This is a genomic window from Enterococcus sp. E5-162, from assembly GCF_035725965.1.
GTDB lineage: Bacteria > Bacillota > Bacilli > Lactobacillales > Enterococcaceae > Enterococcus_B > Enterococcus_B lactis.
Genome location: NZ_JAPRFV010000014.1, coordinates 1 through 57671, shown reverse-complemented (window position 1 = coordinate 57671; position 57671 = coordinate 1). Strand labels below are relative to the sequence as shown.

Here is a 57671-nt window from a genome sequence, read left to right as displayed (position 1 = left end):
CATGGAAAAACGATGTTCAATACAATCGAACGCGTACAAGGTTGGTGTGATACGCCACTCACAAAACAAGGACAAGAAGGCATCCATTATTTAGGGCGCGGGTTAAAAGATGTCGACTTTTCTTTTGCTTATTCTAGTGACAGTGGTCGGGCGATCGAAACTGCCCGTATTATTCTAGGAGAACATTCTAAGGGAAAAGAAATTCCTTATTTTATCGAGAAACGGATCAGAGAATGGTGCTTCGGGTCTCTTGAAGGCGGCTATGACATGGAAATGTGGGGTGTGATCCCTCGCGTATTGAATTTTAAAACATATGATGAAATGTTCACCACAGAAGTTTCTTTTGAACAAATTGCCAATGCTGTATACAATTTGGATACGGCTGGATGGGCAGAAACTTATGAAACATTACGAGATCGTGTGTGGACAGGATTTGAAGATATCGCCCATCACTGCGAAAAAAACGGCGGCGGAAATGTTTTAGTCGTATCACATGGTTTGACGATTGCCTTCTTGCTTAATCTGATCGATCCTAAACAGCCTGTTCGTGCTGGTCTTTTAAATGGCAGTGTAACAAAGGTTACTTATGCAAACGGTCGATTTTCTATCCTTGGTATCAACGATACGTCTTATATCGAAAACGGGAAAGCACATAGTCGAAACTCGTTTTTATGATGGGATATTTTAATTTTTAACAGAGAATCATAAAAGGCAAAGTCTGAACGAGGGCTTTGTCTTCTTTTTTTCTCTTCGTATTCTTATCTGCTTCATTTCTCAAGTTTTTCTTAATATTAAAAAACAGATTGGGTTTATCAAAAAATAACGGTATACTATAAGATGTATCTTAATTGGGAAGGAAGGAATTTATGTTTTTTGCAAATATTATCAAAGCAGTGATTCTCGGTATTATTGAAGGAATAACGGAATGGCTGCCCATCAGTAGTACTGGTCATCTGATCCTAGCAGATGAATTCATCAAACTGGATGCCAGTTCACAGTTTATGTCGATGTTCAATGTCGTTATCCAATTAGGGGCGATCTTAGCTGTCGTCGTTCTTTATTTTCACAAATTAAACCCCTTTTCTCCAAGTAAATCAACGATAGAAAAAAAAGATACTTGGACACTTTGGTTTAAAGTGATCGTTGCTTGTATACCAGCCATCATCATTGGTTTGCCTTTGGATGATTGGTTAGAAGCAAATTTCCACAAGTTCTTACCCGTTGCCATTGTTTTGATCGTTTACGGTATTGCCTTTATTATTGTCGAAAAACGTAACAAAAACAAAACACCTCGTTGGACTTCGCTGAATGACTTTACGTACCAAGCAGCTCTTCTTGTTGGGTTATTCCAAGTCTTGGCACTTGTTCCCGGAACATCCCGTTCTGGTGCAACGATCCTAGGAGCTATCTTGATTGGCGCTTCGCGTTTTGTCGCTACAGAATTCTCATTTTTCTTAGGGATTCCTGTCATGTTTGGCGCAAGCGGCTTGAAGATCGTCAAATATTTAGCTGAAGGGAACTCATTCAAAATGGAAGAAACTGTTGTTCTTCTTGTAGGAACATTCGTATCTTTTGTGGTTTCTGTCTTAGCTATTAAATTCTTATTAAGTTATTTGAAGAAAAACGACTTTACCGCTTTTGGCTGGTATCGTATTATCCTTGGTATCATTTTAATTGGTTATTGGTTTATCGCAATGTAAGAAAAACCAGAACACTTCTCTTGTATGAGAAATGTTCTGGTTTTTTATTTTCTTTAATGATAATTATTACAAACAATAAAAACTATATAAAGCTTCATAGCCATCTGATAACCATTATCGTTCTCATTTAGCTGTTTTTATTATCAATTACATTGTTATTATGCTATCCTTGTTTTGACAAGGAGGACTGATAACGATGACTAATCAGAAAAAAGCTTTTGCAGCAACAATTGGCTGTCTTTTATTTATGATTGCCGGTTTTATTTTCGACCGATTCTCTCTTACCATCACCCCACTTTTTTATATCAGCGCTATTATCATCGGTGGATACAAACAAACATCGGAAGGCTTGAAAGAATTGTGGAATGACCGAACACTGAATGTGGACTTATTGATGGCTTTAGCTGCTATCGGTGCCTGTTTGATTGGTAATTACTTTGAGGGAGCAATGTTGACATTCATCTTTTGTTTAAGCGGTGCATTAGAGGAATACACGACCAATAAAAGTCAAAAAGAAATTACCGCTTTGATGAATCTTCAACCACAAAAAGCTCAGTTACTAAAAGAAAACGGACAAATGCAAGAAGTAGATGTTTCGCAATTAAAGGTGGATGACTTGGTGTTCGTCGCTAAAGGAGCGGCTGTTCCGATCGATGGTTGTTTAGAAAGCACACAGGCAACGATCGATGAGTCTGCATTAAGCGGTGAATCTGTACCTGTAGAAAAATATTTAGGAGATGAGATGTTTGCAGGAACGCTGAATCAAGGAAATCCCATTACGATTCGAGTAACAAAAACGAGTGCCGAAACCGTCTTTGCTAAGATTATCCAATTAGTGGAAGAAGCACAGAATACGCCAACTCAAACAGCTTCATTTATCGAACGGATCGAAAACAATTATGTAAAATTGATTTTGCTTGCTGTGCCTCTAATGATCCTTCTCCCCCACTTTTTCTTAGGTTGGAGTTGGGATGAAAGCTTTTATCGAGGAATGGTATTACTAGTCGTGGCTTCTCCTTGTGCGCTTGTCGCATCTGCTACTCCTGCTTCTCTAGCTGCTCTTTCAAATTCTGCAAAAAATGGGATTCTAATCAAAGGCGGGATTCATTTAGAGAAGCTTTCTGAATTAAAAGCGATTGCCTTTGATAAAACAGGAACACTCACTAAAGGAAAACCAGTTGTGACTGACAGCTTTTTCTTTGATGAGAAGGATTTGGCACAACAACTTCTTGTTGCTATGGAACAAAAAACGACACACCCTCTTGCTCATGCGATTTTACAATATTTCGATTGCACAATACCCGAAGCAATCCAATCCCTATCAATAGAAGAAATTACTGGTTTTGGCTTACAAACTACCTATTTAGGTGCGCAATGGAAAGTTGGCAAACACGCTTATGATCCTGAGACGATGAGAATCAGCAAAGAGATTGAGGAAATGATCGAACGTTTAGAAAATCAAGGAAAAACTGTAATCTATCTGTCTAAAGATCAACAGTTAATCGCTGTTTTAGGTCTGTTGGATATTCCAAAAGCAAATGCCCAACAGGTGATTTCTTACTTTAAATCCCAAAACATCCATACAAGTATGATAACTGGCGACCATTCTGGCACAGCAAAGGCTATTGCTGAACAAGTAGGGATCGAACATTACTATGCAAGCTGTACTCCGGAAGAAAAAACACAACTAGTCAAAAAAGAAAATGAACTTTACCAAGTAAATGCGATGGTTGGTGATGGAGTCAATGATGCGCCTGCTTTAGCAGCTGCTTCATTAGGTATCGCTATGGGACAAGGAACAGACGCCGCTATGGATATCGCAGACATCGTCTTAATGAAAAATGACTTAGATAAATTTGTCTACAGTCATCGGCTGTCTTTAAAAATGCGGCGGATCATCAAACAAAATATTATTTTTTCGATTCTTGTTATTCTCTTGTTGATTGCTTCTAACTTCCTGCAATTTTTAAATCTACCTCTTGGAGTTGTAGGACACGAAGGAAGCACAATATTGGTTATTCTGAATGGCTTGCGTTTACTAAGACCTTTACCTGCTCTTTCTGATTCTTCAAAAAAATGTAAGTCTTGTCCACTATACAAAGCGCGGCTGTCTTCTGTTAAATAAGCGAAGTGTTTTTTATAATTTTATTTATTTTATGAAAAAAACAGCTTATGAATAGGTCTTGAAGGATGAATTCCTACTTTTGCAACTTTCCAAAAAGATGTTATGATTGTTTCGAAGAAAGTGAGGAATATATTTTATGGAAAGTTGGCTTTTTTTAGGAATTATTTTACTTGTAGCAATTTTAGCTAAGAACCAAAGTCTGATGTTAGCGGCAGCTTTTGTGTTGATTATGAAGCTCATACCAACCTCTCGTTCCTTTTTCCCTTGGCTTCAAGGCAAAGGAATCAATATTGGTGTGACGATCATCACTGCAGCTATTCTGATCCCTATCGCAACAGGAGAAATCGGTCTACGTGATTTATTAGAAGCCTTTAAATCCCCTATCGGCTGGGTAGCTGTTTTTTGCGGTGGGCTAGTGGCTGTCTTATCTTCCAAGGGCGTAGGATTGATTGCTTCTGATCCGCAAATCACTGTTGCGCTTGTTTTTGGCACGATTTTAGGTGTTGTCTTCTTAAGAGGAATCGCCGCCGGACCAGTCATTGCTTCTGGCATTACTTATTGTATCTTACAAGTATTTGCTTTAGGAAAATAGATCAAATTTTGCCTATTTTTAGGAGATTCTTAATACCCCCAATTTACTGATCCGTGATATACTGACAACGAGGTGATACAATGTTCGAAAAATTGAAGTATTTCATAGGAACAATTGGCTGGTTTCTTTTAGCGGTACTTTTGATTCTAGGCTTAGCTTATCTTTTATTTCCTGATTTGATACAAAATGTGTTAGATACTGCTTTTTGATTGACCTATTAGAATGATATAGGGATGCTCCTGCGATGCAGGGGCTTTTTTTAAACAAGGAGCGAGCGAATGAGATTCCCTATTGAAATCGATGCACTTTTTTCTTTTTGGCTCTTCTCCTCTTTTTTGTTATACTAGATTACAGTGGACAAAAGAAGGAATGATTGCATCCGCTTTAACGAATATCAAAATGGAAGAAACAGTACCTGTTTTCAGGTTACTTTGGAAAGAAAGGAAGACGCTTGTGGAAACTTTTGAAGGTCTTTTAATTGATACGTATGTTTTACAAGAACAGCCAATGATGCTGACTGGAATCAACTTGCAGCTTGAGGACCGTGTGATCAATGGACTGCTTAAAGATCGCTATTTGGCAAAGTACATCTTACGTTTGCCACTAAATAAATATGTACTGGAAGTAAGTGGCAAATGGAACCGTCGAAATCAGTTAGTCATTAAAAAAATGTTGATAAAAAATATTGATGAATATATTAAAATAATCGGTACACCAGAATAACCTTTACCGATCAAAGGTGACTGGTTATAAAATAACTGCAGTTTCTTAATAGAAAAACAAAGAACAATAGGGAATCGTATCCCTTTTCAAAAAAAACTTTGCAAACGGTTCTCTTTGTTATATAATGATTTAGTACCAAACATTCCCATTCAATCTTTGTTTAAATAGATAAATAAAAATCTAGTTTGGTTTGACGCTATTGCCTCCCACAATAGCGTCTTTTTGATTTTTTCAGCTTGATTTATCTGTTTTTACTGATAAAAAGTTTAAATAAAAGACTGTTAAGGAAAAAAACTTGTCATGTTCATATTGCAAAGCGCGCTGCCTTTAGGTATAATAATGAATGTTGAATTATGCGGTCACACGCGTAAGAACTTAAGTTATCGGAGGTGAAACTAATGCCAAACATTGAATCTGCAATCAAACGTGTTCGTACAAGCGAAAACGCTAATGTGAAAAATTCATCTCAAACAAGCGCTATGCGTACTGCAATCAAAAAATTTGAAGATGCTGTAGCTTCAGGTGCTGACAACGTAGATGCGTTATATAAAGAAGCTGTTAAAGCTATTGATATGGCTGAATCAAAAGGTCTAATCCACAAAAACAAAGCTAACCGCGACAAATCTCGTTTAAGCAAAAAAATCGCTAAGTAAAAGAATCGGCTTCGGCCGGTTTTTTTATTTGTCAAAAAAACCAAAAGCAACCGGTATTCTTGCATGCTTTTGGCTTCTTCTTTCTTCCTATCGATTTCTCAACAACTGCCCTGTGCGCAAAACGAAAAGTTGAAAACTTAATTCTTTTTCGATTTGCCCCGTTTTGATTTGATAATCCATTTCGACTAATTGATCAAATAATTGTACTAGCAACTGTTCATCGAATTTCCTTACTTCTTGCATGGCAAGTTTTACACGGTAAGGATGGATTTTTAATGTTTCTGCAATATTGGCCTGCTGATAGCCAATCTTTACAAGAAATTTTGTCTGTAAAAACAAACGTAATTGAGAAAGTAAAATCGCATTGATTTTGATTGTTTCCTCCCCTTGCATGACTAAATCTTCATATAAACGCAAGGCTTGTTCTGTCTTCCCTTTTAAAATATATTGGGTCATGTCAAAAATATTATGTTCCAATGTTTTAGGAACTAATTGTTCTACTTCTCGAACAGTGATCTGCTGTTGATTTTGTCCATAAAGAATTAATTTCTGTAACTCTCTCATCATTTTGGATAAATCTAAGTCAGTCAACCGCAAGAATAAATCAATGGCGTTGCGTTCCATTTTGATGGAGGAGTTCTCTAAGGTATTCATCAGATATTGACGTACTTCTTTTTCATTCAACTGTTGGACGTTGATGATGGTTGCTGTTTTTTTCAATTGTTTCGTTACTTTTTTCCGTTCATCCAACTTTTCATATGGTGCAAAAAATACTAATACAGTCGATTCTAGTGGTTCTTTCAAATAAGCTGTCAGTAAATCAGTATTTTGTTCGATCCCATTGTTTACTTTCTCACCTGTTAAAAAATATGGGTTCTCCACAAATACTAATCGTTGATCTCCGAAAAACGGCAATGTCTCTGCTTCAGCCACTACCTCCTCTAAACTTGCATTTTCCATGTCAAAACTTAAAAAATTTAAATCATCTTCGCCCTCTAATTTGATTTTTTTAACTATTTCTGCCCGAACTTGATCTTGGAGAAACTTTTCTGTTCCTAAGATCAAGTAACAAGATGCAAGTTTTTCTTTACGTATTTTTTGTAACTCTGCTTGTATACTCAAATTACTCACCACTTTCAAAATTATCCTACCATGAGAAGATGAGAATTACTAGTCTATCATTGTTTCCACTAGACCATGAGGATGAAAAACTGGATGCCAGCGATAGGTGATCATTCCTTGCTGATCGGTTCGCCATGTTCTTATCTGATTTTCTTCTAGTGCCTCCAATACTTCGCTGTGAGGGTGACCATAACGATTATTTACTCCGCAGGATATAATTCCATGTTTCGCTTCAATACGGGAAAGAAAATCCGTATTACTTGATGTGCGGCTACCGTGGTGACCTAATTTGACTACGTCGGCTTTCAAATTAGGATAAATAGAAAGCAACTGTTCTTCCATCGCTTGATTCAAATCACCTAAAAACAAAAAACGGCTATTGTTATATTCCGTCCATAAACCAATTGAATCTTCATTTCTTCCTTCTCCCTTTTCAAAAGGGGTCAATACATAAAGATCATAATAGCCTTTGATCCTGTCGCCATGTTTGACTTCAATGATTTTAGTGCCATTTTTTTGAGCTTCTGTTAAATGCCTTCGCAACGGTTCATTTCGTCCAGCGCCCCAGCCAATATAAATTTTTTTGATGGTGAAATGCTGAGATAATGTGGACAATTCTCCCACATGATCCGTATCGTCGTGTGTCAAGATGAGTTTATCGATCACACTTATTCCCTGTCCTTTTAGGTATGGAACGATATTCCTTTCAGCAGGAGGTCGTGCAATACCTTGCGCCCACTTTTCCCTTTCAAAGTGTAACTTCCCCCCCGTATCAATCAAAATCGTTTCTTTTCGAAAAGGACTTTGCAAAAAGATACTATCTCCTTGACCAACATCGATAAAAGCGATCGTTGAAGAAAAACGTAAAAATGGCAAAGTCAATAGCATCAAAGAAAACAGACCAACATAAAACAAGAGTTTCATCGGCTGCTCGTTCAATCTATCCATACAAATCAGTAATCCGAAAATATATACCCCTGATAGCACAAGAGGTAGACGCCCTATAACAAGAGTCGATCCTGAAAACGAATCGATCATTCGTTCAAACAAGATCAGTCCCTCTTCTATCAGCAAAAGTAAGGTTCTCGGCAACCAGCGATTGAAAAGCGTCAGAAAGAACACACTAGGAAGAAAAAGAAACTTGAATACTGGTGCAACCAGTAATGTAAAAAGACTGCCTAAAAGAGGCCACTCATAAAAATGCCATACAATCAACGGCATCGTGATCATGGTAAATAGGACATGAGAAGCCGTTTTTTTCATCCAATCTCCATCAAAAGAAATCAGGATAAACAAAAAACTCATGAAAAAACTAAGCTGCCCGCCCGCATGAAAAAGAAATCTAGGATCAAATAGCAAAAGAAGCCAAAAGACAACTGCAAATAAGTCCATAGAGGAGTAACGTTTATTCAATAATTTGACTAGCAACCGCAATAAAAACAACAGACTAGCACGCAAGACAGAAATAGAACTGCCTGCAAGAGAAACATAACAGATAGTTAGCAGGCTCAACGGAATGATGCTGACGTGCAGTGGCCATCCGATACGTCGAAACAAATAATACAGCCACCCTAAATAAAATTGGATGTGTAATCCCGATAGGCTGAATAGATGCAGCAAACCACTCTCCCTAAAAATTTCTTCTGATTCTCTGAAACCTGAATCTTTATAGCCCCATAATAAAGAATTGATATATACACTTGTTTTTTGCGGAAATTCAGATTGGACAAAAGAAATAAAACCGCCTCTTTTTCTCTGGAGCCAATTTCGCCAATGATTTTGTATGGTGATTTTTTCGACCCTTTGAATTTGGAATCGACCAGAGATTCTATGGTTCCTGAAGTAAGCTTCTTGGTCAAAAGTATAAGGATTTCGCTTTTTTTCGGGAGAAATAAACTCGCCTTCAGCTGTCAATTCTATCCCCTTCCCTCGGAATCCAAGCCAAGTTTTCAATTCCTCTTCGGTGTTTACTTGATAAGAAAGCTGTACCTTCTGTTTACTCTCTGACAATCTTCCTTCCATTGTCAAAAAACTGCCATTCGCACGAATCGTATCTGTAGATAAAGTCACTTGCGCAGCTGTTTCTTTTTCCTCTAAAAATGAATATTCTTGTAGCTTATAAGAAACGGATACCATTATGCTACCCACAATACAGAAGTACGCGATAAAACGTCCTTCTTTTAGCGAAAACCACAAAAAAATTCCGGCAAGAAACAAACGATAAATCCAATTGTCCGTATCATACAACAAACAAATAATCATCGACGTAATTGCCGGAAAAATCAACCGATTTCGAACATGCCTTTCTAAAACGCTAGACATGTTTTCCTGTTAATTCATTTTGAAGTTTTGAAAAATGCTGCGAGTCTAAAGCAACTTGGTGTACAGATATGCCTAATTGTTCAATCAACGCTTGAGCATACGGATCATTTCGATAGTCATGGAGATAATTGATTCCTTTAACACCAGCTTGCAGCAAAGCTTTTGTACAAGCTAAACATGGAAAATGTGTGACATAGATTTCCGAACCTTCCGTCGGGATACCGAGTTTCGCGCACTGTAGCAGCGCGTTCATCTCTGCATGGATCGTTCGCAAACAGTGTCCATCTACAATATAGCAGCCTTCATCTATGCAGTGGACATCTCCACTGACTGCTCCATTATAGCCGCCAGCAATGATCCGTTTTTCCCTAACAAGTGTCGCTCCTACTTCTAAACGTGTACACGTGCTGCGTAAAGATAACAATACCGCCTGAGCCATAAAATACTGGTCCCAGGGAATGCGTTTGTTTTGAGTCTTATCAGTAATTTTTTCTTTGTTCGTATCGCATGGTTTTGAAGATTTTTCTAACATGGTTACATTCCTCCGTTTTTTCAAGTTGGTCAAAAAAGCACTCCATTGCTTAAACAAAATATTCTTTAAATATACCGAATCATCATGTCTGACAAAAGAGCATATGCTTCACTGCCGAAATGAAGCCCGTCATCCATTAGCCTCCATTTATTGCTCTTTTCAGTTGGTTCTGAATCATTCTATTTAATTGTAACGAAGTTTTTTAGTTTTTCAACTGTCTTTTCACCGATACCAGAGATCTCCTGCAAGTCTTCCACTTTCTGGAATGATCCGTTTTCTTCTCTAAATCGAATGATTTCTTGCGCCTTGACTGATCCGATCCCAGGAATCTGCTGGAGTTCTGAGGGACTGGCTGTATTGATATTTATTTTTGAAGGCTCGGTATCTGCTGTAGACTGTTTTCCTTCGGGGGATGCTGACTGATTAAGATGTTCCGGCGGCTCTTCACCTACAGCAGGGATATATAGGACTTGCTGATCTTCTATCTTCGCAGAAAAGTTGATTCGATCGCTATCCGCTTCTTCTAATAATCCTCCTGCGCGCTTTAGTACATCATAGACCCGTTCTTCTGAAGAAAATGAATAGATACCAGGCTCCTTCACACTTCCTTTGATATCGGTATACATAACCTTTGGACGAGCATCCTCTTCTACAGTATTTCCTTCAGGCAATTGATTTTCTTCACTGGAACTAAATGGAGAAAGTATTTCTTTTGCAGCGATTTCTTCTGGTTCTCTATGAAATAACAGATTTGACAATAAAAAACCACTGACTATACAAAAAATAAGAACTACCGTAGACATAAAAACGATTAACTTAGGGGAGGTGAGTATTTTCTTGTTGATTTTTTCTATCATTATTTCTTTTTACAAAGAATGATCAGTAAAAACCATTCATTTCTCCTTTCATTTGAAATCGAAGAAACAATGTGCTCTGACAAAATCGTCCCTTCAACATCTAATTACGTCAATTTTTTCTTTTTTTTTAGCAGAAAGATATTTTGACGAAAAAAAAGGATTGTGACAGAAAATATGTCACAATCCCTTATTCAAAATAAATAGTAGTCAATTAGCTCAAAAGCTTGCATCTGCAGTAAATAAATCCAAACAAAAGAGGAGAAGCTGTTTTTGCGTAGCTATTCTTATTACTTGATACAGAGTAGCTTTTTCACAATTTTTTTAATTGGTTCATTTCATTTTCTCTAGATAGTCAAGCGCATCTTGTACTGTTTTTACTGGTACGATTTTCATAGAGGAATTCAATTTTTTGGCAGCGGCTTTTGCTTCTTCATAGTTGGTTTTTATTTCAGGATATTCTTTCTTAACATCGTCTGAGATCGTATCATCTGGTGCAAAGAAAATCTCTACACCGGCTTTATCCGCGCTTGCTACTTTTTTATCGATTCCTCCGATTCGGCCGACTTCTCCTTCGCTGTTGATCGTTCCAGTTCCGGCAATTTGCTTACCATGTCGCAAATTTTTACCAGTGACCTGTTCATAGATTTCTAAAGTGAACATCAATCCTGCTGACGGCCCACCAATAGAGCCAGAATTAATGCGAACATCTGTATCTGATTCGATCTCTGTATGATCAGTAAGTGTGATGCCTATTCCTGCCTTTTTATCTGTTGGCAACTCAATCAGATCACCAGAAGCTGTTTTTTCTTCACCATTATGCAAATAACTGATTTCGATTGTTTGTCCAACTTTTTGGCTTTTTACATAATCCATAAATGCTTCTGTACTTTGAAAGCTTTTGCCGTCTACTTTTGTTACTGTATCTCCTACTGAAAGCTTGCCAAAAAAGTTCGATGTCTTCTCTACGCTCATGACATATACGCCTTTGAATTCCATTTTATAAGGCTTGCCTGCAAGCTTCAACGCTTGTTCGATTGCTGCGTTTTGGGAAGAATCCATATAATACTGTTGCATTTGATTATATTCTTCATTTGTTGCCCCACCAGTCAATTCTTCTTTACTAATCAATTCTTCAAAGGGGGCTAGTTTAGCCTTTAGAGCCAAAAATCCGGTAGCTTGCCTGATACCGACGGATGTAAGAGAGAAAGAGCCAGAACCTTTGTCTTCTTTGTCATTGACTGTAATTAATTCTTTCAGATCAATCGTTGCTCCTGGTGATTCCACATAATATGGCAGAGGAACTACTACAAATCCGATGATCAACATTCCAAATATGATAATCAGTACTGTTTTGAACCATTGTTTAGCTTTCATTTGATTCACGCTTTCCAGCTAGAGCTTCGTTGATAACTGGCGGTAAATAACTGCTCACGTCTCCACCAAAGTGCAGTACTTCTTTTAAAATACTGGAACTGACATGGCTATATTCTGGTTTTGCCAATAAGAACACCGTTTCCAATTCCTCGTTTAGATGATGGTTCATCTGAGCGATTTCTCGTTCATATTCGAAGTCTTTGATACTCCGTATTCCTCTGACCAAGGCATCCGCGCCGATTTCTTTTGCCGTTTCCACTGTCAATTGATTTTCCTGATGTATGACTTTTACATTAGGAAGATGTGCCACAGCTTTTGCAATCAATGTCATTCTTTCTTCTGGAGGAAACAAACTGTTCTTTGAAGTATTGATAAAAACACCAATTACCACCTCATCGAATAATTTAGCCGCACGCTCCACTGTATCTAAGTGTCCTTTTGTAAAAGGATCAAAACTTCCTGGGAATAATGCACGTTTCATCGTTTTCCCTCTTTTCTATAGATAGTCACAGCTGTTATGCCATAAATCTGTTTTCTTATTTGATGAAATCCAGCCACAGATTCTGGCAATTCGACTGTTTTATCCGTTTCGCATACGATAACTGCGGTTTTAGAAAAAAGTCCCAGTTCTTCCATTTTATGGATTTGATCAATGATTTTTTGTTTTGCATACGGCGGATCAAGAAACAAGTAATCAAATTGTTGTTTCTCTGTTGCTAGCCGTTCGATTGCTTTGTCCGCATCAAGTTTTATTGTGGTAAACTTCTCTGGTTCTTTCGTAATCTCGATGTTTTCTTTAATGATTTTTAGCGCTTGGTAATTTTTGTCTACGCATACTGCATGACTACAGCCTCTGGATACGGCTTCGATAGCTAAACCTCCGCTTCCTGCAAACAGATCCAATACTGTCTCTCCATCAAAATAGGGTCCAATCATATTGAATATGGATTCTTTTACTTTATCTGTAGTTGGTCTGGTATTCGCCCCTGCTAAACTTTTTAAGCGGCGTCCGCCATAATTTCCTGATATTATCCGCATCTACTCACTCCTTAGAAATGGTACTGGTACTAGTATACCAAAAAAAAGACAAAAAAATACTTGGACAATGATCAATTTTTGATAGTTGTCCAAGTTATTTTTCTATTAAAAAACTGCTCATAAGAGATTTTTAAAGATGTTCAGCTAATCGGATTTCTGTATTCAGCTCTTCGATTTCGAAACCTTCTTCTTTTAATACCGTTTTATTACCTATTTTATCAGCAAAATTCATTTCGATATCTGGTCGGTAAGAACGTTCTACGTTTCGAACAAAATGTAATTTACGGATTCGTTCTTCTGTCTCTTCAAATGTCTCTTCATTCAAGTAAAGAACGACATATTTCATTTTTCTTGAGACATAATGCAACAAGCCGAACTTTTTTAGATTCTTTAATTGTTTTAAGCTGTAGACCCATACGATCAGCCCGCGTCGTTTTATTATTTCAAATTCACTATTGTCAACTTGCATGACAATTCCCTCCGCATCCAAAGTGTTTTTTCGTTTCAAAGAACGGACTACCTGCATCTATCTTGATTTCATTAGAAACTTCTTCAGCAAGTGCTTGGACAATTTGATCCAACAGACTTTGTAACTGTGTTTCACTATACCTAAAAGCTGCGACATGCTCATTCAGATCAAGCTGTCTTTTTGCTTTTCGAAGAGCACGTTTTTTTTCACGGTAATCAGGTGCATATTCACCGTATGCCGCTACATTTTCAAACACCTTTTTCTGCGACAGGAACGCTTCTTTTAATTGGCAGACTTCTGCAGATTCTTTCATTGATTGTTTATGTTTGAAATAAGAAGCCATCGTTTTACTCTTTTTTATCATTTCAGCGACTCGGAGGCATTGATCCTCCAGTTGAAACAGCTCTTCATTAACGATCACTGCTATCACTACTTTCTCCGTTTTCTTCTTGCAATAAGACTAACATATTTTCTTTAGAAAAAGCAATGCCTAATGAATCCGTTCCCGGATCCATAAAGCGGTCATGATTATATGGATCGCTGTACCAATATAAAAACGAAAAAGTAGCGTCGATTGCTGGATGAATAAACAGTCCACTAGTATTTTCTAATTTCTGTTTACTGATTAACTTCTCCAATTCATCATTCGTCAAGGAAAATTTCGTTATCGTTTGTCCACTACCTAGCGATTTTTGCCAATCAGCCATACGTTCGTCTGACAAGATTTCTTCAGGCTTTGTCAAGAAATCATGTAGCAGCAGCCGACTGTGGTTTTGAAAGGCAAGTGGTTGGTTGTATATAGGAAGTTCGTCTTCTCTTCTAAGCATGTTTAGTAAAGTCGTACTTTTTCGTTCTTTACCGCGATTGATCGATTCCCAGTCAGCCGATTTATCTGCTTCATAATGTGGGAGACCTTCACCAAACACTTGATACGGTAAAAGTTTCAAAAGACTATCTTTATCTAAATATACAACTGAAAACAGACCGTTAGTTGTTTGATCAAAAAACAAAATAGCAAAAGTGTCGTTATCAAAAGCAATCAGTGGACGATAATTCATATCCTCTTCCATCAGTTCGATTCCAACTTCTGTGTCATGATACTCAAAAGTGAAATTAGTATAGATAGTCGTGAGCTTTGTTAGGTCCTGCATCGTCATCCCTAAATAAAACGGCGTGATATCAGCAGGTCCTGTTTGCAGTACTTTAACAGTTGTGACCATGCTATCTTGGACATTCACTTCAAAAGTGAGATGACTGGCTTTGTTTTCATAATATCTTGTTTCAAAACCAAACCCACTAGTTAATCGATCATAGGATGGTCCAAAATCTTTTTCTAGCTGTTCGATCGGTTTTCCAATATAAGTAGAAAAACCAGTTGCTTTAAGCTCCTGGTATTTCCACGTTGTCATTTGATTTGAGAGTTGTTGATCAGAGTTTTCCTTCACTTCAAGTTTTGGCGGGAACAAGACTGGTTCCATATAGAATGCCGCAATAACTAATAGCAGAATCAGCCAAAACAAACCCAGTCTTTTCATATTTCCCCACCTTTCACTTATTATTTTTCAGTCACTTCAATCAAAAGGTCGCCAGATGAAATCGTGTCTCCTGAAGATACATATACATGTGCGACTTCTCCGTCAAAACGTGCTTCGATGGCTGTTTCCATTTTCATTGCTTCAGTAATCATCAACGTGTCGCCTTTTTTGACGTTATCCCCTTTTTTCACTAATACATCAAGCACAGAACCAGACATCGTTGCTCCGATTTGTTCTCGATTTGTTGGTTCAGCTTTCAATCGAGTTTGGACCGCACTGATGATTGAATTATCTTTGATAGTGATTTCACGTCTTTGCCCATTCAAATTGAAGAACAGTACGCGATTTCCTTCGATATCGGGTTCTCCGATTTCATCTAAACGAATGATAAGCGTTTTTCCACGTTCGATTTGTACATTGATTGTTTCACCTAAACGTATCCCTTGGAAGAATGTTGGTGTATCCAGTAATGTAACATCGCCAAATTGATTGTACGCTTTTTGATAGTCCAAAAAGACTTGCGGATACATCAAATAACTTAATACTTCGTCTTGTTTTGGTTCATAGCCGATTTTTTCTGCCAATTCTTTTTTCACTTCGTTGAAATCGACTGATTTCGCCAATAGACCTGGACGTTCACTCAACGCGGGTCTGCCCTTAAGAATGATCTTTTGCAGTTTTTCAGGAAATCCGCCGACTGGTTGCCCTAGTTCTCCTTGGAAGAAAGTTACTACAGATTCAGGGAAACTTAGTGTTTCGCCTTTTTCATAGATGTCTTCTTCTGTGAGATCATTTTGGACCATGAATAGTGCCATATCTCCTACGACTTTAGATGATGGAGTTACTTTAACGATATCGCCAAACATCAAATTGACAGTATGGTACATTTGTTTGATTTCATCCCAGCGATGACCTAGTCCGACAGCTTTTGCCTGTTGCTGCAGATTCGAATACTGTCCTCCTGGCATCTCATGCATATATACTTCTGTTTCAGGAGCATTCAAGCCATTTTCAAATGGTTTGTAATACATACGCACATCTTCCCAATAATGGTTCAATTTCTGTGCATTTTCAATTGTGATTTCTGGCAGCCGTGGCCCATTGACCAGCGCATAATACAAGCTGCTCATGCTAGGCTGACTCGTGTTCCCACTCATTGCACTCATTGCTACGTCAACGATATCTACTCCTGCTTTTGAAGCAGCGGAATAAGTGATAATCCCGTTTCCACTAGTATCATGAGTATGCAGATGGATTGGCAGATCCGTCGTTTCTTTCAATTCACTAATCAAGCGATAAGCTGCTTGCGGTTTAAGCAATCCAGCCATATCTTTGATTGCAATGATATGCGCACCCAATTGTTCTAGTTCTTTTGCCATGTCTTTATAATACTGAACATTGTATTTTGCTCGGCTTGGATCGTTGATATCGCCAGTATAGCAGATGGCTGCCTCTGCGATTTTACCAGTATCCCGTACAGCTTGGATACTTTTTTCCATTTGAGGAGTCCAGTTCAGACTATCAAAGATTCGGAAAACATCAATCCCTTGTGCTGCTGCTTCTTTGACAAATTCCACCAGTACATTGTCAGGATAATTAGAATACCCAACGGCATTTGATCCCCTGAAAAGCATTTGCAGCAATGTATTAGGCATTAAAGAACGGATTTTTCTCAATCGTTGCCAAGGATCTTCATTCAAAAAGCGGTAAGCCACATCAAATGTTGCTCCCCCCCACATCTCACTTGAAAAGAGTTCAGGAAGACCTTCTCCCGTTAAGCGTGCAATCTGCTTGAAATCCTTTGTCCGAACACGAGTTGCTAGCAGACTTTGATGGGCGTCTCTAAATGTCGTATCCGTCAACAATAAATTTTCCTGTCCTTTGATCCATTCGACCAAAGCATCGGCACCATTTGCATCTAATACGTTCTTAGCCGTTACGTAATCAGTTCTTGTGATTAGATCTTTAGGCATACGTGGTTCTTCATAAAATGGTTTTTCGCCACTTTCGATACCTGGAAAACCATTGACAGTAATTTCACCGATATATTTCATCGTTTTATTTCCGCGGTCTCGTAGTCGAGGAAATTCAAATAATGTTGCTGTACTATCGATAAAAGTTGTTTTTGCATTTCCTGATTGGAATTCAGGATGTGTGATGACATTTAGCATAAATGGAATATTTGTTTTTACTCCACGGATCCTGAATTCTTTCAAGCAACGTTCCATTTTCTGAATGGCTGTTTCAAAAGTAGCGCCATGCGTACATACTTTTACTAACAATGAATCAAAATACGGCGTCACCACATAGCCAGCGTAAGCATTCCCTACATCCAGACGTACGCCAAATCCGCCAGGTGAACGATACGTATCGATTTTTCCTGTGTCTGGTAAAAAGTTATTCAACGGGTCTTCCGTAGTGATTCGGCATTGAATAGCTGACCCATTCAATTTGATTTCTTCTTGCTGAGGCAATCCGATTTCTTTATGCAAATCTAGCCCTTGGGCAATCAATAGTTGCGTTGTCACGATATCAATATCTGTAATCATTTCTGTGATCGTATGTTCCACTTGGACGCGAGGATTGACTTCGATAAAGTAAAAATCATCTCCTTCAACAAGAAATTCTACCGTACCCGCATTGACATACCCAACATGTTTCATCAATTGGACAGCTGCCTGACAAATTTTTTGACGTTGCTGTTCGTTCATAGAGACACAAGGCGCTACTTCTACTACTTTTTGGTGGCGACGCTGAACAGAACAGTCTCTTTCGAAAAGATGGATGACGTTTCCATGTGTGTCACCAAGAATCTGTACTTCGATATGCTTAGGATTGGCGATGTATTTTTCAACATACACTTCATCGCTACCAAAGGCAGCTTTTGCTTCGCTTTTTGCACGTTCGTAACCTTCTCTTGCACTCTTTTCATCATGAGCCACACGCATTCCGCGACCTCCGCCGCCTAGAGCTGCCTTGATCATAATCGGATAACCGAATCGTTCAGCAAATTCCAATACATCGTCTACAGAAGCGATTGGACCATCTGTACCTGGAATTGAGGCAATTCCTGCTTCGATGGCTGCAGCTTTTGCTTTGATTTTATCTCCAAAAATATCCAAATGATGCAGTTTGGGTCCAACAAAAGTGATGCCCTCTTCCTCGCACCGTTGCGCAAAATTCAAGTTTTCCGATAAAAGACCATAACCAGGATGAATGGCATCAGCCCCGCATTCTTTCGCGATCGAGATGATTCCTTCAATATCTAGGTACGCATCAATCGGTTTTTTTCCTTGTCCTACTAAATATGCTTCGTCCGCTTTAAAACGGTGTACGGAATATTCATCTTCTTCTGCATAGATTCCAACAGTTTTAATTCCTAATTCTGTACAAGCACGAAATACACGTACAGCGATTTCACCCCTGTTAGCAACTAAAACTTTTTTCATCGAACCACTCCTACATCTTTTTTTATTATAAACCTAAGCTCTTGCGTTTTTCATCCGCACTAATGTTAAGGACAAAGCCGACACAGATCGAAAGCATCAGCAAACTGGATCCTCCTTGACTTAAGAATGGGAATGTAATCCCTGTCAGAGGAATGACACCAGTGATTCCTCCCAGATTGACAAACACTTGGATCAAAAACATTGCGCCGATCCCAATGCACAAAAGCGAATTGAACGGATCTCTTGAACGAATCCCTACAAGAATAATGCGCACGATCATAAAGAATAGCAACGCTAATATCAAAATCCCCATAATCACTCCGAGCTCTTCCACTACGATTGCATAGATAAAATCGGTTTGTGCTTCTTGTAAAAATCCCTTTTTCTGGATACTGTTACCTAACCCTCTGCCAAATAACCCACCATTGAACATGGCATAGTAGCCGTTAACTAATTGATGGCCTTTATTTAATTCATCCGAGAAAGGATTTTGGTAAATAGCAAAGCGATTATAGATATACTGTAAACGCCCAGGCAAGATTTTTCCGTTTGTAATATTGATTAGCCAGATCGTAAAAGTACTTAAACAAAAACCGCCTACTCCTACAATCAAAGTATACACATAATTGACTCCGCTGGCTAAAAGCAGAACCAAAATAATCAAAAAGATAACTGCCGCATTCCCAAAATCGGGAAGGATAGCGACCAAAGCAGTCAGTCCGATAACCATTGCAAGTGGACGTTTTACAGTCCCTAGGAAATCTTTTTGTACACTGTTTTGCCTTTTTGATAAAGTCAGAGACAGATACCAGATAGAAATAATCTTTAGGTATTCGGCAGGTTGGATCGAAAATCCTGCAATTTGAAGCCAACCTTTTGCACCATTGATTTCTTTACCGAAAAACACAACGATTAGCAGCAAAATCGTCAAAACTGCGATGGCTGCCATGATTAAACGCTGGTTTTTCAAAACATCTGTTTTCATTTTGTAGAGTAGTGCGATAGCAATCAAGCTGAGCACCCAAAAAATACTTTGGTTAATGACTGATGCGGACGGATTTTGTCCGTTTTCTAATAATAGATACGACGTAGAACTATATACCATGATCAAACCCAAAACACATAAAATCAAATAGGGAATCAAGATACTATAGTCTAATAGATGCCTTTTTTTTACTTTCTTAGGCAAGTCTATTCCTCCTTGCCAACTTCTTTTTTATCATAATTTTCTTGGTAAACCTCACTGTATAACTGATTCAATTCTCGTTCCAGCTCACTTAACATCAGCTGCCCCTCGTTTTTTTCGATTACTCCTATACGAACAGCAAACCCGACTTGCTGGGAGAAACCGTACATCTGTGTATCTACCACTTCTTCGAAGGCTTTGCATTGCGAGATACAGAGACTGTTATTTTGGTTTCGGATTAATCGTTTGATCCGTTCTGCTTCATCATTTAATACTTGGATCGCAAGTTTTTTCGACAAAGAATCCATCTGTGCTTACCTCCCGTTCTAATTCCTCAATTATAACATATTTCATTTTCATAGGGAGCAAAAAAACAGATTTAACCAGTTGTTTTTATTCATTTTTACGTAATGGTCCTTCTTGCTTATCCAGAACATTAGGATCCATATTTTTTATCCGAGATAAAAAGGCTTCTCCGTATTTATCAAGCTTGCTTTGACCAACTCCCTTTATCTGAAGCATCTCCAGTCTGCTTGATGGACGTATTCGGCTCATTTCTTTCAAGGTGGAATCTGAAAATACGACATACGGGGGAACGCCTGCTTCTGATGCTAGATCCGTTCGAAGTTCCCGCAACACTTCAAATAGTGTATCGGTCTCTTCATCCGACAGCTGCTGGACTTTCTTGGGTTCCTTTCGATAAACAGCTTCTTGTCCTTTTAATACTTGGATCCCTCTTTCTGTTACTTTCAAGATAGGATATTCTCCATCAACGGTCAGAAGATAGCCATTCGATATCAAATATTCAATCAACTGCATCGTTTCTTTTTGCGATTGATTTTTCATCAGTCCATAGGTAGATAAACGTTCAAACCCTAAGGCTCGCAGCTTTTGTTCTTTCGATCCTGCTAAGACTTTCATTAGCATCTGCTTGCCATAATTCTCCCCCATACGTTTCAAACAAGAAAGGACCATCTGTGCTTGTGTCGTTACTTCTACTATTTCTCTATCATCTAAACAGTTACCACAACGATTGCACGGACTGCTTGTCTCGCCAAAATAGTTTAGGATGTATTGCTGAAGACAGGAATCTATATACGCGTATTCTGTCATCGCTTTTAATTTTTCATATTCTTTTTGCTTTTGCTCCTCTTCTCTTTGGGACTGCTGGATAAAAAACTTTTGGACCTGAGTATCTTGAGGAGCGAAAAGCAGGATGGCTTCACTGGAAAGACCATCTCTTCCCGCACGACCAGCTTCCTGATAGTATGCTTCTAGAGAGCCAGGGATTTGATAATGGATAACAAAACGGACATTGCTTTTATTTATGCCCATGCCGAATGCATTGGTCGCTACGATTAGCTGTAAGCGATCGTATAAAAAGGCCTCTTGCATTGCCGTTCGTTCATTCTCATTTAGGCCACCATGATATCTGCCTATAGAAAATCCAAATTTTTTAAGCAAATGATAGATTCGGTCTACTTCTTTTCTCGTCGCTGCATAAATAATACCAGATTGATTTTTGTTGATTTTCAAATACTCGACTAGATACTGTTCTTTTTTTTGGTCTTTCACTACTTGAAAGCGGAGATTTTCCCGTTCAAAACCAGTCTGGATGTGATTGCCGTCAGGGATTTTTAAAAGTCGTTTTATGTCAGCGGCTACTTGTATAGTTGCTGTAGCTGTCAGTGCAACAATAACAGGTCGATTTGGCAGTTGATTTAGCTGTTTCGCCATTTGTAAATAACTTGGACGGAAATCATGCCCCCACTGAGAGATACAATGCGCCTCGTCAATGGCAATCATACAGACGTTCCATCGATTCATCGCTTGAATGAAATCCGGCATGATAAAACGTTCTGGAGCAATATAAAGTAAACGATACTGCTGCCTATCGATTTCTTGGAAGCGCCTAGCTGTTTCGTAACCATCTAACGAGCTATTGATAAAAGTGGCGGGTATACCTAATTGATTTGCTGCATCCACCTGATCCTTCATCAGAGAGATCAAAGGGGATACAACCACAGTAAGCCCATCTAATAGTAAAGATGGAAGCTGGTAACAGATTGATTTCCCACTTCCGGTAGGCATGATCCCTAATACATTTTCCTGATCAATGACTTTCTGGATAATTTCTTTTTGACCAGGTCTAAACTTATCATAACCAAAGTATTGTTTTAATAAGTCGTTCATCTTCCCGCTCCTTTCCCTTGCCATTTTACTTCGGTTTTCACCGAAGGACAAGTCGGCCCTCTCGTGAAACATAAGTGCGATATGAAACAAAAACACGTCGGAGTTAAGTTCTTTAAAAGTCTTTAAAATGTCTTTTGGCGTATTTTCTGAATTTATGTCCATTGACAACGATGACTTCTCCACAGAAATGAGTTGGACAAAAAAAGAAACCAGCTATTTTTTATAACAAGCTGGTTTCTCTCTTCATCCTTTTACAGATTATTTTTTCTTTTTAGATGCTTTTTCACGAGCATTTTTCTCTAAAATTTGTTTTCTCAAGCGAATGCTTTCTGGTGTTACTTCGCAATATTCATCATCATTCAAGAATTCCAAAGATTCTTCCAACGTCAATTGTTTTGGTTTTTTGATAACAGATGTTTGGTCTTTAGTAGCAGACCGTACGTTTGTCATTTGTTTTGCTTTCGTGATGTTGACAGTCAAATCATTATCACGGCTGTTTTCTCCGATAATCATTCCTTCATATACTTCTGTACCTGGTTCTACGAAGACTGTACCGCGTTCTTCGATACTCATGATAGAATAGGTCGTTGCTTTTCCGGTATCGATTGAAACAAGCGCACCTTGGTGACGTCCACCGATTTGACCAGGAAGCATTGGCAAATATTGATCAAAAGTATGGTTCATGATTCCGTAACCGCGTGTCATTGAAAGGAATTCAGTTGAATAACCGATCAAACCACGGGCAGGGGTCAAGAATGTCAAACGGATTTGTCCGTTTCCTGTATGGACCATATCTTGCATTTCACCTTTACGTAAACTCAAGGATTCGATGACACTACCCATGTATTCTTCTGGTGTGTCGATTTGTACGCGTTCAAACGGTTCGCATTTTACACCGTCGATTTCTTTTTCAATAACTTCTGGACGAGATACTTGCAATTCGTATCCTTCACGACGCATGTTTTCAATCAAGATAGACAAATGCAATTCTCCACGACCAGAAACAGTCCAAGCATCTGGAGAGTTTGTTGGTTCAACTCGTAAAGATACATCTGTTTGAAGTTCTGCCATCAAACGTTCTTCAATTTTACGAGCAGTTACATATTTACCTTCTCGACCGGCAAATGGTGAATTATTAACTAAGAAAGTCATTTGCAATGTTGGTTCGTCAATGTGAAGGATAGGTAACGCATCTTGATGATCCACAGGAGTAACTGTTTCACCGACAAAGATGTCTTCCATACCTGAGACAGCAATCAAGTCTCCAGCTTTTGCTTCTTGAATCTCTAGACGTTTTAGTCCAAAGAAACCAAATAATTTCGTTACACGGAATTTCTTAACTGTTCCGTCTAATTTAATTAATGCTACTTGGTCGCCTACTTTGATTGTTCCTCTAAATACACGTCCGATTCCGATACGACCTACATAATCGTTGTAGTCAAGTAATGAAACTTGGAATTGTAATGGTTCGTCGCTATTATCGACAGGAGCAGGAATTTTTTCAATGATCGTGTCAAAAATAGGTGCCATTGTTGGTTCTTGATCTGCAGGGTCGTCTGATAAGCTTGACGTACCATTCAGTGCAGACGCATAAATCACAGGAAAGTCTAACTGATCATCATCTGCTCCCAATTCGATGAATAGTTCAAGTACTTCATCAACGACATGCTCAGGACGAGCAGAAGGTTTGTCAATCTTGTTTACGACAACGATTGGTGTGATATGTTGTTCCAATGCTTTTTTCAATACAAAACGTGTTTGAGGCATTGTTCCTTCATATGCATCTACGACCAACACGACGCCGTCAACCATTTTCATGATCCGTTCTACTTCGCCACCGAAGTCCGCGTGTCCTGGAGTATCCATGATATTTACGCGAATTCCTTTATAGTCTACAGCTGTGTTTTTGGCTAAAATCGTGATACCACGTTCTTTTTCTAGCGCATTTGAGTCCATCGCACGTTCTTGCAATTGTGTATGTGCGTCTAATGTATCTGATTGTTTTAACAGTTCATCAACTAATGTTGTTTTTCCGTGGTCAACGTGGGCAATAATTGCGACGTTACGGATATCGTTTCTATAATTCAATGTAACTAACTCCTTTTTTATTGGTTCTTTATGACAGGGCAAATTTTACTCGACTGCTAATTATAGCAGACTTTTTTCATGAAATATAGTAAAATGTTTTCATTTTTTCGAGAAAATTAATCTTTTGCCCGTTTTTATCATCTTTGTGAATGTTTTCTACCTTTTTTCAGCCTTCTTTTTTCAAAAGGTCTGCGATTTCTGCATATGCACAAGGAGTCCCTGCTAAATAGTATTCCCTTTTATCAAAGGTCAATGGAGTGCCAAAAAGACCGCTTGTTACCATACCAAACTCTTCCAATAAGACATTTCCCGCTGCATAATCCCAAGGACTGAGGTTCGAAATGTAAGCAATATGGTTTCCTTTCAAGATTGCGGCTAGTTCAAGACCTGCACACCCGTACATACGTGTTCCCATGCTGCTTTCCGCAATCTCTCGGATTCCATATTTATTATGACCGAAAAGATAGCTATTCACACCAAGTAAGCCTTCTGATAAAGATTTATTTGCTGGTTTAGGCATTGGTCTATCATTTTTGTAAACACCTATTCCTTTTCCACCCCAAAAAAGCTCATTTCTCATGACGTCATAAATGAAACCAAGTTTTCCAACGCCGGATTCATAAACAGCGAGCATGATACAAAAATTTTCCCCTTCAATCACGAAATTCAATGTGCCATCAATAGGATCAATGATAAAGACTCTTCCATCAAGATCTGCTAGTTGATTATACCCTTCTTCTTCTGCCAATATTTTCGCCTCTGAATCATAGGAATGGATTTTTTCGATTAGAAAATTCTGGATGTTACGGTCAACATTTGTCACTAAATCCGTTCGATTTGATTTTTGCGAGATCGTTAATGTTTGTTGAGAAGATTGGATTTTCTCACCAGCTTCTTCAAGCCATGATTTGATATGATCAATCATCTGTTCCATTTATCTCACCCGTTCATTCTCAAAGTTTTGTTTGGATTTTTTTTTGCTTGCTGCACTGTACGATATAAAGAGTACCCGGAAGCTTTCTCAAATTCCCGACCCAATCGTTTTTCTTCTCCGATGGATTTGACAACTGTTTTGAACTGCTGATAGGTCTTCAAAAAAGCTTCATTGTTTATCCCTTTTTCGTTCGCACGTTCCAGATCTTCCCACATCTTCATTACAATGACCATTTCATCTGTTGTCCAGTCTAAATCAAGTGGATACTGATATTCTTGCATCTTCAACTCTCCTATTTCATATTCTTCTTTAGTGTAGCATAGGAGACGGTAATAAACCAAGAAGTAGTCGTATCACAAGTTTACATAATTAAATTATTGATAATAAAAAAAGAAATAAAAAAGGAGACTGAAAACTTACTCCTTTTTATCATTCTTATCTATTATTAAGTTTCTTCGTATTAATTCCAAAAAAACTTGATTTATCTTAGATGATCACGTGTAAGATTGCTTGTTTTTCTACTCTTGGCGAGTAATTGAGAGTTAATCACTCGGATTGTCTGGCCGTTTTTGTTTTTTTCTTCCATTTGACGTTCTGCTTTCCTTCTTAGCCTTTCTTGTACTCCATTATTTATAAAAATTTTTTCTTCATTGATAAGTTTATCAAAGCTAGGGTTCATGATTTCACGAAGGGTATGATCTTGATTTTTAGCGTATGTTTCCCATAATGTATTACTTGCTTCTATATCAGATTGTTCTCTAAGCGCTATAATCGTATTTTTTTTATACCAAATCAATTCAGAATCATCTGCAAATACTACTTGGCTTCGTTCAATTCCTTTACCTTTACGCTCAAGTACCTCGAGCAAAGAAGGTCCATCGATATTAGCATTTCGGAGCATGATAGTTTCAATCTTTGCGTATTTCTCGGAATCTGCGTCAAACAAATCAGACAAATGATCAAAGAAGCGCTCTTCAGTTCTACGAATCAATTGTCTAATCTGTTCTATTTGTGGTTGTTGATCAAGTGATAACGATGGGTCAATTTGGATGCTTGCGCCTACCTCAGTTCCTGGAATTTTCATTTCTAACTTCCTTCTTTCCCATTTGATGGATACATTACTCAAATATTTCTGTTTATTTTTTATGATATCAGTTTATGTAATAAAAATACGTACCATTATTTTCCAGAAAAAGAAAAAAACGCAACTGATTTCTCAGTTGCGTTTCGCCTATATTATTCAAATCAAATATGAATTGGCAAGCCTAATGCTAATTCCGAAGCATCCATGACGATTTCGCCAAGAGATGGATGCGGATGAATCGTCAAGGCGATATCTTCAGCATTCATTCCTGATTCGATTGCTAAAGCTAATTCAGAAACCATATCGCTTGCACCGACTCCCCCGATTTGTGCACCAATCAGCACGTTATCTTCGATTGTCGTAACTAGACGGATGAATCCTTCTGTTTTACCAAGCGATAATGCTCTACCGTTCCCTGAAAATGGGAATTTATATGCTTTTGCTTCGATACCAGCATCTTTTGCTTCTTTGATTGTCATACCTACAGAAGCCAATTCAGGATCAGTAAAGGCTACTGCCGGCATTGCTTTATAATCTACAGCTACTTTTTTGCCAGAGATTGCTTCAGCAGCGATTTTTGCTTCATAACTGGCTTTGTGTGCTAATGCCGCCCCTGGAACGATATCACCGATGGCATAGATATTGGGTACGTTCGTACGTCCTTGTTTATCTACCGTGATCAATCCTCGTTCTCCTACTTCGACACCTGCTTGTTCTAAGCCCATATCATCCGTATTCGGACGACGACCTACAGTGACCATCACATAATCAGCAGTAACGGATTCTTCTTTCCCATCCACTGCATATTTCACTGTCACGCTGTCGCCGTTATCGACTGCTTCTTTCGCCATTGCATTCGTTACGACTGTTACGCCTTTTTTCTTGAAATCATCTTCTACTAATTTTACTAGATCTTTTTCGTAAGTTGGTAAAATTTGTGGTGAGCCTTCAAGGATCGTTACTTCTGCTCCTAAGTTTGCGTACGCTCCGCCCAATTCGGCACCAATCACACCGCCACCGATGATCACAAATTTCTTAGGTACTTCTTTCAATGCTAATCCGCCAGTAGAATCTAACACACGTCCTCCGAACTTAAATCCTGGAATCTCGATTGGACGGGAACCTGTTGCGATGATTGCGTTATTGAACGAATAAGTTTGAGCTGAATCTGGATGAATGACGCGTAGTGTGTGATCATCTACGAAGAACGCTTCTCCTTCGATTGTTTCAACCTTATGTTTTTTTAATAGGAAACCAACACCAGAAGTCAACGTATGAACAACTTTGTTTTCTTTCCATTCTTGTGTTTTCGCAAAATCTAGTTTGACATTTTCACTAGTTACTCCAAACATTTCAGAATCTAGTGACTCTTGATAATGGTGTCCTGCAGCTATCAGTGCTTTTGAAGGAATACAGCCGACGTTCAAACAAACACCGCCAATATACTCTCTTTCAATGATTGCTACTTTTTGTCCCATTTCAGCAGCGCGGATGGCAGCTACATAGCCACCAGGTCCCGCACCGATTACAACTGTATCTAATTCTACAGCAAAATCTCCAACTACCATTTGTTTATCATCCTTCCATCATTAATAGCTCTGGATCAGCTAAAAGACGTTTGATATTATTCATTGCTTGTTGCGCAGTTGCTCCATCTACGATACGGTGATCGAAACTTAATGACAGTTTCATCACACGACCGGCAACGATTTCGCCTTCAGCATTTACGATTGGTTGTTGTGCAATCGTTCCTACACCTAAAATAGCTACTTCTGGATAGTTGATGACTGGTGTAAACCAACCGCCACCTACAGATCCGATATTGCTGATCGTAATCGTTCCATTGCGCATATCTTCTGCAGATAGTTTGCCGTCATGAGCTAATTTTGCTTTCTCATTGATTTCGTCTGCAATAGCAAACATTCCTTTGCGGTCTGCATCTTTCACATTTGGTACATATAGTCCGTGATCCGTATCAGTTGCAATACCGATATTGTAGTAATGTTTATAAACGATTTCTTGGTTTGCATCGTCGATAGATGCATTCAATACTGGGTATTTCTTCACAGTCGCTGTTAAAGCTTTCACGACATATGGCAAGAAAGTAAGTTTCGTACCGTTTGCAGCAGCAACTTCTTTAAATCGTTTCCGGTTATCCCATAGTTTAGACACTTCTACTTCATCATGCAATGTCACGTGTGGAGCTGTATGCTTACTGTTGACCATTGCTTTAGCAATAGCTTTACGTGTTGGTGTCATTGCTACACGTTCTTCCAAATCTCCTAAGTTGGACTTGAATGGTTTTGCTGTTGCAGCTGGTTTGCTTTCTGCTGCAGCAGCTGCTTCTTTCGGCGCTGCCGCTTCTGGCGCTTCTGATTTCGCTGGTGCACTGCTTGGACCACCTGTCAAGAAGTTTTCGATGTCCTCTTTTGTTACTCTGCCACCTTTTCCAGTTGCAGTTACTTGTGAGATATCTACATCTTTTTCGCGGGCAAATTGACGAACAGATGGCATAGCCAATACACGTTTATTTGGATCGGCAGCTTCAACGACACTTGCTGAACCTGATGTTTCCACTTTTTCTTTTGGTGCTTCAGCTGATGGCGCACTAGTTGATGGTGCACCATTGTGTCCAGGAGCATCGATTTCTACTAACACGTCCCCAACATTTGCTACTGTGCCTTCTGGGACAATCACGTTTTTAACTGTCCCGGTTACGGGTGACGGGATTTCTTCTACTGATTTGTCGTTTTGAACTTCTAATAATGTATCATCTTCATTGATTGTATCTCCTGGTTTGACGAACCATTTGACGATTTCACCTTCTGCAATTCCTTCACCGATATCCGGTAACTTGAATTGGAAGACTCCTTCGCTTGACGATCCAGCTGATCCTGTATCAACAGTTGGTTCAGCAGCCGGGTTAGCTGGAGTTTGGGATTCTGCGGCTACACCACTGTCCCCTTCATTGTCTTCGTGTCCTGGTGCATCGATTTCTACCAATACATCCCCAACATTTGCTACTGTACCTTCTGGAACAATGACATTTTTAACCGTTCCTGTTACAGGTGAGGGGATTTCTTCTACTGATTTGTCGTTTTGAACTTCTAATAATGTATCATCTTCATTAATCGTATCTCCTGGTTTGACGAACCATTTGACGATTTCACCTTCTGCAATTCCTTCACCGATATCCGGCAATTTAAATTGATAAGCCATGACTTTGTTTCGTCCCTTCTTTTCTTAAAATTCCGCGATTTCTTTTACTTTGTCTTCGATATCTTTTGCGTTTGGTAACCAAACATTTTCTGCTTGTCCAAACGGGAAGACTGTATCAGGTGCAGAAACTCGTCCGATTGGGGCTTCTAATGAAAGGATAGCGCGTTCTGAGATCTCAGAAACTACTTGCGCAGCAACACCCGCTTGTCGTTGTGCTTCTTGGACAACGACTACGCGACCCGTTTTTTCCACGGATTGAATGATCGTTTCTACATCTAATGGCGCAACTGTACGAAGATCAATGATTTCAACAGAGATATTTTCTTTTGCAAGATTATCTGCTGCTTTGATTGCTTCACGCACCATTGCCCCGTATGTGATAACAGATACATCTGTTCCTTCACGAGTAACTGCTGCTTTGTCCAAAGGAACTTCGTAAGCTTCATCCGGCACTTCTTCTCGGAACGAGCGATATAGTTTCATGTGTTCTAGGAAAACAACTGGATCGTTACTTCTAATAGAAGAAATCAATAGTCCTTTTGCATCGTAAGGATTTGATGGGATCACTACTCGAATACCAGGAGACTGGGCAATCAAACCTTCTAAATTATCTGAATGCAGTTCTGGTGTATGAACACCGCCACCAAATGGTGAACGGATCGTGATTGGTAGATTTCTAGTACCGCTCATTCGATATCTTGTACGAGCCATTTGAGCTACTACTTCATCCATTGCTTCGAAAATAAAACCAAAGAATTGGATTTCAGGAACTGGACGAAATCCTTCCAACGCAAGCCCAAAACTCAACCCTGCGATTCCAGATTCAGCTAAAGGAGTATCGAATACTCGGTCTTCTCCGAATTTTTCCTGCAATCCTTCAGTTGCCCGGAAAACTCCTCCGTTTTTCCCAACATCTTCACCAAAAACAACGACATTCTCGTCATTTTCTAGTTCAAGTGCTAAGGCATCGGTGATTGCTTGGATCATTGTTTTTTGTGCCATGATTATTTCGACTCCTTCGCTTCATAAATTGCAATTTGTTCTTTGATTGATTGTGGAGATACTTCGAACATGTTTTTCAAGAAATCTGAAACCTTTTGTTTTGGAACTTTGTCGGCTTCTGCGATAGCTGCTTTGATTTCTTCTTTAGTTGCTTCAATCACTTGTTCTTCTTTTTCTTCAGACCAAAGTCCTTTTTCCGTCAGATATTTACGGAAGCGGATCAATGGATCTTTTTTCTGCCATTCGTCATCTGTGTCTTTTGTACGGTAGCGTGTTGGATCGTCCCCAGATAGTGTATGGGGTCCGTAACGATAAGTCAGTGTTTCGATTAGGACTGGTCCATTTCCGCTGATCGCCCATTCCCGTGCCATTTTAGATACAGTATACACTGCAAGCGGATCCATTCCATCGACTTGAATACCTGGAATCCCAGCTGCGACAGCTTTTTGTGCAAGTGTTTTTGCTGCGGTTTGTTTTTCACGAGGTGTAGAGATCGCATACCCGTTGTTTTGGATATAAAACACAGCATTTGCATGGTAAGCGCCAGCGAAATTGATTGCTTCGTAAAAATCACCTTGTGATGAACCGCCATCACCAGTATAAGTGAAGACAACATTTTTCTTGTTGCGTTTCTTCAAACCTAATGCAACACCGGCTGCTTGTACATATTGTGCACCGATGATGATTTGTGGTGGTAGAGCTTTCAATTCTTCTGGATAAGAATTACCTGCAGCATGTCCTCTAGACCATAAAAATGCTTGTGATAAAGGTAAACCATGTTTTACTAGTTGAGGGACATCTCGATAACCTGGAAGAAGAACATCTTCTTTATCAAATGCATACGCGCTGGCCAGCTGACTTGCCTCTTGTCCTGCAGTTGGTGCAAAAAAGCCTAGGCGTCCTTGGCGGTTCAGCGCTGTGGAACGTTGGTCTAATACACGAGACCATACCATGTGAGTCATTAATTCAACGAGTTCATCATCGGATAAATCAGGTACTAAATCTTTGTTAACTACGTTTCCATCTTGATCAAGTGCTTGATATACTGGGAAATCTGCATTGACTTCATCTAGCAGTGCTTGGAAGTCGATCGGTGCTTTTTTGTTTGCCATTTGTCACACATTCCTCTCTCATCTATAAGAAAATCTCTTCATTCTGCGATTGAAACAGCGAATAAAACTGTATCACTATTTAACCGTCTTCATTAATAAATTATCATGGATTTATGAGAAATACAAGCTAAAAGCACAAATTTTCACGATGAAAGGAAATTATGTCAATCCGCATATTAACAGCTTTAGTGAATATAATCACAATGAGGAAAGCGTTTTATATTTAGGCTGTGTTTTTTCTATTTTCTAATCAAACTTACAATGATCTGTTTCTATTTAGAAACGCTGGTGTTATACAGTTTTGCTGCAACTATTTATTTTCTTAAGACATCGTGAATGGCTATACAAAGAGTGTATTTTTCTCTAATACTTTGCCTCGTCTTCTTTTTACGAAAAAAAAGAAACAGCCGGAAATTTAAATCCCAGCTGTTATATTCTTTAATCTTTTTACTTTGTGAAATTATTCTGTTAACCACTGTTCTAAAATTTTCATCTTTGAATAAAACAACGATATGTTGGCTTCATCTAGACGACTGTAATTGATTCTGATTCCATTTATATCTTGCCCAAAAAGTAGACTTGGTGCGATTCCTAGACCCAAATCTACTACTTTTTCTGCTAGTTGGGGGTCCAGCTTTTTTCCATCCCAAGTGATCCAAGCATAATAACCACCTAAAATCGAATGAAGCTTGAAAAACGATTGAGACTCCGCCCAAATGCTTATCAGTTGGCTTTTTTCTTTCAATTTTTTTCTTACATCCAACATTTTCAAATCAATTGCTTCATCAAATACATTAGCGGCCGTGATTTGTGTAAGGATGTTCATCGAAAACTCCATCATTTCTTGCGCTTTAGCTAGTTGCGAGATAAAGGCCTCTGGTCCGATCAACCAACCGATTTTCGTTGTTTTTCCTAAAATTCTAGATAACGAACCGACATATAATACATTATCCGGATCAATCGTTCGTATAGGAAGAACTTCATCTTGGTTTAGAAATGAAAGGTCCGTAAATACATCGTCTTCAATAATTGGAAGCCGATACTGCCGACACAATTCTACTAGCTTTTCTCGTCGCTTTTGACTCATCACTTTTCCTGTAGGGTTTTGAAAATTGGGGTTGATCAGCACTGCTTTCAATTTATTTTTATGGATCGATTCTTTCAGTTTTTCTAAGTCGATCCCTTCTTCATCCATCGGTATCCCAAATAAACGCGTTCCTGAAGCTTTGAAAAGAGGTAATCGGTAAAAAAAAGAAGGTGACTCTACAGCTATCCCCTCTCCAGCAGAAAGAATCGTTTGTAAGATCAAAAAGATTGCTTGCTGACCACCACCAGTCACCAGAAGCTGGTTTAGGGAAAAGGTCAGTTCAAATTTACTTTCCAAATACTGTTTGATTTTGTTACGTAACGGAGTATAGCCTAAAAGATCCATTTCTTTTTCTTCCACTAAGATTTCTTCAAGAGAATAAGAAGGAAACTCAAAATTCGGCAAAAGCTCATCTGGCATCTCACTCGCATATAAGTCAAGGAACAATGTTCTTTGGCTCTGCTTTGCTTCTTTTATTTTTTGTTCATACCAATCCGTCTGTTCATAGCGAGGTGAGATCATTTTTCGCCAATCGATTCTTGGAACGGCGAATTTCCCCCATTCAGTCTGATTGACGAACCAACCGCTACCACGTTTACTTGTTAATACGCCAAGCTCTCTAAGTTCTTCCAATGCATGAACAACGGTGGAACGATTTACACCAAAAAATTGCCCTAGTTTTCGTTCCGATTCAAGTTGATCTCCAGGATTGATTCTTCCACTTTCGATTTCTCTCATGATCTGTTCCATGATTTGACGATAAATCGGTCCTTGTTTTTTCTCTACTTTTCCCCACATAGTCCTCTCTTTTCTGTTGTCCATTCTTTCTATTGATTTTACCGAATTTACGAGAAAAAAGAAAAGCTTTTTTTGCAAAACATAAAAAACGGAAGGTTCTGTTATGAACCTTCCGCTGATATTTTACTCATTATTTAGATCGTATCTCCATTAAAAATCGAATTTTTCACGATGACATAATCAACTTTCCGAATGGATTCCAGATCTCTTCCTCCAGCATATGAAATAGATGACTGAAGGTCTTGTTGCATTTCCACTAGTGTATCTTTCAAAGATCCTTTATGTTGGATCCAGATTTTCTTTCCTTCAACATTTCGTTTTTCACCTTTTTGGAATTCTGAAGCAGAACCAAAGTATTCTTTATATACAATTCCGTTTTCGACTTTTGTTTCGCCAGGAGATTCCTCGTGACCGGCAAACAATGAGCCAATCATAACCATTGTCGCTCCAAAACGGACAGATTTTGCAATATCGCCATGTGTTCTGATCCCACCGTCAGCGATGATCGGCTTGCGAGCTGCTTTCGCACACCATCTAAGAGCGGCCAGTTGCCAGCCTCCAGTTCCAAAGCCTGTCTTGATTTTTGTAATACATACTTTTCCTGGACCAATCCCGACTTTTGTTGCATCTGCACCCGCATTTTCCAATTCACGGACGGCTTCCGGTGTACCAACATTACCGGCAATCACAAAAGTTTCAGGCAAATATTTTTTAATATGCTGGATCATATCAATAACTGAGTTAGCATGTCCATGTGCGATGTCGATAGTGATATAATCAGGATTTAGCGATTCTTCTGCCAACTTCTCTATAAAGGAATATTCCTCTTTCTTGACGCCAACACTGATTGAGGTAATCAATCCGCGCTTTTTCATTTTTTTGATAAACGGAATTCGGGCTGCTTCATCAAACCGATGCATGATATAGAAATAACCATTTTCCGCTAAGAATTCTGCAATCGTTTCATCAATAATCGTCTGCATGTTGGCAGGCACTACTGGCATTTTGAATGTATGTTTACCTAATGTGACCGTTGTATCACATTCAGAACGGCTATTTACGATACATTTATTAGGAATTAATTGAATATCTTCGTAATCAAATACTTTCATTACATTATCCTCCTGATGTTCACATCCAGCAAAACACGAACATTATTAATTTAATCAGGGCTTTTTTTTAGCGCCCTATGTAATTTAACTCAATTAAGCGAAAAAATCAAGAGCAAAAAGAGAATTTATACGAATGGTAAAAAAACATACATTATTTTTAGTCTATACAAACGAAGCAATGAATGTTCGCTTTTAGCGAAAAAAAAGGCTGTGACAAATGTCTTGTCACAGTCTTTTTTCTGAATAAACGATGTTCTCCTACGTTGTCCGTTTTTTCTTGTTATACAAGTCTAATACAACGGCTAAAAGCAAGATCAACCCTTTGATCGCCTGCTGCCAATCTACCCCAACGCCTAAAATCGACATGCCATTGTTCAATACACCCATGACCAAGCCACCGACAATCGCCCCCATAATCGTTCCGATGCCGCCGGATGTCGAAGCACCGCCAAAATATACTGCCGCCATCGCATCTAGTTCCATCGAAGTACCCGCTTGAGGTGTCGCCGCATTTAACCGAGCTGCTAAGACTAATCCAGCTAAAGCTGCCATGACTCCCATGTTGACGAAAACCCAGAACGTGATCCGCTTTGTTTTGATTCCTGATAGTTCAGCCGCTTTTCGATTTCCGCCCGTCGCATAAATCTGGCGACCTGCTACTGTTTTATTTGTCAAAAACCCATATGCTGCGACGATCAAACCGAGAATGATCAAAATGATCGGATATCCTTGATAAGAGGCAAAGATATAAGTTATCCCTAGTACAACGACTGCTGTAAATACCGCCTTTACCAAGAAAGCTGTTGGAGATTCCACTTCAAATAAATGATTTTTCCGACGATTTCTTGTTCGCCATTGCCCAACAACTAACACGATGGTGATGATCATTCCTAAAATCAATGTCAAGAAGTGAAGGCTACTTCCTTCGCTTAAGTCTGGTAAATAACCCGTAGACATTTTTTGGAAAACAGCTGGAAAAGGTGCCAGAGATTGGCCTCCTAGAACAACTTGTGTCAGTCCACGAAACATCAGCAATCCTGCTAAAGTCACGATAAACGCCGGTATCCCAGCATAAGCTATCCAAAAACCTTGCCATGCGCCGATCAGCCCGCCTACTGCAAGACATGTGATGACTGTCACCCACGGGTTCATTTGGCGATTGACCATCATCATGCCCGCAATTGCACCAACAAACGCCATCACTGACCCTACCGACAAATCCACATGACCTAAGAGCACAACTAATAACATCCCTGCAGCTAGTACTAATATATGACTATTTTGCAAAACAAGGTTAGTTATATTCAATGGACGCCAGAAAATACCATCTGTCATCAATTGAAACGCAATAAGTAGTCCCGCTAAAATGATCACCATGCTGTAGCGACCAAAAAGATCAGCTGCTCTACTTTTCAAATTTAGTTTTTTCTCTTTTTTATCCGTAAGATTTTTTGCTTGTTCCAACTTACCCCACCTCTTCTTTCGTCATTAATTTCATCAAGACTTCCTGATCTGCCTCTTCTCGCGAGACTTCTCCTGTAATACGTCCTTCGTTCATCGTATAGATTCGATCACACATTCCTAAGATTTCAGGAAGTTCAGAAGAGATAAGACAGACAGCTTTGCCGTTTGCTGCCATTTCTTCGATAATCGTGTAGATCTCATATTTTGCCCCAACGTCTATCCCACGGGTTGGCTCATCTAAAAAAAGAATATCGGGTTGTGTCATCAGCCACTTGGATAAAACGACTTTTTGTTGATTCCCACCACTAAGACTACTGACAATTTGATGGATGGAGTTTGTTTTTATACGCATCTTTTTCCGGAAATTTTCTGCCTCAGTTACTTCTTTTTCTTTATCTAATACTCCTTTTTGACTTATTTTATCCAAACTGCTCAGCGTCACGTTTTCCCGAATATCCATCAGCAGATTCAGTCCTAAAGATTTTCGGTCCTCCGAGACATAAGCGAGTCCGTTTGCAATGGCTGAAGGAACGGTCTTAACTGATATCTCTGCCCCTTCCTTTAATATACGTCCGGATATCTTGCTTCCATAAGAATGTCCAAATAGACTCATAGCGAATTCAGTTCTGCCCGCTCCCATCAGCCCAGCTATTCCTACAATCTCTCCTTTTTTCAAATGCAAGTTGATATGGTCGTTTATGATTCGCTCCTGATCAAGAGGGTGATAGACCGTCCAGTCTTCTACTTTAAAATAAACTTCTCCAATATCCGGTTTTCTTTCAGGATAACGATCAACTAAATCTCTGCCCACCATCCCGCGAATAATACGCTCTTCGCTGATCATTTCATTTTCTAGCGTCTCAATCGTCTGTCCATCCCGTAAAATAGTGATTCGATCTGCGATATCCACGATTTCATTCAGCTTATGTGAAATAATGATGGAGGTTACACCCTGCTCTTTCAGCTCTCGGATCAATCTCAGCAAATTCGCGCTTTCTTCTTCATTCAATGCAGCGGTAGGCTCATCCAAAATCAATAGACGGACGGATTTTGATAATGCTTTAGCTATTTCAACTAGTTGCTGTTGCCCTACGCCAATCTGGGATACTAGAAGATTCGGGTCGATAGACAAACCGACTTTGTTCAGCAATTCATACGTTTTCTTTTCTGTCAGTTCCCAATCAATCACGCCTCTTTCTGCTTGTTCATTTCCGAGAAAAATATTCTCTTTTACTGAAAGATAAGGACTTAGTGCTAATTCTTGATGAATGATGACGATGCCTTTTTCTTCACTATCTTTCAAATCTTTGAATTGACACAGCTTTCCATCATAAAAGATTTCCCCGTCATAGGAGCCATATGGATACAAGCCGCTCAAGACATTCATCAATGTTGATTTTCCCGCTCCGTTTTCTCCGCACAATGCATGGATTTCCCCACGTTCAATCATCAGATTCACGCAATCTAACGCTCGGATTCCAGAAAATTTTTTGGTGATATCTGCCATTTTTAAAATACAATCCGCCATAATTCTTATCCTCTCTCTGACTTAGATCTCTTTAGTTCCTTGTTTGGTTCCTCTCAATTTTTCAGATCGGATTCTTTATAATAATCTGTGTCGATCAGCTCTGCTTGATAATTATCTTTATCGACAGATACTGTATTTGCTAAATACGTAGGAACAGTTTTCACCCCATTATCATAAGTTTCAGTATCATTGACCGGAACCTCTTCTCCATCACTGATTGCTTTGATCATTTCAATCGTATTTTTTGCTAAGATACGTGTGTCTTTAAAGATCGTTTGTGTTTGTTCCCCGGCAATGATCGATTTGACGCCAGCAACTGTCGCATCTTGTCCAGTAATCACAGGTAAAGGTTTACTTTCACTCCCATACCCCACGCCTTTTAATGACGAAATGATTCCTAAACTTATTGGATCATATGGCGACAAAACAGCATCCAATGTTTGGTCAGTATAATTTGCGCTTAACAGATTATCCATCCTTGCTTGCGCCGTAGAACCATCCCAGCGAAGCGTAGCGATTTGACTGAAACTCGTCTGTCCAGATGGCACGATCAACTGACCGTTGTCCATATATGGTTGTAAAACAGACATCACTCCGTTGTAATTAATTAGTGCATTGTTGTCGTCAGGCGAGCCACCAAATAATTCAATCGTGAATGGCCCTTTTCCTTCTTTCAATCCTAAGTGCTCTTCAATATAAGCTGCTTGCGATACACCTACTCCAAAATTATCAAAAGTCGCGTAGTAATCGACATTTTCTGAATTCATCAGTAAACGATCATAGGCGATTACCTTGATATCTGCTTCTTTTGCTTTAGCTAACACATCAGTTAAAGCTGAACCATCGATAGAAGCAATCACAAGTGTATCTACCCCTTTTGTAATCATATTTTCGATTTGCGCTACTTGATTTTCTACTTTATCTTCTCCGTATTGAAGATCTGTTTTATAACTCAGTTTTTCTAATTCTGAGACCATGTTGTTCCCATCAGCGATCCATCTTTCTGCTGATTTGGTCGGCATAGCGATTCCTACATACCCCGTACTATCATCTGCAGATCCTGAATTGCCACACGCACTTAATAGAATGCTTGCGGTCAAAATAGCGATACTCCCAAGAATCTTTCTAAATTTGTTTTTCATTTTTTATCCCCCATTTCAATTGATACACCGAGTATAGCTAATAAAGAAAGCGTTAACATTGATTTTTTTATGGGATTTACTTTAAATTTTTTAGGTGTTCTTTTTTTGTCTTGGATTTTTTTAAGTTTCTTGGATTTTTTTCGATTAATTCCTTTTGACTTTGATTTTCTCCTTTATCTGATAAGATAGTACTAACAAATCCAGATGGAGTGATCTAAAGTGAAACGTGTTTTATTTTTTTTAGCCCTTATTGTAATCGCTTACCAAATGATGGGGTGTACACCTAATACAAAGGAAGCACCTGACCCACTAGTCGTTGGTTTTTCGCAATCAGGAACGGAGAGTAGCTGGCGGAAAAAGCATACTGAATCAATTATCACTGCGCTTGAAAAAGAAGATTACCAAGTTCTCTACCGAAATGGCTACATGAATCAGGAACGGCAAATCCAAGATATACGGACATTTATTGCCTATAAAGTGGATATGATCATTTTTACTCCTTTGCAAGAATCCGGGTGGGACTCTGTATTAAAAGAAGCAAAGCGAGCAGAGATCCCTGTCATACTTGTCGACAGACATATTCAAACGAATGATCCCGAGCTTTTCGTCACCCACATCGGCCCCAGTTTCAAAGCAGAAGGAAATCGAGCGGGTTTATTTGTCAGCAATCACTTCACAAATTCAAAGAAACAGGAAATCAGAATCCTAGAACTTGCTGGTTCAGAGAACTCCACACCGACCAAGCTACGCTCCGAAGGATTTTTGGAATCAATCAATCGTAAACCAACCCTAAAAAAAGATGGAACTATTGACCATAAACCTCCAATGACTATTGTTCACCGAATTGTCGGTGATTTTATTCGGATGAAAGGAAAAGACCAGATGAAACGATATTTAGAAACCAATGATTTATCCGAAATCGATGTATTATACAGCCATAGTGATGAAATGACTCACGGTGCTTTAGCTGCGATAAAAGAAACATCAATCAAACCTGGAGAAGATTTGATCATTGTAACGATTGATGGACAAGAAGATATGATCGAGAATCTACGCTCAGGAATCGTCAATTGCGTAGTCGAGTGTAAACCTGATGTCGGCTGGTATGTAGCCAATACCGTTACTCGTTATTTTGGAAATCTTCAAACAGGAAAAACACTACCTAAAGATATTTTTATTTCCGAGACTGTCTTTTCCCAACAGAATATAGCTAACATCCCAACCAGAAATTATTGACTGGAGAAGTATCATGACAAAAAATTTAAGCATAAAACAGATTTTTGCCCAAGCAAACAAAGCCATGCTTCTATTTGCTGTTATCCCTTTGCTACTGAGCATACTGTTATATTCGCAACAGCTTTTGATTTATCAACAGACGATCGCAAATATCCAAAAAGCAGATGCAATTGCTTTGAAGGTTGATCAAAAAGTTTTGGAAAGTATGTGGGACTTGATTTCTGGCCAAGTAACCTTAGATGAGTTCAATAAGGAAAATATCCTAGAAGAACTTAGGAATGACATTCGAGAGATCAAAAATAATACCAATACACTTAAAGAAATTAGTACGTTAGATGTATCGTTACGTACAATCGATACATTGGAAGATTATCAAACTGAGCTCATTCATCATATCTTGGCAGAAGATTTTATGGATACCAATGAACAGATCATCAATCAGGTAGATTCTGTCACTCAACTACTGTCAGATATTTTACAGGACTTTGTTCGTGTGGAAATCGACTTAGCAAGTCAAAAAAATACGACGCTTGTCCGCTCACTCATTTTATTAACAATAGTAGAATTGGGGGTTCTTAGTACTATTTTTTTCTATGCGAAAAAGAATCGTCGCTTTTTAGAACAAAAGGTCCAAGAGCCGATCAATCAGCTGATCACAATGTCCGAACAGCTTTCTTCAGGAAATCTTGGATTTCGTTTAAACATGCCAGAAACACAAGAACTACAGACACTTACCGCTAGTATGAACAAAATGGCGGAAGAACTAAACCAGTCTTTACGGGAAAACGCTTTGAAACAATACCATTTAGCACAAAGTGAAGTTCGTGTATTGCAAGCTCAGATTACTCCCCATTTTATTTATAACAGTTTGGATGCCATCATTTCTTTGATCGAACAAGACTGCTTTGAAGAAGCTCTGACTATGACCCATGCACTTTCCGGCTTTTTTCGTACGTCTTTAAGCAAAGGACAAGACTGGATTCCTCTTGAAAAGGAAATCAGCCATATCAATGATTATTTGGTCATTTTAAAAATAAGATATAGACATATGCTTGACTATAAGATCGATATACCAGAAACACTTTTTCCTGTTTCTATTTTAAAGATGATTTTGCAACCATTGATCGAAAATGCTGTGTACCATGGAACAAAGTATGTTCGTTACAAAGGATTTATTCGTATTACTGCATGCAAAATCGACGAAATGATCCAATTCAAAGTCATAGACAACGGTATTGGCATTCCTGCAGAAAAACTAGCAGAAATACGTAAAGAGTTAGCCAAAGGGATCGATTCAGATTTCAGTATCGGCTACGGGCTTTACAACGTAAACAAGCGTCTCCTTCTCTATTACGGAAATAATCAAAAACCTATCACGATTGACAGCAAATACCGAGAAGGGACAACTGTCACACTGACGATTCCTATATCTCCCAAAACAATTGGAGGAAACAAATATGTATAAAGTTTTTATTATCGAAGACGAATACCTCATTCGCAATAACTTACGGGAACAAATAACTGCCCTTGGTTCATATTATCCAATCACATATGTCGGGGAAGCTGGAGATGGTGAGATGGCACTGTCTTCGATTATCGACTTACAGCCCGATATCATTCTGACTGATATCCAAATGCCATTCATGGACGGTTTGACTTTTTCAAAAGAAGCAAGGAAACTGCTTCCTTGGACTCGCCTCATATTTATTAGCGGATTCGACGATTTCGATTATATGAAAGGGGCAATCCAAGTACAGGCAGATGATTATCTACTTAAACCAATTAAAAGCAACGAACTGAAACAAGCAATAGAAAAAGCAGTGACTGCTTTAGACTTGCAGCAAAAAGAAACGCTCCCTTCTTCTGACCTTGTTTTCGAATTGAAAAAAAATCATTTCTTGAACGGTTTGTTCAAAGGCTCACTTACAATCAGTGAAACATTGAAACTTGCTGAATCTTTCAATCGCTCTTTAGCAGGGAAAAAAATGACCGTATTATTAGCAGCAAACCAAGTCAGTACAGACTTTGAAGATTACGCTCATCTCAGTGATTATTTGAAGTTTTTATTTAGGGAGAATCAACAAGTGATTTTTTCTGCTGTTTCCTCTCGATTCATTAAATTTTTAATAGTTGATCCTCTTGAAGAAAATGTAATCGAGACCAGTTATCAGGTAGCCCAAACGTTGGTCCATGAATTAGAGAAGGGACAAAAAAATAATTTTTCTGTCGCCATCGGTCCTGTCGCAGAAAGAATCAGCGAATTACCTGCATCTTTCGAGATCACGCAGATGATACTTGAAACTGCCAGTTCCCTTAAAGATCAAATTATCAGCTATGAGGATTTGATTAAAGAAGCGAAACTTCCAGTTGATTCTGTCTTTTACTTTGATCTCTCACTTGATTTGTCTTCATTATCGAAAAACGAAGTATCTAAGTACATCGAACACTTGACGGAACCACAAGGCACACCAACTCGAACACGATTATATCGTTTATTTGTCTTGACTAAGCTACTCCAGCATGTCTGCCTGAAAGAAAAGGAAATCCCGCAATAAATGGTTCATTGCACATCCACCAGTCAACGCTTAGCAATCAGCGCCGACGATTCGCTTTACCGTTCGACTGTTTATATGTTCATTTCTTTCTTAACTGCTCTGCCCTCACAGCCTTCAAGGAACAAATATCAGCCAATTTTGAACCATGCATTGGATTTTATCAAAGAAAATTTTACCAATCCAGATATGTCCTTAACTTGGGTCGCTCAACAAGTTGCATTAAGCCCTTCTCATTTCAGTACGATTTTTTCTCAATCGTTTAACCAAACATTCATCGATTATCTGACAGAACAAAGAATCGAATTAGCAAAAAAATTATTACAGCAATCAGACTATCGTATCTCAGATATTGCTTTTGAGATTGGTTATAATGACCCTAACTATTTCAGTTATTTATTTAAGAAAAAACAAGGGATTTCCCCAAAAGAATATCGGACACAGATTTTCCTTGAAAACAAAAATAAATAATAAATAAAATCCGTACAGTGATACTCTTTCCCGTTGTAATTAAAAAAAGATGGAATATCTCGAAGCTGAAAATAGCTTTCAAGATATTCCGCCTTTTTAATTGATCGCACCGTTCACCTGCATGACAACTTTTAAGGTAAAATGTTTTCAGCAGCACGGTACAATTCGTACCAATCTTCCCGAGACATATTAATTTCTGATGCTTGAGCGATTTCCTTGATTCGCCCTACGTTCATCGTACCGGCGATTACTTGCATATTGGCTGGATGGCGCAAAATCCAAGCAGAAGCCAAGCCAGTTGGTGTCGTTTGATATTTAGCTGCTAGTTCTTCTAATGTTTGGTTTAATTCAGGGAATTTTTCGTTCCCGATAAATACACCTTCAAAAAATCCATACTGGTATGGCGACCACGCTTGGATCGTCATATCATGCAAACGGGAATAATCAAGTACACTACCATCATGGTCGATACTTGCTTCATCTGTCATATTGACATGAATCCCTTGATCGATCATTCCAGTATGTTTCAAGCCAAATTGCAGCTGATTAGCTACTAATGGTTGACGAACATATTTTTTCAGCAATTCGATTTGCATTGGTTTTTGATTGCTGACACCAAAATAACGGACTTTACCTGATCGTTCCAATTCATCAAATGCTTCAGCTACCTCTTCTGGTTCTACCAATGTATCTGGACGATGAAGAAGTAAAGCATCCACATAATCCATTTTCAGACGGGTCAAACTTTTTTCCACAGATTCAATGATATGTTTTTTAGAAAAATCAAACATCACACCTGGAACGATTCCACATTTTGTTTGAATAAAAAGATCTTCTCGTTTGATTGATGTTTTTGCTAGAGCATCTGCAAAGATTTCTTCACATTCACCGTTCCCATAAATATCTGCATGGTCAAAAAAATCAATGCCGTTTTCATAAGCTGTCTCAATCACTTTTACTGGATCTTCCGCATTGTTGATACGCATACAGCCTAAGATCACTGCAGCTACTTTCTGGTCAGAAGTACCTAATTGAATTTTTTTCATCTGAACTCCTCCTTATTTATATACACAACAAAAGTGTACCACACTCTTTATGAAAAGGCTTCACTAAAATCGACACTTCCGACTATATTTGTTGTATTTTTTTATAAATGGAAGCAGCTGATTTACTTCACGACCAGTTCGCTATTGGCAGCTTTTTCTCCAATATCTGTACGATAAAATGTTCCATCTGTCGTTTTATCCATTAACGCGGTGTAGATTTTTTCCTGTGCTTCTTTGATCGTCTCACCATATGCTTCTACTAAATAAAGACGACCTCCTGCTCCAACTAGTTTCCCGTTATTTGAGGAAACTCCAGCATAGTAAACAGAAAGCTCTTCTTCCAGAAAATCTGGTAGAACCATTCCTGTCTCATATTCTTCGGGGTAACCGGCAGCTGCCACCACAACACCTACATTGTATCCTTCTTGCTGCCACTTTAACTCTACTGCACGATTCTCTAATAAATCATCGATTACTTGCGCAAAGTCACTCTTCAACCGAGAAAGAACGACTTGCGTTTCAGGATCACCGAAACGAGCATTAAATTCGATCACTTTTGGTCCTTCCTTCGTAGCAATCAAACCCGCATATAAAACACCCGTGAAAGAGCGTCCTAGTTCTTTCATTCCTAAAGCCGCTGGTTTCAAAACTTCTTCCACAGCTTTTTCAATCATCTTTTTTGGAATTTGCGGTACTGGTGAATAAGCTCCCATCCCCCCTGTATTTGGCCCTTTATCGTTATCAAATGCCCGCTTATGATCTTGCGAAATGACCATCGGATACACCTTGGTATCACGGACAAACGCCAAAAGGGAGAATTCTTCTCCTGCCAAAAACTCTTCTACGACGATTTTTTTGCTGCTGTTCCCAAATCGATGCTGGTTCAACATTTGTTCTGCCGCATCCAGCGCTTCCTTCACTGTTGTAGCCACGACTACACCTTTTCCAGCTGCTAAGCCATCCGCTTTCACTACGATTGGCGCACCGTTTTCTTTGATATACGCTGCTGCTTTTTCGTAACATTCAAAACTTCTGGATTTAGCTGTCGGGATTTGATACGTCTCCATCAATTGTTTAGCAAAACTTTTCGAACCTTCGATCAGAGCTGCTGCTTTTGTCGGACCGAAGATTTTCAATCCTTCCGCCATAAAATCATCGACGATTCCATTTAATAAAGGAACTTCAGGACCAACGATACTCCAATCAATAGCCTCTTTCTTAACAAAATGAATTAATGCTGAATGATCTTGATCACTGATAGCGACACAATTGATGCCATCCTTTGCCATTCCAGGATTTCCTGGCGCACAATACACAGTATCCACCTTCGGACTGTCTAAAAGTTTTTTACTTATTGCATGTTCACGACCACCTGCACCGATCACCAAAATGTTCATTTATCCGACTCCTCTCTAATGTCTAAAATGCCGAACATCAGTAAAGACCATTGCTAGATCGTATTTATTCGCCATATCAATAGAATCTTGATCTTTGATACTTCCGCCTGGCTGAATGATTGCTTTTATACCATGTTTGGCTGCATATTCAACTGAATCATCCATTGGGAAATAAGCATCGCTAGCTAAAACTGCACCTTCCATTTTCTCTCGCGCTTGTTCAATCGCAATTTTTACTGAACCGACTCGATTCATCTGACCGGCTCCGATTCCTACTGTCTGACGTTCGTTTGCCAGCACGATCGCATTAGATTTCACATGTTTGACAGCTTTCCAAGCAAACGCCAATGCTTTTACTTCTGCTGGAGTTGGCTTACGTTTTGTCACGACTTTCCACGCTTCTTCGTTTTCCATTGCCAGATCTTGATCTTGTACAAGAAGTCCACCTAAGACTGAGACCGTTTCTTCTCGATTTTGACTTTCTTCTTGCGCAAAGTCTATTGTCAGTAATCGGATGTTTTTCTTTTTTTGCAGTAATTCCAAAGCTTCTTGTGTATAAGAAGGGGCAATGATGATTTCTAGAAACAGCTTATGCATCTGTTCTGCTGTTGGCAGATCTACTTCTCGATTCAAAACGATGATCCCACCAAAGATTGAAACAGGATCTGCTTCATATGCTGCTTCCCACGCTTCTAAAATCGTAGATGCTGACCCAATACCGCAAGGATTCATGTGTTTCAAGGCGACTACCGTTGGCTCGTCATATTCCTTCATGATCCGTAACGCAGCATCCGCATCACGGATATTATTATAAGAAAGTTCTTTCCCATGGAGTTGTTTTGCTGCTGCGATCGAATATTTTTCCAGAAGAGCGGACTGATAAAAGGCAGCGGCTTGATGACTATTTTCACCGTAACGAAGCGTTTGTTTTCGTTCATACGTAAGTGTCAATTTTTCCGGTTCTTTTTCTTCCACCCAATCCGTTAAGTATTGAGCGATCAGTGCATCATATGCAGCAGTATGACGAAAGACTTTTGCCGCTAGTTTTTGTCTGAAAGAAAGTGAAGTATGCCCATACTGACGTAATTCTGAAAGTACCTCTTCATAGTCAGATGGATCAACAACAGCGGTGACAAATTCATGGTTTTTTGCTGCACTACGGAGCATACTAGGACCACCGATATCAATGTTTTCAATAGCTTCTGCTATTTCGACATCTTGTTTCATAATCGTTTCTTTGAAAGGATATAAATTGACACAAACAAAGTCGATTGGTTGGATATTTTCCGTCTCCATTGCCTCCATGTGGCTAGGGAGATCGCGTCTCCCTAAAAGACCACCATGGATTTTAGGATGAAGTGTTTTGACACGACCATCCATCATTTCAGGAAACCCTGTCACTTCTTCGATCGAAAGCGTTTTGATCCCAGCTTGATCCAATGCATGCTTTGTTCCTCCTGTTGAAATGATTTCTACTCCTTGTTCAATCAAACCTTGGGCAAATGCTACAATCCCAGTTTTATCTGATACACTGATCAATGCTCTTGTCATTTCAGATAGCCTCCATTTTCAATAATTTCACTAATCACTTCTGGATAGATTCGATGTTCTACTCTATGGATTTTTTCTTCTAAAGAATCGAACGTGTCCTCCTGTTCGATCCTCACTTTTTCCTGTCGGATGATTGGTCCAGTATCTACACCTTGGTCGATATAATGAATTGTGACACCCGTTTCTTTTACTCCAGCTTCAAATGCATCACGAATGCCATGCAAACCAGGGAATGAAGGTAAAAGAGATGGATGGATATTGATGATTCTTTTATCATAATTTTCCAGCAATACTGGTCCAATGATTCGCATGTATCCAGCTAGTACAATCAAATCGATCTTTTTTTCTTTCAATTTATGCAAAATCGCTTCTTCATACTCTTTTTTGGATTCAAATTCTTTAGGTGAAAAACAATCTGCCGGTACATCCAATGCGACTGCACGTTTCAAAACATATGCTGCAGGCTGATCACAAAACAACCAGTCAATCGAAGCTTCCAATCCTTTTTTTGATAAATAATCGGCTAGCGCTTGAAAGTTGCTTCCGTTTCCAGAAGCAAAAACAGCGATTCTCATCGTTCTTCTCCTGTAAACACCACACGATGTTTTTCTTTGGCGATCACTTTCCCGATTTCATAAACTTTTTCGCCAGCTTGCTCAATCTCGTGTACGATTTCTTTTACTTTTGCTTCCTCGACTGCTAAGACCATCCCAATGCCCATATTGAATATTTCATACATCTCCATCATAGGAATCTCACCATATTTTTGTAAACAGCCGAAGATCGGAAGAATCGGCCATGTGCCAAGTTTGATTTCAGCAGCCATAGATTCTGGTAACATTCGTGGGATATTTTCTACAAACCCTCCACCGGTGATATGTGCAGCTCCTTTGATTTTCTTTTCTTTGATTAGGGGAAGCAAGGAAGAAACATAGATTTTCGTTGGTTCAAGTAATACTTCGCCAAGTGTTTTTTTCAATTCTGGCAGTTTTGATGATAAAGAAAACTGCTGCTGCTCAAAGAAAATTTTGCGAACAAGAGAGTACCCATTTGAATGGATTCCGCTAGATGCTATTCCAAGCAACACGTCTCCTGGGTTGATTGTTTCTCCTGTCAATAATTGAGATTTTTCAGCTATCCCTACAGCAAATCCGGCTAGATCATAATCATTTCCAGAGTACATACCGGGCATTTCAGCTGTCTCTCCGCCAATCAGTGCCATATTTCCTTGAACACACCCATCCGCTACACCTTTTACTACATTTTCTAAACGTGTCGGATCATTTTTCCCCGTTGCTAAGTAGTCTAAGAAATACAACGGCTCTGCGCCTTGTGCTAAGATATCATTGACACACATCGCTACGCAGTCAATTCCGATCGTGTCGTGTTTGTCCGCTTCGATTGCTACTGCTAATTTCGTCCCTACACCATCGGTCCCCGAAACAAGGACTGGCTCTTTTAATTGAAAGACCGATAAATCGAAACAGCCGCCGAATCCTCCTATAGCGCCCATCACACCTAATCGTTCCGTTTTTTTGACATGCTTCTTGATCCGTTCTACTACTTCATATCCAGCTTCGACATCTACGCCAGCTTTTGCGTATGCATTTGCCATTGGCTTCATATGCTCCCTTCTTGATCTGCTTTTAAAAGAACGATACTTTTTCTTTTAGTGATTCCTGATATTTTTCTTCATAGTCATATAACGGTGTCGGATAATCTCCGTTGAAATAAGCCATACACAATCCTGAATACGGGGCATCTTTTTCCAGACCGATCGATTCGATTAGACCCTCTTCACTTAAAAAACCTAAAGAATCGGCACCGATACATTCTTTGATTTCATCAATCGTATGATTGGCCGCAATGAGTTCTTTACGCGTTTGAATATCAATCCCATAAAAACATGGATATTTCAAAGGAGGAGAAGCAATCCTCACATGTACTTCTTTTGCTCCTGCTTCTTTCAAAAGATGGACGATCCGTCTGCTTGTCGTGCCCCGAACGATCGAATCATCAACCATGATCACCTTTTTCCCTTCCACTACCCCGCGTACAGCAGACAATTTCATTCGGACCCCTTGCTCTCTTAGCTCTGGCGTCGGCTGGATAAATGTTCGGGCAATGTATTGATTTTTTACTAATCCAATTTCATAAGGGATACCGCTAGCTTCTGCATAACCACTTGCGGCTGACAAAGAAGAATTAGGTACACCAACAACCATGTCTGCTTTTACTGGCGATTCTTTCGCTAAATTCCGTCCCATATTTTTCCGGGCAGTATGCACATTGATCCCTGCGATATTTGAATCCGGTCTGGCAAAATAGATATATTCCATCGAACAAATAGAAAGCTGCGTGTCCTTCGTAAAGCAATCAATCTGGATTCCTTCGTCATTGATGATCACTATCTCACCAGGCTGGACATCTCTTATAAAACGTGCCCCAATAACTTCTAATGCACAAGTTTCCGAGGCAATCACGTATGCTCCGTTTTTCATTTGTCCGATTGCTAATGGACGAAAACCATTCGGGTCCAAAGCGGCAATCATTGCCGTTTCTGTCATTAATAAATAGGCAAAGCCACCTTTGACTTCATTTAAAGCACTTTTCAATTTATTTAAAAAATCTGTTTCTTCACTTCGTCGGATCAAATGCATCAATATCTCCGTATCGGAGTTGGAATGGAAGATTGCCCCATTTTCCTCTAACTCTTTTCTAAGGGAGCGAGCATTGATCAAGTTACCATTATGCGCTAAGCCGATCGACTGATCATGAAATTTGAATAGAAAAGGCTGAATATTGTCCACACTTCCACTGCCTGCTGTTGCATAACGTACATGTCCGATTGCAGCTTCTCCTATTAACTGCTGCAATTTTCTTTGATCTTTGAATACCTCAGAAAGTAGACCCAGATCTCGATGCCCCATGAGTTTCCCTCGATCATTGGACACGATACCCGCACCTTCTTGTCCTCGATGCTGAAGACTATGGAGCCCGAAGTATGCCACACTAGCGGCGTCTGGATGACCCCAAACACCGAAGATCCCGCATTCTTCATTTAAACTCTTCACTTCATAAGACATACGATTGCATCCTCCCAGCACTTTCTTGCTACTGCTGTTTCTATTTTGATTTGACCGTCAGTTGCTGATATTTCGATTAGCGCTTCATCCGTCACCTTACCTGCTAAAACAGCAGCATCTCCCATCATTTCTTCGAATCGTGTCTGGTTTTCCGGTGCAACTGTCAATACAAACCTTGATTGAGTTTCTGCAAACAATTGAGCAGAGGGCAAGCCAAACTGCACAGATAAACCTAACTGATATTTGAAAGCTGATTCTGCCAGTGCAATTGCCAAACCACCTTCTGAACAGTCATGGGCACTTTCAATCAATCCATTTTGGATGGCTGTCAATACTAACTCCTGGTTTTTCTTTTCAACGGCTAGATCAAAGTTTCGAATCACCCCTTCGATTCTTCCAAGCTGCATCTTTTGTAATTCACTGCCATCAAAATCTGCAAACGTCTTGCCTAATATATAGATTAGATCCCCTGATTTTTTGAATTCTTGAGTAGTGATATGTTCATGTTCCTCGATCAATCCGACCATACCGATCATCGGTGTTGGATAGATTGCTTGACCGTCCGTTTCATTATATAAAGAGACATTTCCTGAAATAACAGGAGTTCCTAACGTTTCACACGCAGCAGCAATGCCGTCAGCTGAAGTCGATAATTCCCAAAAAACTTCTGGTTTATCAGGAGAACCATAGTTCAGGCAGTCGGTGATCGCCAAGGGTCTACCACCGCTAGCAATGATATTTCTAGCTGCTTCTGCCACTGCTATTTGTCCTCCGACTTTTGGATCCAAATAGAGATAGCGAGCGTTGCAGTCTGTGGTCATCGCTAATGCTTTATTCGTCCCTCTGACTCTCATCACAGCCGCATCGCTTCCTGGACAGACCACTGTATTGGTTTGTACTTGTGAATCATAAGTTTCGTAGATTGAACGTTTCGAAGCAATCGTCGGTTGTTGCAACAGATCAAGCAATACTTGTCCAGGTTCTTCAATAACCGGCTGATAAGAAGCCAACTGCTGAAAATCTGCGATTCGAGCTGGTTCTTTCATCTCTTTATGATAGACTGGCGCATCTTCAGCCAGCGCATCGACTGGCAGATTCGCTACTTCTTTCCCTTGATGATATAGACGATATTGCCCGTCGTCTGTTACTTTACCGATAGTGACTGCATCTAGATCATACTTCTGAAATAGTTCTTGGATTTTTTCCTCCTCTCCTGATTTGACACAAATCAACATCCGTTCTTGTGATTCGGATAGCATCATTTCATAAGGCGTCATTCCAGTTTCTCTTTGTGGGACTTCGTCTAATGTCAATATAAGTCCTGAACCAGCTTTTGAAGCCATTTCCGCACTAGATGAAACAAGTCCTGCTGCTCCCATATCCTGTATACCTACTAGAGAATCCGAATGATGCAAGATTAATTCCAAACACGCTTCAAGCAGTAGCTTTTCCATAAAAGGATCCCCTACTTGTACAGCAGAACGTTGCTGTTCTTCTTCTTGACTAAATTCTTCTGAGGCAAAAGTTGCGCCGTGGATGCCGTCGCGACCTGTTTTTGCTCCTACATACATGATCGAATTGCCGACACCAGCAGCTTGCCCTTTCTGGATATCTTTGTGTTCAATCAAACCTACACACATTGCATTGACTAATGGATTTCCTTCATAACAAGGATCAAATGCAATTTCGCCACCTACAGTCGGTATGCCGATACAATTGCCGTATCCGCCGATACCTGCAACTACTTCTTCTAGTAAATATTTTGTTCTTGGATTATCTAATTCGCCGAATCTCAATGAATCTAGCAACGCAATTGGACGAGCACCCATGCTGAAAATATCTCTGATGATTCCGCCAACTCCTGTCGCAGCTCCTTCATAAGGCTCCACGGCTGAGGGATGGTTGTGACTTTCTGCTTTGAAGACAACTGCTAGTCCATCACCGATGTCGACGATGCCTGCGCCTTCTCCAGGCCCTTGCAAGACATGAGGTCCACTAGTAGGAAATTTGCGTAGAACCGGTTTAGAATTTTTATAGGAACAATGTTCGCTCCACATAACAGAAAACAGTCCAGTTTCCGTATAATTAGGCATTCTTCCTAAGATATCTTCTTCGATCATTCGATATTCTTCATCAGTCAATCCCCATTCGGCATAGATTCTTTTTTTCTTGATCTCTTCAGCTGTCGGCTCATTCAATGTTTTCATCTATACGGTCACCTTTCCGAAGTTTTTTAAAATGGAAGCAAAGAATCGTTTCCCATCTTCTGATCCTAGCAAGTCTTCTACTGCACGTTCTGGATGAGGCATCATTCCTAACACATTCCCCGCTTTATTCGTAATCCCTGCAATGTTTTCCACGCTGCCGTTGATGTTGTCATTATAAGTAAAGACGATCTGATTATTTTCCTTTAGGTCTTCAAGTGTTTCTTCGTCACAGAAATAATTTCCTTCCCCATGAGCAACTGGAAGAGAGATTATTTCATCTGCTTCATATTCTGAAGTAAAGGCCGTCTTAGGATTGACTTTCAATGGTACAGTTTTACAAATAAAATGCAAAGACTCATTTCGTCTCAGTACACCTGGCAACAGTCCAGCTTCTGTCAATATCTGGAATCCATTACATGTACCGAATACGGGTTTCCCTTCTTCAGCAAAACGAATCACTTCTTCCATGATTGTAGAAAACCGAGCAATCGCGCCGCATCTCAAATAGTCACCATAGGAGAATCCTCCCGGCAGTAAAACCCCATCAAATCCTTCTAAAGAGGACTCATCATGCCGTACAAATTCGGCATCAGCGCCCATGATCTCGCGAACTACCCATAACATATCTGCGTCACAATTTGAACCTGGAAAAACGATGACCGCAAATTTCATGTTATACTTCCTCCATTTTTTTGATTTCATATCGGTATGTTTCCATATTTACATTTGCAAGCAACTTATCACAAATCGTTTCAATCACTGTATCGATTGGTTCTTCTGTATCAGCAAGTTGTATCTCAAAGTATTTTCCGATACGGATATCTTCGATTGTTTCATATCCCATACGATGGACTGCTTTTTTTACTGCTTCTCCTTGAGGATCTAATACTGAATCTTTATAGGTTACATAAACTTTTACGAAATACATCATACTCGCTCCTTTTCTTCAGTTAGTTCCGATAGACGGTTATATACTTCTTGATAGACTGGAATCAGATTACCTAAGCCTCTGCGGTAAACGTCTTTGTCCATATGTTCATTCGTATGTTCATCCCATAATCGGCAAGTATCCGGTGTTACTTCGTCCGCAAGTAATATTTTTTCATTCGACCGACCAAACTCTAGCTTGAAATCTACTAAAACCAGACCAACCTTAGCGAATAATTCGATCAAAATTTTATTGATAGCTAATGCTTGGGTTTTCAGCTCACTGATTTCTTCCGGTTTTGCCAGTTGCAAGTAATAGATATGCTCTTCATTGACAAACGGATCATCCAACTGATCATCCTTATAGTAGAATTCAACGATTGGCTTGATTAATTTTTTGCCTTCAGGAACACCTAGACGTTTTGAGAAACTTCCTGCTGCAATATTTCGGATCACCACTTCCAGAGGGATGATTTGTACTTTTCTTACTAATTGTTCGGTTTTAGATAATTGTTCAATAAAATGATTTTTTATTCCTCGCTGGGTCAGATAGCGGAAAATCGTACTTGTGATTTGATTATTCAATTCTCCTTTCCCACTTATCTGATCTTTCCTCGCGCCATTCAACGCAGTCGCCTGATCTAAGTATTCTACCCAAATCAAGTTTTCATCAGAGGTAAGATATAATTTTTTGGCTTTCCCTTCGTACAGAAGTTCTTTTTTCTCCATGTCCGACTCTCCTTTTTATTTACATTCAAAGCAAATACAACGATTTTTGTTCGTGTTTTCACTTTGAATTTTAACAATCATCTTTTTAGAAATCAATATAAATATGTACATTAAAGGCATTAGATTCTTTTAATGTTCGTGTTTTGTTGTAAGTACAAAATCCCCCTCATCAACAAGCGTTTACATTTATATATAATGATGGTATATTAAAATTAACTAAAAATTTGGATAACTGGATCGAGGAGGCACTTGCCGATGGAAGATGCAATAAAACAAGGTCAGCTTTTTTTATCAGAGTTAACGGCTGAAGAACGTTCCTGTCTATATAATGATTTGTTGTCGATCAAAGACGTTTATTTATGCAATAAAGATACTAGTTTTTATACCTTTCGGAAAATCCGCCGAGCAGCTAAGCGTTGCGCTGAATGCCGTAAAAGGACTTTTCGTTATCGAACAGAACACAAAGGCGAACTTTTAATCAGTCAGATCCACGAGCAGAAACTTTTCAAAAATCACTATCGTATCCAGATCTTATTTAATGGACAAGAGATGGAATATACTTTTCTCGAAAATTTGCTGCAACATCTCCATAACCAGCATTTTAGTTATAATAGCCAAGCCATTTACGCTTAATTCCTCTATTTTTTGTATATAAAGAGGTAGTCGCTTTATTCCTATCATTGATAAGAAAACATAATAAACTAAAAGAAGCAGAACCGCTAACGGATCTGCTTCTTTTTTGGTTATTTTTGCTATTCTATTTTAATTAAATTTTGCAACTCACTCTTCTTTATTCCAAACCTACTCGTTTGAATATCACGTCAACGTTTTTCAAATGATGATGATAATCAAAGGCATCGTCTATTTCTTCTTTAGATAAGACCGATGTGATGGTCGGATCTTCTTCTAACAGCGGGCGGAACTGAACTTGGTTGTCCCAAGCATACGCAGTTTTTGGCTGAACAAGATCATAAGCTTCTTCTCTTGTCATTCCCTTATCGATCAATTTCAGCATAACGCGTTGGCTATAAATCAAACCAAATGTTGCAGACATATTCCGCTTCATGTTTTCAGGAAAGACCGTTAGATTTTTAACGATATTGCCAAAACGATTTAACATGTAATTCAATAAAATCGTGGTATCAGGCAAGATGATTCGCTCTGCTGAAGAATGAGAAATATCTCTTTCATGCCATAATGTGACATTTTCATAGGCAGTGACCATGTGTCCGCGCACCACTCTGGCTAGACCAGCCATATTTTCTGAACCGATTGGATTCCTTTTGTGTGGCATAGCAGAAGAACCTTTTTGACCTTTCGCAAAAAATTCTTCTACTTCACGTGTTTCAGACTTTTGCAATCCGCGTATCTCTGTTGCAAAGCGTTCAATACTTGTAGCAATAAGCGCCATCGCTGAGAAATATTCAGCATGTAGATCCCGAGGGAGAACTTGAGTAGAGATTTCTTGCGGACGGATTCCCAATTGTTTACATACATACTCTTCAATAAATGGCGGGATATTTGCGAACGTCCCCACTGCTCCTGAGATTTTTCCTGCTTCTACTCCTTTTGCCGCATGTTCGAATCGTTCGATGTTCCGTTTCATTTCTGAATACCATGTGGCAAGTTTCAATCCAAAAGTAGTTGGTTCAGCATGGACACCGTGTGTTCGACCCATCATCACTGTATATTTGTGTTCTTTTGCTTTTTCGCCAATGATTTCTGTAAAACGTTTCAGGTCTTCCCGTAATATATCATTTGCTTGCTTGATGAGATAGCCATAAGCAGTATCTACGACATCCGTACTTGTTAGACCATAATGGACCCATTTTCTTTCTTCTCCCAATGTTTCAGAAACTGCTCGTGTAAAAGCAACGACATCATGGCGTGTTGATTTTTCGATTTCCAAGATCCGATCGATATCAAATGATGCATGTTCACGGATTTTTTTCACATCTTCTTGTGGGATTTCACCAAGTTCTGCCCAAGCTTCATCTGCTAAAATCTCGACTTCGAGCCACGCACGGTATTTGTTCTCTTCCGTCCAGATATTCCCCATTTCAGGGCGTGTATAACGTTCTAACATGTTTTTTCTCCTCTAATCCCAAATATTCGTTTGTTTGATTTCTTCCAGCGTTTGCTGGATGTCTTCTGTCAAGATAGTGATATGTCCCATCTTGCGACCTTTTTTCGCTTGTTTTTTTCCATAGAAATGGAATTGCCAGTCTGGCTTATTCTCAATCAAGCGATAGCTTTCCAACAGTTGTTCTCCCAAAACATTGACCATCACTGCATTGCTTGTCAGACGCACTTTTTCTCCTAATGGCCAGCCGCAAATACCTCGAATATGGGCATCGAACTGACTCATAGAACAAGCTTCGATAGAATAATGCCCAGAATTGTGAGGACGAGGGGCTAATTCATTCACATATAACCCGCCTGTTTTTGTTAAGAACATTTCTACCCCTAGAGCACCTGAAAGACTTACTGCTTCTGCAATCACACGGGCAATACGCTCAGCCTCCTCGATCACATCCTGATCAATCGCAGCTGGAGCAATCGTTTCGTGCAGAATGTTGTTTCGATGGATATTTTCCACGACCGGAAAAGTTGTGAAATCTCCTTGTCCATTTCCTGCTACCATGATCGAAATCTCTTTTTCAAATGGGATCCAAGCTTCTAAAACACAGGTTCCTTCTCTTAAAAGATCCATTGCAGGGGCCAAGTCTGCACGACTTTTCAAAACATACTGCCCCTTGCCATCATAACCGCCTCGAGTGGTTTTCAAAACGCAGGGATAACCGATCCCGTCAATCGCATCTTGGATATCTGTCGGACTGACGATCGTTGCATAAGGAGCAATCACGATGTTGTTCGTTTCCAAAAAAGATTTTTCCAATAGGCGGTCTTGCGTAATCGCAAGCAAGTCTGTCCCTTGAGGAATAAATGACATGGGTAAGATCGCATTTAGCGCCTCTACACTGACATTTTCAAATTCATAGGTAATGACATCTGTTCTTCTAGCAAGCTCTTTCAGCGCAAAGGTGTCATCATAGACACTTTCAATGTGCCAATCTGCAACTTGTGCGGCTGGACAATCACTTACAGGATCCAGCACACCTACTTTAAAGCCCATTTCTTTTGCACTAATCGCCATCATACGACCTAATTGACCGCCGCCGACGATCCCGATCGTTGAACCAGGCAACAAAGGTTTAACCAAGTTGATCACTACTTTCTATAACAGTTTTAGCCAACATTGAACGTCTTTCAGCCAATTTAGCCTCCAATTCTAAATCATACATGGAAAGCATCTGTATCGCAAGTAGTCCAGCATTAATTGCTCCAGCTTTTCCGATTGCCGTAGTAGCCACAGGCACGCCTCCAGGCATTTGAACAATCGACAGAAGCGAATCTAAACCATTTAATGTTCGTGATTGGACCGGTACGCCGATAACCGGCAAAGTTGTTTTTGCCGCAACCATCCCCGGTAGATGGGCGGCTCCACCTGCTCCTGCAATAATGATTTTGATTCCTTTTTCTCGAGCGCCTTGTGCATATTCAAACATCAAATCTGGTGTGCGATGAGCAGAAACGACTTTTTTTTCATAAGACACACCGAATTCTTCCAATATTTGACATGCTTCTTTCATTGTTTCCCAATCTGAAGTACTCCCCATGATCACAGAGATTTTTGCTGTCATTGTTTTTCCTCCCAGTTTTTCTACATCCATATTTTAACAATCGTATTTTTTGATGTCAAAGAAATTTCGAATATTGATAAAGAAAACCATTTTATTGTTCGTGTTTATCCAATACATAAAACATACTAAGATTAGAGGGGAACATCATTGACGAATGATGTTCTCCTCTATTTTCTATTTTTAGATTATAGTGAAGATTGAAAGAAAGTTCGAACAAAGCCTTGAGGACTACGAGTCCCTATCAAAAACCGAACTTCTTTACTGTCATTTTAGAATCAGGTTTACGTATGTTGGGGCCATGAGCCCGTGTATAGGAAATTGGAAT

The 57671-nt window shown here is 39.3% G+C and carries 50 protein-coding genes and 1 pseudogene (1 of these 51 running past the window's edge); 11 read left to right on the top strand and 40 right to left on the bottom strand.

All coding sequences use genetic code 11. The features are described 5' to 3' along the window. The 7 genes from OZZ83_RS12645 to rpsT form a co-directional block, all read left to right on the top strand. Positions 1-675 carry the 3' portion of a histidine phosphatase family protein gene (locus tag OZZ83_RS12645; protein WP_002309433.1) on the top strand. Its footprint begins 30 nt before the window's first position, so 675 of the gene's 705 nt are visible here — the last part of the coding sequence; the start codon falls outside the window, past its left edge; its stop codon occupies positions 673-675. A gap of 191 nt (positions 676-866) precedes the next feature. Next, positions 867-1700 (top strand): undecaprenyl-diphosphate phosphatase, encoded by an 834-nt coding sequence (locus OZZ83_RS12640; protein ID WP_002309434.1) that lies wholly within the window; start codon positions 867-869, stop codon positions 1698-1700. A 196-nt stretch (positions 1701-1896) separates the two neighbouring features. Further along, positions 1897-3825, top strand: a complete 1929-nt coding sequence (locus OZZ83_RS12635) for a heavy metal translocating P-type ATPase (protein WP_002292184.1) — start codon at positions 1897-1899, stop codon at positions 3823-3825. A gap of 136 nt (positions 3826-3961) precedes the next feature. Then, complete coding sequence (locus OZZ83_RS12630) at positions 3962-4417, top strand: DUF441 domain-containing protein (RefSeq protein WP_002292185.1); 456 nt, start codon at positions 3962-3964, stop codon at positions 4415-4417. Positions 4418-4497: 80 nt separating this feature from the next. Then, complete coding sequence (locus OZZ83_RS12625) at positions 4498-4626, top strand: hypothetical protein (RefSeq protein ID WP_002292186.1); 129 nt, start codon at positions 4498-4500, stop codon at positions 4624-4626. Between the two features lie 244 nt (positions 4627-4870). Continuing rightward, complete coding sequence (locus OZZ83_RS12620; protein ID WP_002289125.1) at positions 4871-5140, top strand: hypothetical protein; 270 nt, start codon at positions 4871-4873, stop codon at positions 5138-5140. Positions 5141-5538: 398 nt separating this feature from the next. Then, on the top strand, positions 5539-5793 hold the full coding sequence (gene rpsT, locus OZZ83_RS12615) for a 30S ribosomal protein S20 (protein WP_002292188.1): 255 nt from the start codon (positions 5539-5541) through the stop codon (positions 5791-5793). Between the two features lie 87 nt (positions 5794-5880). On the opposite strand, the gene holA is transcribed toward rpsT, so the two are convergent. From holA to chvE, 27 genes are all read right to left on the bottom strand, one after another. Next, positions 5881-6927, bottom strand: a complete 1047-nt coding sequence (gene holA / locus OZZ83_RS12610) for a DNA polymerase III subunit delta (RefSeq protein WP_002335668.1) — start codon at positions 6925-6927, stop codon at positions 5881-5883. A 36-nt stretch (positions 6928-6963) separates the two neighbouring features. After that, entirely contained in the window at positions 6964-9237 is a 2274-nt protein-coding gene (locus OZZ83_RS12605) for a DNA internalization-related competence protein ComEC/Rec2 (RefSeq protein WP_278023850.1), read from the bottom strand. Continuing rightward, the gene (locus OZZ83_RS12600; RefSeq protein ID WP_002309439.1) at positions 9230-9769 is read right to left on the bottom strand and encodes a ComE operon protein 2; all 540 of its coding nucleotides are present in this window, start codon (positions 9767-9769) and stop codon (positions 9230-9232) included. Before OZZ83_RS12600 ends, OZZ83_RS12605 begins: the two co-directional genes overlap by 8 nt. 179 nt (positions 9770-9948) lie before the next feature. Beyond that, positions 9949-10527, bottom strand: coding sequence for a helix-hairpin-helix domain-containing protein (locus tag OZZ83_RS12595; protein ID WP_225479099.1), 579 nt, complete (start codon positions 10525-10527; stop codon positions 9949-9951). 429 nt (positions 10528-10956) lie between these two features. Next, positions 10957-12000 (bottom strand): SepM family pheromone-processing serine protease, encoded by a 1044-nt coding sequence (locus OZZ83_RS12590; protein ID WP_002309443.1) that lies wholly within the window; start codon positions 11998-12000, stop codon positions 10957-10959. Beyond that, on the bottom strand, positions 11990-12481 hold the full coding sequence (gene coaD / locus OZZ83_RS12585; protein ID WP_002309444.1) for a pantetheine-phosphate adenylyltransferase: 492 nt from the start codon (positions 12479-12481) through the stop codon (positions 11990-11992). The genes OZZ83_RS12590 and coaD overlap by 11 nt, the downstream gene beginning before the upstream one ends. Next, the gene (rsmD, locus tag OZZ83_RS12580; protein ID WP_002313825.1) at positions 12478-13038 is read right to left on the bottom strand and encodes a 16S rRNA (guanine(966)-N(2))-methyltransferase RsmD; all 561 of its coding nucleotides are present in this window, start codon (positions 13036-13038) and stop codon (positions 12478-12480) included. Before rsmD ends, coaD begins: the two co-directional genes overlap by 4 nt. A 130-nt stretch (positions 13039-13168) precedes the next feature. Further along, the gene (locus OZZ83_RS12575) at positions 13169-13507 is read right to left on the bottom strand and encodes a YlbG family protein (RefSeq protein ID WP_002309446.1); all 339 of its coding nucleotides are present in this window, start codon (positions 13505-13507) and stop codon (positions 13169-13171) included. After that, complete coding sequence (locus tag OZZ83_RS12570; protein WP_002313826.1) at positions 13497-13937, bottom strand: YlbF family regulator; 441 nt, start codon at positions 13935-13937, stop codon at positions 13497-13499. The genes OZZ83_RS12575 and OZZ83_RS12570 overlap by 11 nt, the downstream gene beginning before the upstream one ends. Next, entirely contained in the window at positions 13918-15042 is a 1125-nt protein-coding gene (locus OZZ83_RS12565; RefSeq protein ID WP_002309448.1) for a CAP-associated domain-containing protein, read from the bottom strand. The genes OZZ83_RS12570 and OZZ83_RS12565 overlap by 20 nt, the downstream gene beginning before the upstream one ends. A 20-nt stretch (positions 15043-15062) precedes the next feature. Further along, positions 15063-18491, bottom strand: a complete 3429-nt coding sequence (locus tag OZZ83_RS12560) for a pyruvate carboxylase (protein WP_195943666.1) — start codon at positions 18489-18491, stop codon at positions 15063-15065. Positions 18492-18516: 25 nt separating this feature from the next. Then, a complete protein-coding gene (locus OZZ83_RS12555; RefSeq protein WP_002309450.1) occupies positions 18517-19680 on the bottom strand; it encodes an FtsW/RodA/SpoVE family cell cycle protein in 1164 nt (387 codons plus the stop codon). Between the two features lie 2 nt (positions 19681-19682). Further along, positions 19683-19985, bottom strand: a complete 303-nt coding sequence (locus OZZ83_RS12550) for a YlaN family protein (RefSeq protein ID WP_002292202.1) — start codon at positions 19983-19985, stop codon at positions 19683-19685. Positions 19986-20070: 85 nt separating this feature from the next. Further along, positions 20071-21870, bottom strand: a complete 1800-nt coding sequence (gene recQ, locus OZZ83_RS12545) for a DNA helicase RecQ (protein WP_278023855.1) — start codon at positions 21868-21870, stop codon at positions 20071-20073. Positions 21871-22128: 258 nt separating this feature from the next. Beyond that, on the bottom strand, positions 22129-23958 hold the full coding sequence (typA, locus tag OZZ83_RS12540) for a translational GTPase TypA (protein WP_002292204.1): 1830 nt from the start codon (positions 23956-23958) through the stop codon (positions 22129-22131). A 166-nt stretch (positions 23959-24124) separates the two neighbouring features. After that, positions 24125-24892, bottom strand: a complete 768-nt coding sequence (locus tag OZZ83_RS12535) for an inositol monophosphatase family protein (RefSeq protein WP_002309455.1) — start codon at positions 24890-24892, stop codon at positions 24125-24127. 5 nt (positions 24893-24897) lie between these two features. Continuing rightward, positions 24898-25173 (bottom strand): UPF0223 family protein, encoded by a 276-nt coding sequence (locus OZZ83_RS12530; RefSeq protein ID WP_002292206.1) that lies wholly within the window; start codon positions 25171-25173, stop codon positions 24898-24900. Positions 25174-25373: 200 nt separating this feature from the next. Further along, positions 25374-25976 carry a hypothetical protein gene (locus tag OZZ83_RS12525; protein WP_002309457.1) on the bottom strand — a complete coding sequence of 201 codons (603 nt, stop codon included), beginning with the start codon at positions 25974-25976 and terminating at the stop codon, positions 25374-25376. A 161-nt stretch (positions 25977-26137) separates the two neighbouring features. Then, entirely contained in the window at positions 26138-27544 is a 1407-nt protein-coding gene (gene lpdA, locus OZZ83_RS12520; RefSeq protein ID WP_002289686.1) for a dihydrolipoyl dehydrogenase, read from the bottom strand. A gap of 7 nt (positions 27545-27551) precedes the next feature. Continuing rightward, positions 27552-29195 (bottom strand): dihydrolipoyllysine-residue acetyltransferase, encoded by a 1644-nt coding sequence (locus tag OZZ83_RS12515; protein ID WP_195623877.1) that lies wholly within the window; start codon positions 29193-29195, stop codon positions 27552-27554. Positions 29196-29219: 24 nt separating this feature from the next. Further along, positions 29220-30197 carry an alpha-ketoacid dehydrogenase subunit beta gene (locus OZZ83_RS12510; protein ID WP_002292208.1) on the bottom strand — a complete coding sequence of 326 codons (978 nt, stop codon included), beginning with the start codon at positions 30195-30197 and terminating at the stop codon, positions 29220-29222. 2 nt (positions 30198-30199) lie between these two features. Then, positions 30200-31309: a pyruvate dehydrogenase (acetyl-transferring) E1 component subunit alpha gene (pdhA, locus tag OZZ83_RS12505; RefSeq protein WP_002292209.1), complete on the bottom strand. Its 1110-nt coding sequence runs from the start codon at positions 31307-31309 to the stop codon at positions 30200-30202. A gap of 460 nt (positions 31310-31769) precedes the next feature. Further along, complete coding sequence (locus tag OZZ83_RS12500; RefSeq protein WP_002320073.1) at positions 31770-33194, bottom strand: aminotransferase-like domain-containing protein; 1425 nt, start codon at positions 33192-33194, stop codon at positions 31770-31772. 134 nt (positions 33195-33328) lie between these two features. Beyond that, a complete protein-coding gene (gene guaC, locus OZZ83_RS12495; protein WP_002309467.1) occupies positions 33329-34306 on the bottom strand; it encodes a GMP reductase in 978 nt (325 codons plus the stop codon). A 258-nt stretch (positions 34307-34564) separates the two neighbouring features. After that, positions 34565-35770, bottom strand: coding sequence for a multiple monosaccharide ABC transporter permease (mmsB, locus tag OZZ83_RS12490; protein WP_002309468.1), 1206 nt, complete (start codon positions 35768-35770; stop codon positions 34565-34567). 1 nt (position 35771) lies between these two features. Continuing rightward, on the bottom strand, positions 35772-37298 hold the full coding sequence (gene mmsA / locus OZZ83_RS12485) for a multiple monosaccharide ABC transporter ATP-binding protein (protein ID WP_002313836.1): 1527 nt from the start codon (positions 37296-37298) through the stop codon (positions 35772-35774). Between the two features lie 53 nt (positions 37299-37351). Then, positions 37352-38440 (bottom strand): multiple monosaccharide ABC transporter substrate-binding protein, encoded by a 1089-nt coding sequence (chvE, locus tag OZZ83_RS12480; protein WP_278023886.1) that lies wholly within the window; start codon positions 38438-38440, stop codon positions 37352-37354. 219 nt (positions 38441-38659) lie between these two features. Here chvE and OZZ83_RS12475 point away from each other — a divergent pair, with 219 nt between their 5' ends. From OZZ83_RS12475 to OZZ83_RS12465, 3 genes and pseudogenes are all read left to right on the top strand, one after another. Continuing rightward, complete coding sequence (locus tag OZZ83_RS12475; protein WP_073490568.1) at positions 38660-39676, top strand: ABC transporter substrate-binding protein; 1017 nt, start codon at positions 38660-38662, stop codon at positions 39674-39676. Positions 39677-39689: 13 nt separating this feature from the next. Then, positions 39690-41141 carry a sensor histidine kinase gene (locus tag OZZ83_RS12470; RefSeq protein WP_278023889.1) on the top strand — a complete coding sequence of 484 codons (1452 nt, stop codon included), beginning with the start codon at positions 39690-39692 and terminating at the stop codon, positions 41139-41141. After that, a pseudogene (locus OZZ83_RS12465) lies at positions 41134-42699 on the top strand (response regulator transcription factor). Before OZZ83_RS12470 ends, OZZ83_RS12465 begins: the two are co-directional and overlap by 8 nt. A 131-nt stretch (positions 42700-42830) precedes the next feature. Here the strand turns inward: OZZ83_RS12465 and OZZ83_RS12460 are convergent. From OZZ83_RS12460 to purC, 10 genes are all read right to left on the bottom strand, one after another. Beyond that, on the bottom strand, positions 42831-43745 hold the full coding sequence (locus OZZ83_RS12460; RefSeq protein WP_278023891.1) for an aldo/keto reductase: 915 nt from the start codon (positions 43743-43745) through the stop codon (positions 42831-42833). A gap of 122 nt (positions 43746-43867) precedes the next feature. Next, entirely contained in the window at positions 43868-45142 is a 1275-nt protein-coding gene (gene purD, locus OZZ83_RS12455; RefSeq protein ID WP_002309475.1) for a phosphoribosylamine--glycine ligase, read from the bottom strand. A 15-nt stretch (positions 45143-45157) separates the two neighbouring features. Next, positions 45158-46693, bottom strand: coding sequence for a bifunctional phosphoribosylaminoimidazolecarboxamide formyltransferase/IMP cyclohydrolase (purH, locus tag OZZ83_RS12450; RefSeq protein WP_278023895.1), 1536 nt, complete (start codon positions 46691-46693; stop codon positions 45158-45160). Beyond that, entirely contained in the window at positions 46690-47268 is a 579-nt protein-coding gene (gene purN, locus OZZ83_RS12445) for a phosphoribosylglycinamide formyltransferase (RefSeq protein ID WP_002313843.1), read from the bottom strand. Before purN ends, purH begins: the two co-directional genes overlap by 4 nt. Beyond that, entirely contained in the window at positions 47265-48317 is a 1053-nt protein-coding gene (purM, locus tag OZZ83_RS12440; RefSeq protein ID WP_002309480.1) for a phosphoribosylformylglycinamidine cyclo-ligase, read from the bottom strand. The genes purN and purM overlap by 4 nt, the downstream gene beginning before the upstream one ends. Before the next feature lie 22 nt (positions 48318-48339). Next, positions 48340-49779 carry an amidophosphoribosyltransferase gene (purF, locus tag OZZ83_RS12435; protein ID WP_278023898.1) on the bottom strand — a complete coding sequence of 480 codons (1440 nt, stop codon included), beginning with the start codon at positions 49777-49779 and terminating at the stop codon, positions 48340-48342. Further along, on the bottom strand, positions 49764-51986 hold the full coding sequence (purL, locus tag OZZ83_RS12430) for a phosphoribosylformylglycinamidine synthase subunit PurL (protein WP_002313845.1): 2223 nt from the start codon (positions 51984-51986) through the stop codon (positions 49764-49766). Before purL ends, purF begins: the two co-directional genes overlap by 16 nt. Further along, positions 51987-52658, bottom strand: a complete 672-nt coding sequence (gene purQ / locus OZZ83_RS12425) for a phosphoribosylformylglycinamidine synthase subunit PurQ (RefSeq protein ID WP_278023901.1) — start codon at positions 52656-52658, stop codon at positions 51987-51989. 1 nt (position 52659) lies between these two features. Continuing rightward, on the bottom strand, positions 52660-52914 hold the full coding sequence (gene purS / locus OZZ83_RS12420; RefSeq protein ID WP_002309490.1) for a phosphoribosylformylglycinamidine synthase subunit PurS: 255 nt from the start codon (positions 52912-52914) through the stop codon (positions 52660-52662). Beyond that, entirely contained in the window at positions 52914-53642 is a 729-nt protein-coding gene (purC, locus tag OZZ83_RS12415) for a phosphoribosylaminoimidazolesuccinocarboxamide synthase (protein ID WP_278023902.1), read from the bottom strand. Before purC ends, purS begins: the two co-directional genes overlap by 1 nt. A 255-nt stretch (positions 53643-53897) precedes the next feature. On the opposite strand from purC, the gene OZZ83_RS12410 reads away from it, so the two are divergent. Next, the gene (locus tag OZZ83_RS12410) at positions 53898-54275 is read left to right on the top strand and encodes a hypothetical protein (protein ID WP_002309492.1); all 378 of its coding nucleotides are present in this window, start codon (positions 53898-53900) and stop codon (positions 54273-54275) included. Between the two features lie 157 nt (positions 54276-54432). Here the strand turns inward: OZZ83_RS12410 and purB are convergent, their stop codons facing one another. The 3 genes from purB to purE are packed head-to-tail and all read right to left on the bottom strand — an operon-like array spanning position 54433 to position 57346. Beyond that, positions 54433-55728 (bottom strand): adenylosuccinate lyase, encoded by a 1296-nt coding sequence (purB, locus tag OZZ83_RS12405; RefSeq protein WP_002306865.1) that lies wholly within the window; start codon positions 55726-55728, stop codon positions 54433-54435. A 12-nt stretch (positions 55729-55740) separates the two neighbouring features. Further along, positions 55741-56865: a 5-(carboxyamino)imidazole ribonucleotide synthase gene (gene purK, locus OZZ83_RS12400; protein WP_002309493.1), complete on the bottom strand. Its 1125-nt coding sequence runs from the start codon at positions 56863-56865 to the stop codon at positions 55741-55743. Further along, the gene (purE, locus tag OZZ83_RS12395; RefSeq protein ID WP_002309494.1) at positions 56858-57346 is read right to left on the bottom strand and encodes a 5-(carboxyamino)imidazole ribonucleotide mutase; all 489 of its coding nucleotides are present in this window, start codon (positions 57344-57346) and stop codon (positions 56858-56860) included. The genes purK and purE overlap by 8 nt, the downstream gene beginning before the upstream one ends. Positions 57347-57671 lie beyond the last annotated feature (325 nt).

Bases quoted from the DNA above. Each gene is read 5' to 3' on its own strand.
- purE (WP_002309494.1), bottom strand. From the start codon at position 57,346: ATGACAGCAAAAATCTCTGTGATCATGGGGAGTACTTCAGATTGGGAA.
- purD (WP_002309475.1), bottom strand. From the start codon at position 45,142: ATGAACATTTTGGTGATCGGTGCAGGTGGTCGTGAACATGCAATAAGT.
- purS (WP_002309490.1), bottom strand. From the start codon at position 52,914: ATGTATTTCGTAAAAGTTTATGTAACCTATAAAGATTCAGTATTAGAT.
- OZZ83_RS12460 (WP_278023891.1), bottom strand. From the start codon at position 43,745: ATGAAAAAAATTCAATTAGGTACTTCTGACCAGAAAGTAGCTGCAGTG.
- OZZ83_RS12515 (WP_195623877.1), bottom strand. From the start codon at position 29,195: ATGGCTTATCAATTTAAATTGCCGGATATCGGTGAAGGAATTGCAGAA.
- OZZ83_RS12470 (WP_278023889.1), top strand. From the start codon at position 39,690: ATGACAAAAAATTTAAGCATAAAACAGATTTTTGCCCAAGCAAACAAA.
- purC (WP_278023902.1), bottom strand. From the start codon at position 53,642: ATGGAGAAAAAAGAACTTCTGTACGAAGGGAAAGCCAAAAAATTATAT.
- rsmD (WP_002313825.1), bottom strand. From the start codon at position 13,038: ATGCGGATAATATCAGGAAATTATGGCGGACGCCGCTTAAAAAGTTTA.
- chvE (WP_278023886.1), bottom strand. From the start codon at position 38,440: ATGAAAAACAAATTTAGAAAGATTCTTGGGAGTATCGCTATTTTGACC.
- OZZ83_RS12560 (WP_195943666.1), bottom strand. From the start codon at position 18,491: ATGAAAAAAGTTTTAGTTGCTAACAGGGGTGAAATCGCTGTACGTGTA.
- coaD (WP_002309444.1), bottom strand. From the start codon at position 12,481: ATGAAACGTGCATTATTCCCAGGAAGTTTTGATCCTTTTACAAAAGGA.
- OZZ83_RS12635 (WP_002292184.1), top strand. From the start codon at position 1,897: ATGACTAATCAGAAAAAAGCTTTTGCAGCAACAATTGGCTGTCTTTTA.
- OZZ83_RS12590 (WP_002309443.1), bottom strand. From the start codon at position 12,000: ATGAAAGCTAAACAATGGTTCAAAACAGTACTGATTATCATATTTGGA.
- OZZ83_RS12630 (WP_002292185.1), top strand. From the start codon at position 3,962: ATGGAAAGTTGGCTTTTTTTAGGAATTATTTTACTTGTAGCAATTTTA.
- OZZ83_RS12510 (WP_002292208.1), bottom strand. From the start codon at position 30,197: ATGGCACAAAAAACAATGATCCAAGCAATCACCGATGCCTTAGCACTT.
- lpdA (WP_002289686.1), bottom strand. From the start codon at position 27,544: ATGGTAGTTGGAGATTTTGCTGTAGAATTAGATACAGTTGTAATCGGT.
- purM (WP_002309480.1), bottom strand. From the start codon at position 48,317: ATGAAGCCAATGGCAAATGCATACGCAAAAGCTGGCGTAGATGTCGAA.
- OZZ83_RS12605 (WP_278023850.1), bottom strand. From the start codon at position 9,237: ATGTCTAGCGTTTTAGAAAGGCATGTTCGAAATCGGTTGATTTTTCCG.
- mmsA (WP_002313836.1), bottom strand. From the start codon at position 37,298: ATGGCGGATTGTATTTTAAAAATGGCAGATATCACCAAAAAATTTTCT.
- OZZ83_RS12410 (WP_002309492.1), top strand. From the start codon at position 53,898: ATGGAAGATGCAATAAAACAAGGTCAGCTTTTTTTATCAGAGTTAACG.
- OZZ83_RS12530 (WP_002292206.1), bottom strand. From the start codon at position 25,173: ATGCAAGAATATCAGTATCCACTTGATTTAGACTGGACAACAGATGAA.
- purB (WP_002306865.1), bottom strand. From the start codon at position 55,728: ATGTTAGAACGTTATACACGCCCTGAAATGGGGAATATCTGGACGGAA.
- OZZ83_RS12565 (WP_002309448.1), bottom strand. From the start codon at position 15,042: ATGAAAAGACTGGGTTTGTTTTGGCTGATTCTGCTATTAGTTATTGCG.
- guaC (WP_002309467.1), bottom strand. From the start codon at position 34,306: ATGAAAGTATTTGATTACGAAGATATTCAATTAATTCCTAATAAATGT.
- purL (WP_002313845.1), bottom strand. From the start codon at position 51,986: ATGAAAACATTGAATGAGCCGACAGCTGAAGAGATCAAGAAAAAAAGA.
- OZZ83_RS12575 (WP_002309446.1), bottom strand. From the start codon at position 13,507: ATGCAAGTTGACAATAGTGAATTTGAAATAATAAAACGACGCGGGCTG.
- pdhA (WP_002292209.1), bottom strand. From the start codon at position 31,309: ATGGCAAACAAAAAAGCACCGATCGACTTCCAAGCACTGCTAGATGAA.
- OZZ83_RS12625 (WP_002292186.1), top strand. From the start codon at position 4,498: ATGTTCGAAAAATTGAAGTATTTCATAGGAACAATTGGCTGGTTTCTT.
- OZZ83_RS12550 (WP_002292202.1), bottom strand. From the start codon at position 19,985: ATGGATTCTTTGTCGAAAAAACTTGCGATCCAAGTATTAAATGATGAA.
- OZZ83_RS12640 (WP_002309434.1), top strand. From the start codon at position 867: ATGTTTTTTGCAAATATTATCAAAGCAGTGATTCTCGGTATTATTGAA.
- OZZ83_RS12600 (WP_002309439.1), bottom strand. From the start codon at position 9,769: ATGTTAGAAAAATCTTCAAAACCATGCGATACGAACAAAGAAAAAATT.
- rpsT (WP_002292188.1), top strand. From the start codon at position 5,539: ATGCCAAACATTGAATCTGCAATCAAACGTGTTCGTACAAGCGAAAAC.
- purF (WP_278023898.1), bottom strand. From the start codon at position 49,779: ATGTCTTATGAAGTGAAGAGTTTAAATGAAGAATGCGGGATCTTCGGT.
- recQ (WP_278023855.1), bottom strand. From the start codon at position 21,870: ATGAACGACTTATTAAAACAATACTTTGGTTATGATAAGTTTAGACCT.
- OZZ83_RS12535 (WP_002309455.1), bottom strand. From the start codon at position 24,892: ATGGAACAGATGATTGATCATATCAAATCATGGCTTGAAGAAGCTGGT.
- OZZ83_RS12500 (WP_002320073.1), bottom strand. From the start codon at position 33,194: ATGTGGGGAAAAGTAGAGAAAAAACAAGGACCGATTTATCGTCAAATC.
- OZZ83_RS12525 (WP_002309457.1), bottom strand. From the start codon at position 25,976: ATGAAAATTCCAGGAACTGAGGTAGGCGCAAGCATCCAAATTGACCCA.
- purN (WP_002313843.1), bottom strand. From the start codon at position 47,268: ATGAGAATCGCTGTTTTTGCTTCTGGAAACGGAAGCAACTTTCAAGCG.
- purH (WP_278023895.1), bottom strand. From the start codon at position 46,693: ATGACAAGAGCATTGATCAGTGTATCAGATAAAACTGGGATTGTAGCA.
- purQ (WP_278023901.1), bottom strand. From the start codon at position 52,658: ATGAAATTTGCGGTCATCGTTTTTCCAGGTTCAAATTGTGACGCAGAT.